General features: G+C 64.3%; 53 protein-coding genes and 1 tRNA gene (2 of these 54 running past the window's edge). 33 read left to right on the top strand and 21 right to left on the bottom strand.

The features are described from left to right. From NYR55_RS03450 to NYR55_RS03430, 5 genes are all read left to right on the top strand, one after another. Positions 1–854, top strand: the 3' portion of a protein-coding gene (locus tag NYR55_RS03450; protein ID WP_260019838.1) for an RtcB family protein. The gene continues 373 nt to the left of window position 1, outside the view; 854 of the gene's 1227 nt are visible here — the last part of the coding sequence; its start codon lies beyond the left edge, outside the window; it ends in the stop codon at positions 852–854. 34 nt (positions 855–888) lie between these two features. Beyond that, complete coding sequence (locus NYR55_RS03445; protein ID WP_260019837.1) at positions 889–1686, top strand: nucleotidyltransferase domain-containing protein; 798 nt, start codon at positions 889–891, stop codon at positions 1684–1686. Further along, positions 1683–2699 (top strand): RNA 3'-terminal phosphate cyclase, encoded by a 1017-nt coding sequence (gene rtcA / locus NYR55_RS03440; RefSeq protein WP_260019836.1) that lies wholly within the window; start codon positions 1683–1685, stop codon positions 2697–2699. The genes NYR55_RS03445 and rtcA overlap by 4 nt, the downstream gene beginning before the upstream one ends. A gap of 253 nt (positions 2700–2952) precedes the next feature. Next, complete coding sequence (locus tag NYR55_RS03435) at positions 2953–4890, top strand: AAA family ATPase (RefSeq protein WP_260019835.1); 1938 nt, start codon at positions 2953–2955, stop codon at positions 4888–4890. A 243-nt stretch (positions 4891–5133) separates the two neighbouring features. After that, positions 5134–7347 carry a hypothetical protein gene (locus NYR55_RS03430; protein WP_260019834.1) on the top strand — a complete coding sequence of 738 codons (2214 nt, stop codon included), beginning with the start codon at positions 5134–5136 and terminating at the stop codon, positions 7345–7347. A gap of 456 nt (positions 7348–7803) precedes the next feature. Here NYR55_RS03430 and NYR55_RS03425 read toward each other — a convergent pair whose 3' ends face one another. Further along, on the bottom strand, positions 7804–8079 hold the full coding sequence (locus NYR55_RS03425) for a hypothetical protein (protein WP_260019833.1): 276 nt from the start codon (positions 8077–8079) through the stop codon (positions 7804–7806). 61 nt (positions 8080–8140) lie between these two features. On the opposite strand from NYR55_RS03425, the gene NYR55_RS03420 reads away from it, so the two are divergent. Then, positions 8141–9262, top strand: a complete 1122-nt coding sequence (locus NYR55_RS03420; RefSeq protein WP_260019832.1) for an HNH endonuclease — start codon at positions 8141–8143, stop codon at positions 9260–9262. On the opposite strand, the gene NYR55_RS03415 is transcribed toward NYR55_RS03420, so the two are convergent. From NYR55_RS03415 to NYR55_RS03395, 5 genes are all read right to left on the bottom strand, one after another. Continuing rightward, positions 9254–9475, bottom strand: a complete 222-nt coding sequence (locus NYR55_RS03415; RefSeq protein ID WP_260019831.1) for a hypothetical protein — start codon at positions 9473–9475, stop codon at positions 9254–9256. The two genes, NYR55_RS03420 and NYR55_RS03415, sit on opposite strands and share 9 nt — an antisense overlap. Before the next feature lie 339 nt (positions 9476–9814). Beyond that, positions 9815–10678, bottom strand: coding sequence for a hypothetical protein (locus tag NYR55_RS03410; RefSeq protein WP_120251474.1), 864 nt, complete (start codon positions 10676–10678; stop codon positions 9815–9817). Beyond that, on the bottom strand, positions 10675–11130 hold the full coding sequence (locus NYR55_RS03405) for a hypothetical protein (RefSeq protein ID WP_260019830.1): 456 nt from the start codon (positions 11128–11130) through the stop codon (positions 10675–10677). The genes NYR55_RS03410 and NYR55_RS03405 overlap by 4 nt, the downstream gene beginning before the upstream one ends. Positions 11131–11227: 97 nt before the next feature. Continuing rightward, positions 11228–11737 (bottom strand): hypothetical protein, encoded by a 510-nt coding sequence (locus tag NYR55_RS03400; RefSeq protein ID WP_120251472.1) that lies wholly within the window; start codon positions 11735–11737, stop codon positions 11228–11230. Between the two features lie 37 nt (positions 11738–11774). Beyond that, on the bottom strand, positions 11775–12470 hold the full coding sequence (locus NYR55_RS03395; protein WP_120251471.1) for a hypothetical protein: 696 nt from the start codon (positions 12468–12470) through the stop codon (positions 11775–11777). Between the two features lie 88 nt (positions 12471–12558). Here NYR55_RS03395 and NYR55_RS03390 point away from each other — a divergent pair, with 88 nt between their 5' ends. After that, positions 12559–13560, top strand: coding sequence for a DUF4238 domain-containing protein (locus NYR55_RS03390; RefSeq protein ID WP_260019829.1), 1002 nt, complete (start codon positions 12559–12561; stop codon positions 13558–13560). Here NYR55_RS03390 and NYR55_RS03385 read toward each other — a convergent pair. Continuing rightward, on the bottom strand, positions 13557–13913 hold the full coding sequence (locus NYR55_RS03385) for a hypothetical protein (protein WP_260019828.1): 357 nt from the start codon (positions 13911–13913) through the stop codon (positions 13557–13559). The genes NYR55_RS03390 and NYR55_RS03385 overlap by 4 nt on opposite strands. A 20-nt stretch (positions 13914–13933) precedes the next feature. On the opposite strand from NYR55_RS03385, the gene NYR55_RS03380 reads away from it, so the two are divergent. The 10 genes from NYR55_RS03380 (at position 13934) to NYR55_RS03335 (ending at position 21950) form a co-directional block, all read left to right on the top strand. After that, positions 13934–14155: a hypothetical protein gene (locus tag NYR55_RS03380; RefSeq protein WP_260019827.1), complete on the top strand. Its 222-nt coding sequence runs from the start codon at positions 13934–13936 to the stop codon at positions 14153–14155. Between the two features lie 392 nt (positions 14156–14547). Beyond that, positions 14548–14892, top strand: coding sequence for a VOC family protein (locus tag NYR55_RS03375; protein ID WP_260019826.1), 345 nt, complete (start codon positions 14548–14550; stop codon positions 14890–14892). Further along, entirely contained in the window at positions 14889–15179 is a 291-nt protein-coding gene (locus NYR55_RS03370; protein WP_260019825.1) for a metalloregulator ArsR/SmtB family transcription factor, read from the top strand. Before NYR55_RS03375 ends, NYR55_RS03370 begins: the two co-directional genes overlap by 4 nt. Then, a complete protein-coding gene (locus NYR55_RS03365) occupies positions 15169–15762 on the top strand; it encodes a hypothetical protein (RefSeq protein WP_260019824.1) in 594 nt (197 codons plus the stop codon). Before NYR55_RS03370 ends, NYR55_RS03365 begins: the two co-directional genes overlap by 11 nt. Positions 15763–15997: 235 nt before the next feature. Continuing rightward, on the top strand, positions 15998–16852 hold the full coding sequence (locus tag NYR55_RS03360) for an AraC family transcriptional regulator (protein ID WP_260019823.1): 855 nt from the start codon (positions 15998–16000) through the stop codon (positions 16850–16852). A 4-nt stretch (positions 16853–16856) separates the two neighbouring features. Further along, on the top strand, positions 16857–17315 hold the full coding sequence (locus NYR55_RS03355; protein ID WP_260019822.1) for a DUF4199 domain-containing protein: 459 nt from the start codon (positions 16857–16859) through the stop codon (positions 17313–17315). Positions 17316–17356: 41 nt separating this feature from the next. Beyond that, a complete protein-coding gene (locus NYR55_RS03350; RefSeq protein ID WP_260019821.1) occupies positions 17357–17686 on the top strand; it encodes a hypothetical protein in 330 nt (109 codons plus the stop codon). Positions 17687–17790: 104 nt separating this feature from the next. After that, the gene (locus tag NYR55_RS03345) at positions 17791–18615 is read left to right on the top strand and encodes a LytTR family DNA-binding domain-containing protein (RefSeq protein ID WP_260019820.1); all 825 of its coding nucleotides are present in this window, start codon (positions 17791–17793) and stop codon (positions 18613–18615) included. Between the two features lie 140 nt (positions 18616–18755). After that, positions 18756–20186 (top strand): acyl-CoA thioester hydrolase/BAAT C-terminal domain-containing protein, encoded by a 1431-nt coding sequence (locus NYR55_RS03340; RefSeq protein WP_260021540.1) that lies wholly within the window; start codon positions 18756–18758, stop codon positions 20184–20186. An 84-nt stretch (positions 20187–20270) separates the two neighbouring features. After that, complete coding sequence (locus NYR55_RS03335; protein ID WP_260019819.1) at positions 20271–21950, top strand: alpha/beta hydrolase; 1680 nt, start codon at positions 20271–20273, stop codon at positions 21948–21950. Positions 21951–21963: 13 nt separating this feature from the next. Here the strand turns inward: NYR55_RS03335 and NYR55_RS03330 are convergent, their stop codons facing one another. The 4 genes from NYR55_RS03330 to NYR55_RS03315 all read right to left on the bottom strand — a co-directional run bounded on the left by NYR55_RS03330 (position 21964) and on the right by NYR55_RS03315 (position 24993). Then, a complete protein-coding gene (locus NYR55_RS03330; RefSeq protein ID WP_260019818.1) occupies positions 21964–22416 on the bottom strand; it encodes a VOC family protein in 453 nt (150 codons plus the stop codon). After that, on the bottom strand, positions 22413–23039 hold the full coding sequence (locus tag NYR55_RS03325; protein ID WP_260019817.1) for a LuxR C-terminal-related transcriptional regulator: 627 nt from the start codon (positions 23037–23039) through the stop codon (positions 22413–22415). The genes NYR55_RS03330 and NYR55_RS03325 overlap by 4 nt, the downstream gene beginning before the upstream one ends. Before the next feature lie 487 nt (positions 23040–23526). After that, the gene (locus NYR55_RS03320; RefSeq protein ID WP_260019816.1) at positions 23527–24732 is read right to left on the bottom strand and encodes an integrase arm-type DNA-binding domain-containing protein; all 1206 of its coding nucleotides are present in this window, start codon (positions 24730–24732) and stop codon (positions 23527–23529) included. Positions 24733–24919: 187 nt separating this feature from the next. Continuing rightward, positions 24920–24993, bottom strand: a tRNA-Gly gene (locus NYR55_RS03315). Positions 24994–25139: 146 nt separating this feature from the next. Here NYR55_RS03315 and NYR55_RS03310 point away from each other — a divergent pair. Continuing rightward, positions 25140–27782, top strand: a complete 2643-nt coding sequence (locus NYR55_RS03310) for a M14 family zinc carboxypeptidase (RefSeq protein WP_260019815.1) — start codon at positions 25140–25142, stop codon at positions 27780–27782. A 59-nt stretch (positions 27783–27841) separates the two neighbouring features. On the opposite strand, the gene NYR55_RS03305 is transcribed toward NYR55_RS03310, so the two are convergent. After that, the gene (locus NYR55_RS03305) at positions 27842–28876 is read right to left on the bottom strand and encodes a phytase (protein WP_260019814.1); all 1035 of its coding nucleotides are present in this window, start codon (positions 28874–28876) and stop codon (positions 27842–27844) included. A 99-nt stretch (positions 28877–28975) separates the two neighbouring features. On the opposite strand from NYR55_RS03305, the gene NYR55_RS03300 reads away from it, so the two are divergent. Next, positions 28976–31228 (top strand): TonB-dependent receptor, encoded by a 2253-nt coding sequence (locus tag NYR55_RS03300; protein WP_260019813.1) that lies wholly within the window; start codon positions 28976–28978, stop codon positions 31226–31228. A 244-nt stretch (positions 31229–31472) separates the two neighbouring features. On the opposite strand, the gene NYR55_RS03295 is transcribed toward NYR55_RS03300, so the two are convergent. Together NYR55_RS03295 and NYR55_RS03290 are read right to left on the bottom strand one after the other, a co-directional pair. Continuing rightward, positions 31473–31682, bottom strand: coding sequence for a hypothetical protein (locus tag NYR55_RS03295; protein WP_260019812.1), 210 nt, complete (start codon positions 31680–31682; stop codon positions 31473–31475). A gap of 136 nt (positions 31683–31818) precedes the next feature. After that, a complete protein-coding gene (locus tag NYR55_RS03290) occupies positions 31819–33189 on the bottom strand; it encodes a M20/M25/M40 family metallo-hydrolase (RefSeq protein WP_260019811.1) in 1371 nt (456 codons plus the stop codon). A gap of 107 nt (positions 33190–33296) precedes the next feature. Here NYR55_RS03290 and ettA point away from each other — a divergent pair, with 107 nt between their 5' ends. Both ettA and NYR55_RS03280 read left to right on the top strand, forming a co-directional pair. Further along, complete coding sequence (gene ettA / locus NYR55_RS03285; protein WP_347709653.1) at positions 33297–34976, top strand: energy-dependent translational throttle protein EttA; 1680 nt, start codon at positions 33297–33299, stop codon at positions 34974–34976. A gap of 4 nt (positions 34977–34980) precedes the next feature. Next, a complete protein-coding gene (locus NYR55_RS03280; RefSeq protein WP_347709652.1) occupies positions 34981–35427 on the top strand; it encodes a ribose-phosphate pyrophosphokinase in 447 nt (148 codons plus the stop codon). A 25-nt stretch (positions 35428–35452) separates the two neighbouring features. On the opposite strand, the gene NYR55_RS03275 is transcribed toward NYR55_RS03280, so the two are convergent. The 6 genes from NYR55_RS03275 to NYR55_RS03250 form a co-directional block, all read right to left on the bottom strand. Beyond that, on the bottom strand, positions 35453–36613 hold the full coding sequence (locus NYR55_RS03275; RefSeq protein WP_260019810.1) for a pyridoxal phosphate-dependent aminotransferase: 1161 nt from the start codon (positions 36611–36613) through the stop codon (positions 35453–35455). 231 nt (positions 36614–36844) lie between these two features. Further along, positions 36845–38329 carry a M48 family metalloprotease gene (locus tag NYR55_RS03270; RefSeq protein WP_260019809.1) on the bottom strand — a complete coding sequence of 495 codons (1485 nt, stop codon included), beginning with the start codon at positions 38327–38329 and terminating at the stop codon, positions 36845–36847. 93 nt (positions 38330–38422) lie between these two features. Continuing rightward, the gene (locus NYR55_RS03265; RefSeq protein ID WP_260019808.1) at positions 38423–38683 is read right to left on the bottom strand and encodes an acylphosphatase; all 261 of its coding nucleotides are present in this window, start codon (positions 38681–38683) and stop codon (positions 38423–38425) included. 17 nt (positions 38684–38700) lie between these two features. Beyond that, complete coding sequence (locus tag NYR55_RS03260; protein ID WP_260019807.1) at positions 38701–39435, bottom strand: NYN domain-containing protein; 735 nt, start codon at positions 39433–39435, stop codon at positions 38701–38703. Positions 39436–39529: 94 nt separating this feature from the next. Further along, on the bottom strand, positions 39530–40018 hold the full coding sequence (locus NYR55_RS03255) for a GreA/GreB family elongation factor (RefSeq protein WP_260019806.1): 489 nt from the start codon (positions 40016–40018) through the stop codon (positions 39530–39532). A gap of 183 nt (positions 40019–40201) precedes the next feature. Then, the gene (locus tag NYR55_RS03250) at positions 40202–42187 is read right to left on the bottom strand and encodes a lytic transglycosylase domain-containing protein (protein WP_260019805.1); all 1986 of its coding nucleotides are present in this window, start codon (positions 42185–42187) and stop codon (positions 40202–40204) included. Positions 42188–42256: 69 nt separating this feature from the next. Between NYR55_RS03250 and dapA the strand changes: the two genes are divergently transcribed. Then, positions 42257–43138 (top strand): 4-hydroxy-tetrahydrodipicolinate synthase, encoded by an 882-nt coding sequence (gene dapA / locus NYR55_RS03245; protein ID WP_260019804.1) that lies wholly within the window; start codon positions 42257–42259, stop codon positions 43136–43138. 89 nt (positions 43139–43227) lie between these two features. Here dapA and NYR55_RS03240 read toward each other — a convergent pair whose 3' ends face one another. Continuing rightward, positions 43228–43614, bottom strand: a complete 387-nt coding sequence (locus NYR55_RS03240) for a hypothetical protein (RefSeq protein WP_260019803.1) — start codon at positions 43612–43614, stop codon at positions 43228–43230. Between the two features lie 248 nt (positions 43615–43862). Between NYR55_RS03240 and smpB the strand changes: the two genes are divergently transcribed. The 11 genes from smpB to alaS all read left to right on the top strand — a co-directional run. Further along, positions 43863–44345, top strand: coding sequence for an SsrA-binding protein SmpB (gene smpB, locus NYR55_RS03235; RefSeq protein ID WP_260019802.1), 483 nt, complete (start codon positions 43863–43865; stop codon positions 44343–44345). Then, the gene (locus NYR55_RS03230; RefSeq protein WP_347709651.1) at positions 44338–44928 is read left to right on the top strand and encodes a DUF2062 domain-containing protein; all 591 of its coding nucleotides are present in this window, start codon (positions 44338–44340) and stop codon (positions 44926–44928) included. The genes smpB and NYR55_RS03230 overlap by 8 nt, the downstream gene beginning before the upstream one ends. Before the next feature lie 103 nt (positions 44929–45031). After that, positions 45032–47053: a M13 family metallopeptidase gene (locus tag NYR55_RS03225; protein WP_260021536.1), complete on the top strand. Its 2022-nt coding sequence runs from the start codon at positions 45032–45034 to the stop codon at positions 47051–47053. Between the two features lie 98 nt (positions 47054–47151). Beyond that, positions 47152–49599: an ATP-binding protein gene (locus tag NYR55_RS03220; RefSeq protein ID WP_260019801.1), complete on the top strand. Its 2448-nt coding sequence runs from the start codon at positions 47152–47154 to the stop codon at positions 49597–49599. 39 nt (positions 49600–49638) lie between these two features. Beyond that, positions 49639–49998 (top strand): response regulator, encoded by a 360-nt coding sequence (locus NYR55_RS03215; protein ID WP_260019800.1) that lies wholly within the window; start codon positions 49639–49641, stop codon positions 49996–49998. Positions 49999–50137: 139 nt separating this feature from the next. Next, positions 50138–51217, top strand: a complete 1080-nt coding sequence (gene recA / locus NYR55_RS03210) for a recombinase RecA (RefSeq protein WP_279338667.1) — start codon at positions 50138–50140, stop codon at positions 51215–51217. 178 nt (positions 51218–51395) lie between these two features. Further along, positions 51396–52022, top strand: coding sequence for a glutathione S-transferase (locus tag NYR55_RS03205; protein WP_260019799.1), 627 nt, complete (start codon positions 51396–51398; stop codon positions 52020–52022). A 13-nt stretch (positions 52023–52035) separates the two neighbouring features. Further along, positions 52036–52875: a hypothetical protein gene (locus NYR55_RS03200; protein WP_260019798.1), complete on the top strand. Its 840-nt coding sequence runs from the start codon at positions 52036–52038 to the stop codon at positions 52873–52875. A 113-nt stretch (positions 52876–52988) separates the two neighbouring features. Continuing rightward, positions 52989–54299, top strand: coding sequence for a dicarboxylate/amino acid:cation symporter (locus tag NYR55_RS03195; RefSeq protein ID WP_260019797.1), 1311 nt, complete (start codon positions 52989–52991; stop codon positions 54297–54299). After that, entirely contained in the window at positions 54296–55549 is a 1254-nt protein-coding gene (locus NYR55_RS03190; RefSeq protein ID WP_260019796.1) for a Xaa-Pro peptidase family protein, read from the top strand. Before NYR55_RS03195 ends, NYR55_RS03190 begins: the two co-directional genes overlap by 4 nt. Positions 55550–55875: 326 nt before the next feature. Continuing rightward, positions 55876–57671, top strand: partial view of an alanine--tRNA ligase gene (gene alaS, locus NYR55_RS03185; RefSeq protein ID WP_260019795.1) — the 5' portion only. The gene runs 865 nt beyond the window's last position; the window shows 1796 of its 2661 coding nt (coding positions 1–1796); its start codon is at positions 55876–55878; its stop codon lies beyond the right edge, outside the window.

The following is a 57671-nucleotide window of genomic DNA, read 5'->3' as shown; positions in this document are numbered from 1 at the left end:
GGGCGTGGGGCGACCCGCCGCCGGCGATCGTCGAGGCATGGGCCACGCTGGCGCAGCGGTTCCAGCGGATCTGTGACAAGCATCCGCGGCTGAAGAACACCAACAACCTGATGCATCTGGGGACGCTGGGCACCGGCAACCATTTCATCGAGCTGTGCCTGGACGAGGCGCAGCGGGTGTGGGTGATGCTGCATTCCGGGTCGCGCGGCGTGGGCAATGCCATCGGCACGTTCTTCATCGAACTGGCCAAGCAGGACATGCGCAAGTGGCACATCAACCTGCCAGACGAGGATCTGGCCTATTTCCCGGAAGGGACCGACCATTTCGACGATTATGTCGAGGCGGTCGGATGGGCGCAGGACTTTGCCGCGCTGAACCGGCGCATGATGATGACCAACGTCATCGCCGCGCTGCGCAGCCAGATCGCCAAGCCGTTCGATGCGGAGATGGAAGCGGTGAATTGTCACCACAACTATGTCCAGCGGGAGAACCACTTTGGCGAGAATGTGCTGGTCACCCGCAAGGGCGCGGTGCGCGCGGCCAAGGGCGTGATGGGCATCATCCCCGGTTCGATGGGCGCCAAGTCGTTCATCGTGCGGGGGCTGGGCAACCCGGATTCGTTCGACAGCTGCTCGCACGGGGCCGGCCGGGTGATGAGCCGGACCGCCGCCAAGAAGCTGGTGTCGCTCGACGAGCACATCGCGGATACGGCGGGCGTCGAATGTCGCAAGGACGAGGGCGTGATCGATGAAACGCCCAGGGCATACAAGCCGATCGAAGCCGTGATGGCCGCGCAGGCCGATCTGGTGGAGATCGTCCACACACTGAAGCAGGTGGTGTGCGTGAAGGGGTGACCCGGCGCACACCACCCCATGGTCGAGAGCGAAGTTGACGGACGATGGCGAAGATCCGATCGCACCCGATGTGCGGCGCGAAATCGAACGCCGGCTGTCTGCGATCGAGGCAGCGGAACGGGTGCGCGTCCTTATGGCCGTCGAGTCCGGTTCGCGCGCCTGGGGTTTTCCGTCGCCGGACAGCGATTTCGACGTGCGGTTCCTCTATGTCCGGCCGCGCGACTGGTATCTGTCGCTGGTGCCGGGCCGGGATGTGATCGAGCAACCGATCCTGGACGACATCGACCTGAATGGCTGGGACGTCCGCAAGGGGCTGGGCCTGTTGCTGAAGTCGAACGCGGTCATCAGCGAGTGGATCGAATCGCCCATCCGATACAGGCCGGACGATCCGGTCATCGCTGCGCTTGCCGCACTGGCGGACGCCGTTCTCGATCCCCGCGCGCTTGCCCATCATTATGCGAGTTCGGGTCGGCGGGCGGCGGATCGGTGGTTGGGCGGCAGCGACGCGGTGCCCGTGAAGCGATATTTCTATGCGTTGCGCCCGGCGCTTGCGATCCGCGCGCTGCGCCTGAATCCGGGTACACGGCCGCCGATGAACCTGCAGGCGCTGGTCGCGGTCAGCGACCTTCCGGCTGCAATAGCCGACCAGATCGTGGAGCTTGTCCAAGCCAAGGCCCGCACGAATGAGCAGGCCAATGGCCTGCGCCGACCGGACCTCGACACGCTGATCGCGCGCGAACTGGACCAAGCCGGGGAACTGGCGCCACGAACGATGCGCGATGATTTTGCTTCACGCGCGAATGCACTTTTTCTGGAATTGGTGAACCAATGATCATCATCGACGGATCAGAAGGCGAAGGCGGCGGGCAGATCGTGCGCAATGCGTGTGCGCTATCGCTGGTTACCGGCCAGCCGTTTCGCATCGTCAATGCGCGGGCGCGGCGGGAAAAGCCGGGCCTGATGCGGCAGCACGTCACCGCGATCGAGGCGGCGGCCGCCATCGGCAATGCCGGTGTCGAGGGCGCCATGGTGGGCAGCGATGCCTTTACCTTCACGCCCGGAACCGTGGTGCCCGGCACCTATCACTTCGCCGTGGGGACGGCGGGGTCGACCGGTCTGGTGCTGCAGACCGTGCTGATGCCGCTGTTGCTGGCGGGCGGGCCGTCGCATCTGATCCTGGAGGGTGGCACGCACAACATGATGGCCCCGCCGTTCGAGTTCATCGCCAATGCGTTCCTGCCGGTGATCCGGCGGATGGGCGCGCGGGTCGAGATGCGGCTTGTCCGGCACGGCTTTTATCCGCGCGGCGGGGGGCGGATCGAGGTTGATATCTACCCAGCCCCGCTGGTCCCGATCGATTGCCTGGACCGGGGGGCGCTGCTGCGCGTGTCGGGGGCCGCGCTGTTCGCCGGGCTGCCCGCCGATATTGCGGCGCGCGAGCTGGCCACGGCGCGCAAGCTGTTGCCCGACTGGCCGGAGGACGCCTTTGCGCTGCGCCAGCTTCCCGAAGCGTGCGGGCCGGGCAACATCCTGTTGCTGGAGGCGGCGTTCGAGCATGGCGCCGAGGTGGTGGCCGGGTTCGGGCGGCTGGGCGTGTCTGCCGAATCGCTTGCCCGCACGGCGGCGCAGCGGATGGCGGGGTTTCTGGCCAGCGATGCCTTTGCCGGGCCGTATCTGGCCGATCAGCTGCTGCTGCCCTTTGCCTTGGCGGGTTCGGGGACGTTCACCACGGTGAAGCCCAGCCAGCACAGCCTGACCGCGGCGGATGTGATCGGGCGGTTCCTGCCGGTGCGCCCGCAGTTCGTGCAGCAGGCGGACGGCACGCATCGCATGATGCTGAACTGACCGCGTTGCGACGGTCGCCATTTTCGGATAATGGCAACGCCGTCGCGGCGGAAATCCCCGCGCCAACCGGAGTAACTGCATTGCTGAACCTGACGCCCCAATCGGGCGCGGTCGGCTGCATCCGTTCCCTGCCCTAGGGCGCCACGCCGGCGCCATGGCTGCAGGGCAGATGGATGTGTCGCCCGCAGCCTTTTTCAAACGGACTTGAGCGAACGCCCGCGATGCGTGGTGCGTTGGCGTGAACGGAAATGTGATGAGCGAATGGATTTTCGTCCGGCGCATGGCGCGCCGGATCGGCGTCGCGGGCGACAAGCGCCTGAGCGGCGCGCTTGACGAATGGGCATCGACCCATGGCGACTGGCTCGGCATGGGCGAGGAGCGGGATTGGCGCGGGGCGCTCGACCGGCTGGACGAAGACCGGACCGATCCGGTGCCGCACGTGATCGCGGTGGCCGATGTGCTGGCGGCGGCGCTGGCGCTGGATCCGCTCGATGGCGACCTGCTGCGCCTGCTGGTGGCGGCAGATCGCCTGCCGCGCTTTGCCGGCCTAGTGCGGCTGTGGAGCGAATCGGGCCGCAACCTGCCCGCGCTGCTCGGCGAACTGGCGGGTCTTTCGCCGGTCGATGCCGATCGGGGCATCCGGCGATCGGCGGTCATGCGCCTTGGCCTGGTGCGGTTCTATACCAACCGGCAGGGGGTGGTCGAAGTCGATGTCCAGTGGCCGCTGGAACGGCTGCTGGATCGTGCGGCGCCGGATGCCGCATCGGTGATCGGCGCTCTGATCGGACCTGCGCAGGCCGCGCGGCTTACGCTCGGCGATTTTGGCCATGTGCCCGATGCGGCGTTTCTGGTCCGCCTGTTGCGCGGAGCCGTGGCGGAGGGCGCGGTAGGGATCAACGTGCTGATCCACGGGCCGCCGGGGACCGGCAAGACTGAGCTGGCGCTGACCATCGCGGCGGCGGCGGGATGCGCGGTGCATTGCGTCGGCGAGGTGGACGATGACGGGGCCGAACCGTCCCGGTACGAACGGGTCAGCGCGCTGCAGCTGGCCCATCGCGTGCTTGGCCCCGGCGCCGATGCGATCCTGCTGTTCGACGAAATGGAGGACCTTATCGGCGATGCCCGGCCGGGCGATGGCGACTGGGTGCGCGGGCGGCAGGGCAGCAAGGTGTTCGTCAACCGGATGCTGGAAACCAACCCGGTGCCCGTCATCTGGACCACCAATGCCATTGGCAATGTCGATGCCGCGATCCTGCGCCGGATGAGCTTTATCGTGCGGTTCGGGATGCCGACCGCCGGTGCGCGCCGGCGGATGCTGGACCGGATCGGGGCAGAGGAGGGGGTCGATCCCGGCGCCCCGATGGCGGCATTGCTCGACCGGGTGCCGGAGGCGGCGACCGTGCTGCGCGTGGCGGCGCGGGCCGGGCGGCTGACGGGCGAGGCGGCGGATTGCACGACGGCCGCGACGGCGCTGGTCCGGGCGCTGCGCGGCGGCGAATTGCCCGATGGCGAAGCCCGGCCGATCGATCCGGACCTGTTCGAAAGCGACCTGCCGCTGCCGGGGTTGATTGACCGGCTGGCCAGCGGAGGCGGCAGCGACGTCTCGATCCTGCTGACCGGGCCGCCGGGCACGGGCAAGACCGCGCTTGCCCGGCATCTGGCGCGGGCGATCGACCGGCCGATGGTCGTGCAGCGTTCGTCGGACCTGCTGTCCCGATGGGTCGGCGGGACCGAACGCGCGATTGCCGATGCGTTCGCCCATGCGCGCGATCAGGGCCATGTCCTGTTTTTTGACGAGGCGGATTCGCTGTTGTTCGACCGGACGACGGCGTCCCATTCATGGGAAGCGGGGCAGGTGAACGAGATGCTGACCTGGCTGGACCGGCACCCGTTGCCGGTGATCGCCGCGACCAATCACGTGCATCGGCTGGACCCGGCGGTGCTGCGGCGGTTCGTGTTCAAGATCGACCTGAGGCCGCTGGGCGCGGCGCGCAGCCGGATCGCGTTCGAACGCTATTTCGGCATGGCGGCCCCGCCGTCCCTGAGCGGCGTGGCAGGGCTGACCCTGGGCGATTTCGGAGCGGTTGCGCGGCAGTTGCGCCATGCGCCGGCCAGCGACGCCGACATGATCGTAGAGCGATTGCGCGAGGAGGCGGGCTGGCGGCCGGACGGCGCTCCGCTAGGCTTCTGATCGCCTCGACAGTCGAAGGCCGAAGGCGATCGTTGATCAGAAAGTGTTGCTTTCTGAAATTTCGGGGAGGGACACTGCGGCGGCTAAGCGCCCCAAATGTGGTCGTTCCAGAAGAGTAGACCGAGGCCCAAAACCGGCCATTCGCTCGCTGCGGCGCCGATGAACCCTCCTCGGAAGAAAACTGCTGAATTTTAACAGTTTAGGCTTATTCCAGCATCCGTCAGAACCACAGCGAGAGGCGCGATGCCGGGCCAGATCAACCGTTTCAGTGACCTGAGCGTCGTTCGTGCAGATGGGCGCGCAGAGGGGTGGATCATCAACGCTGGCGCTCGCGCCGACCTGTTCGGTCCCGACCGATCGCGCTTCTGGCAATTGCTGGACGACGGCACCATCCGCTTCGGCGATCCGGCGACGCGAACCTTCTATGCCAGCCACAAGATCGACCTGGGTCAATCGGACAAGCTTCAGGTGTTCGCTGGCGAGCGTTGCCTCTGGGTCGTGCCTCATGATGCCACGCAGGGTGATGCCGCTGTTTTCGACCTGCCCAGTGCGAGCATCACGGCGCGCATTCCAAACCTTTCCTGCCGTCGCTTCGCTCTGGGCAGGGTCAACCCGGACGGCGCGCTGATCCTTGAGGGGTTTCGCCGGATTGATGACGGGATATACAACGAATTGACCTTGGCCGATCCCGCCTTGTCCGAGGTTCGGACCAGCCGAGTGGCCTGTCCCAGATCACCCGATGCCTATTGGTCCTTTGACTTTTTTCAGGCGAGTCCCGGCGGGCGATACTGGCTGAGATTGGATCACACCCATTTTCCGGCCATCGACCATAGCGCGACACCGGGCGCCCCGCCGCGCCGATATTATGGTCTCACCGTTCAGATCTGGTCGGCGTTCCCCCTGAAGTTCGAGCGGCGCGTGGTTGTCGCCTGGCTGAAGGCCGAGGAACTGCCCGATGAGACGCACCTCCTGGGCGTCGAGGCGTTGATGGCGGTGAAGCAGCAATCGGCTGCCGATCCGCTCGCGGCCGCCCCCCCCCGACCCGTCGCGCCGCCCCCCACGCCGATGGCCCGCTTATTCGGCAGGAAGGGCATGTCTGGACCCTCGGCTGACCCGGACCAGGCCTATCGTACAATCCTCGCCGCTTCTGCGCCCGGGCGAGACCGGGTCTATACCGCAGCCAGCCAAGGCCTTCACCGGCCGGATGCCGATCCTCAGGCGCCCTGTCCCGGCCGTGAGGCGTTTGGCGAGGCAGCGCAGGACGATGCTCTGTGGCAAGCGGTCACCAAGAATCTCGATGCGCTGTTTCGGGAAACCTTGCGCAATGTCGTGGGTTGGGACGGCGATGAGGCGATCTGGTTCGATCGTTTGGGGCACCTGATCTGCGTCGGCATGGATGGCACGGTTTCGCCGCAACTCTGGTTCGAGCGCGCCGGGCTGCGACAGATGGTAAGACCATACGCCAATTTGCCGGGCAAGCTGGAAGTTATGGCTGGACGCAAGCTCCGCGCTGTCCAACTGCCAGGGCAGGTGACCGGACCATTGGCCGAGGGCGGTTGCCTGACCGTCGATGGCGCCCCCGCCGAGCGGCGTTATGAGCCCGTGCGTATCTCAAGATATATTGATGGGTGGGAAGGGCCTCAGTCCATCCCGGCGCACTGGTTCAACGAAGCGCAGGATCGCCAGGCGGTTGACGAATATCGCAAGACCCGCAGCACGATCACCATTCCGGTCAAGACCCTCGACCCCGCCGGACGGATCGAGGCGATCAACGCCTATCGCGATCTCCTGGATAGCGCGTTTTTCGAGCGCGCGGTCGACTCGTCCATCAATGTCCGTTTCAAGGTCGGTCGCAAGCTCGTTCCCGAGCATGCCTTCTTTTCCGAGCTCAGGCCGGAAGACCGCGATTGGGCAATCGCGCCGCTCCGCGAACTGATCGCCAGATATGCGGGACTGAAGGGCCGGACCCTTGATACGACCTATCAGCAGAACGGAGAGCATGGCAGCCTGCTGGCGCAGGCAGTGCTCCGGCTGGGCCAGATGGACGAAGAGTCGCTGCCCCTTCTGATCGCCTATGGCGAAGGCATTGACGGGGGACATGAATACTTCTTCGCCGGCGAGACCATCGCTGCGGTGGTTGCGGCGCATGGCTGGACGGATGAAGTCATCGCCTTTGTGGCATGGGCGCATGCCTTCAACTATTACAACACCTTCGATTCGCCCCTGACGATCTGGCGCCGGATCGGCCTTGGCCAGGCGCTCAAGCAGCGTCCGGCCCAAGCGGGGGCCGAATTCATCCAAATGCAGTTGGCGCCTTTTGTAGCGGACGGCCGTCTCGAATGGACGAATTTCGCACAGCTGCACAGCGGGCTTGGCGCTGCAATGGATGACTGGGAGCGGGCGTTTTTCGATCACCTGATTGCGCTCGCTGGTGCAAGCGCTTTCAAATCGAACTGACTACTTTCACCTGCCCGCCCACAAGCGCCAGGTAGAAAAGGGGTCTAACGAATAGCACGATGTCGCAAGCGGTCATCACATCGGGATTCAGCTGGGTTGGCAGCTAAGCGCCCCAATGTCGGTCATTCGCGCGTCACTGCTAACCTCCCGAAAGCCGACAACGGGGTGAAGCGCCTTGAGCGGCCGCTAATGGGACAATCCTGCCGTTCCGGCGTGATAGGTCGAACGGCAGTTCTTGTCAGGAGCCGACATTCAGCGGTTGCCTGATCGGAATCGCAGAATGACAGCGCATCCTGGCTATTCATCATCGGCATGTGTTCGACCCCAAACAACTTGCGCGCTTAGCCTGCAATCGCGCGAGTCCGTCTATGCGACTATAGTGGTGGTGAAATGTCCGTGGGAGACACCATCGCGAGAGGCGCGAGTCTGAGCAAGATCACATCGGCAGTTCGGTTCTCACAGCATTTCGGTATTGACCCCGCGCAGCTCGACGCCGCGCTTAATGTTGATACCGCGTTGTTTATCGACCCGATGCTGCTCGAGCACAGCAACCACGCCGAGATTAGCGAGGGTGCACAAAAGTCCGACGAAACGCACTTCGACAGAGCGGCTATAGCATAGGAGCGCCGGGGCGGAAATCGCGTTCGGCATTCCGTAAAAGCGTATTACCGCAAACGAGCGAATGCAGATCTGCGACGCGCCACAGCGCTGGCGCACCTTGAGTCGAAGCATGCCCAGATGAGCAACATCAAATGCTTGGCGTGGAGCATCACGCCAAGTAGCCCTACGCCTTATGGAATGTATCTACTGCCAGAAGTCGCGTCAGTTCTCCGACGAGCATGTGTTGAGCCGCGCTCTGGCAGGAGGCGGCGAGGACTGGATGCTCATCGACACCGTCTGTTCTGTGTGCAACGCCCTGTTCTCGCGGTTTGAACGGGCATGGACGGGGGCACCGGGCATTGCGATAATGCGGATCGCTTTCGGCCCGGCAGGCCGTACCCGCAGAGGTCAAGCCTATCAGTTCCACCCTTCGGAAATGATGTTCCTTGAGGCTGCTGACGATCCCGTGGCCTATGAGGTCGATATTCTGCCCGGCGTCGCGCCACGTCTCCGCTATCAGGTCATCGCTACGGACACCGATGTGTTTCCGGTCGTCAGCAGCAACGACGATGTGGCACGCTTCGAGGCAGCATGGAACGAGTTTATCAGAAACCCCGAGGTCACGATCCAGAAGGTCCAGATCGCTGGCGCGGCGGTCTACAAGGTAGCGCGACTCACCTTGCACGGCGAGCCAGCGATTGTTGGAGTAGATCGTCGATCCAAGCCCGCCGCCGCATGGTGGGACACATTCGGCGATGGTTTCCATCGGTCGCGAGATTCGCGCATGTCACTCGATCCGTTCGGGCGGATAAGATTCCGGACGCGCCGATTCCGGGACATACCCGTACTGCTCGGTCGAATCTTCGCGGCGGGCGAAATCGGCAGTTCAGGCCGAGTTTATGGGGCCGGTGAATACCGGATCGCGTGCCGTGAGCTGTACGAGAAGAATAAGGTTGAGCGAGCCGTCGCCAAGACGCTCGTCAATTACATGATCGATAAGGTTGGGCTGTCGTATGCGCGCGATGCCGCGTTTCGGCCGCTTCTGGACTATTGCATCGGCGGCCCCGACCCCCATCAAAACGGACCGTTTGTCGGCTTCGTCCCCGGCCCAATCGGGATCGGCAGTTTCGACGGGCTTTCCGTCGAACGCCACGGTCTTGCGCTCGCGTCTGACGGCGAGCGGGTTGGCGGCTTTCTCAAGCTGTATGGGGGCAGCTTTGTTTACAGAGTTCATCTTGGTCGGTCCCCGGATAGCCGCGCGTTCGTCCACACGACGTCGATTGACTATAACGGCCCAGGCCGGGTGTCAGCCTGACCTGCTCGTGTCTCTCATACGCCGCGCCGCGCCCATGGCGAGCAGGCGGAGGAAATAATCATCGCCATTGCCGCCGGTCACGCTGGGTTCCTCTGCCGAGAAGCCGAGCAGGTCAAGCACGGCGCGCCGCTCCTGATCGAAGCTCGCTTCCGCGTCACTCGCTTCCGCGTCCGCCCCTTCTCCATGGGCACGACGATTGGTGTTCGAGCGCATCGCTATCCTCCATCACGCCCAAAACCACATAGCCTCCCCCGGAAGCGGGGGGTGGGCGGCGAGGGACCGAAAAGGCCCGCTTCGAGCAGGGCGCGGCACCGAGACGGGCGAAACGCAGTGGAGCAGCCGGGCGAAGCCAAGGCTTGCAGCGCGCCGTGGCGGGCCTAGCAGGGATCGACGGCCAAACCCCGCTTTACGGGAGAGGCCATACCAACAACGCCGTCGCGAAGGCGACGACATCCGATGGGGGCGTTGCGGGGGCGGAGCCTCTGCAGAAGGGGTACGGCGAGACCATCGGGCTCGCCGTCAGGGGAAGACCTTCCCCCTCTGCTTCAACGATCAGAACTGATCCTTGAAGCTCATGGAAACGGTGAAGAACGGGTAATTCGGCTGAGAAAGAGACCATTGCATCAGCTCGAAATACTGTGCCCATGAGAAGTCATCGATCAGCTGGTCGGGGCGCTCGAACGTGTATCGAAACTCATCCATCCGAACGAACGTCGACCGGGCTATGGGACCGACATAATCTCGGATCGCGTATCGGATGTTGTTGAGAAATTCGGCAATGTTGCTCGCGTGAAAGGCAAAGAGATGCGTGTGGAACCAGTCCCACGCATCAGGAATTGCGAGATATGCCTGCCCTTCGTCGACACTGACGCCATTGTCTGCGAGTATGGTCTGGAGCCGGCGCGCTTGTCCGGCCAGCCTTAGAAAATTATGTTTTCCGATGTCGCCGCTCATCCGGATGAAGTCGATCCGCTTGATCGTGAGATCGAGTTCCACGCCGATGTTCGAAAGCCATACATTCGGCACGAACGCATACGCCTCCAGCCAATCGGTAAATTGCGCAACGATGTCGCGAAGGCGGTCGATATCCGACCCGATCAAAGGGGCGTCGGCAATGCGGCGCAGATAAAACAGCGTCGTATGATCGGTCGCGCGATCGCCGTTCGGTGGCTTGGGCAAGCCGAACGGCAACGGCTTTCCAGACTTCGCGGTTACGGGCGACAGGAAGTCCCGCAACAGCGTGCTGAATTGCCTGAGCGTTTCTGACGTGAGGGGCATCAGATTGGTGTCGCGCGTCCTGTCACCAAGCGGGACGAAGATCACATGATTGACCATGTCGTCGATCATGGCCCGGACCGCATTGAGGATGATTGCTTCGCGCTCGATGTCTGTGTGCCGGGACGCTGGCTGACTCATGTTTCTGGCGCCAGCAGTTGCCAGGCGTCGCGATAGTGCTCCAGCCAGCCAGGGCCGAATTCATCGCCCAGATTCTCGCGGGTGTAGTCTGGAAGAAAGCGTCGCATTTCGCCATCCTTGTGCGGCTTGCCGCCACGGCCCGGACGGGCCAGCCATGCCCGGTGAGCGCGGTATAGGGTGTCAGCGACGACTATGCTGGGAACGACAAACGCGTCCGGCAGACGGCTCTGGTCCGTCGGGAAGGACAGAAAAACGTAGAATAGGCTCGTACCACGAATATTCTCGTGCTTCGCCTTCATGTGCCACCCCCCGTCGCTGCCTAGTTCCCGGCGGGTTTTGACCTGAAGGGCGCAGGCCCGTTCGCCGGCGTCATCGGTGATGACTATGTCCGCCGTCGGAACTCCAACGGGCGCGAGCGCGGCGATGAGGCCACGCCGCAGGAGTTGGGACATTACATAATGTTCGCCGGCGGCACCTAGAAGCGAGGAAGGGGACATGGGTAAACCTGGCCACGAATGAGAACCGGAAATACGTCTATACGGAAAGCCGTCAGTGCAGATCGGCGTGATCTTCCAGCAGGCGCATCAGCACGGACGCCGCGTGCGTAAAATTGTCATGCTGGTCTCGCAGCTCGATCGTCCATTTTGCGCCGTGGAACAGATTATTGCGGTATCGCCAGACGATCATCACCAGCGCCAGCAACTGATTACGCGGGGTATCGTCCGCCCGGGACAGTACGGCCGTAACAATGTCCGGATTGTCGTTGTCGCGCAGCTTGAGGCCATGAAAAAAGCCGGTTGGTTCGCCGTCATCAAAGTAGCGCGCCCGAAAATAGGCAAGTTCCTCGCCATATTGGTCAGCGTTCAGCGTATCCTGCTCCGCCCAGCTGTCGACCTGTGCGGTAAGGCGATCCACTCGTGCTTTGCCGGCCATGATCTTGGCTTCGAACAGGCTCCACAAGAGGGAGAAATCGTAAATCGCCTGACGATCTGGAGCGGGCAGGATGCCGTAACCCGGTGCCCGGCGCTCGAGCCATTCTTCTGTAGCGGTCGATGGCATTAAGTTTCTCTTCTGCGTCTGCCAGCCTGTGATCGCCTCATTCCGCACCGAAGTCGGCTACATACATCCGACCGATCCGCGTCGAGATTTGATCGGCGATCGTGGTGGAGAGGCTGGTGATCTCGGCTAGTTGGCCGCGTGCCTCACGAACGAAATCCCGTCGGTCGAATGAACCGTCGGTCTTCTCGAATGTCGAGATGCGATAGACATCCTTGTAGCTGTTGGTGACCTGGGTCGCGATCCGCAGCAATTCGACGACGTTATCGGCGATGCCCTTTTCGATGAAAGGCCGATGGCGGCGCCCCGCCTCAAGGGCCATGCGGCATTCGTCATAGCGACGAATTGAATCGACTCGCTCCTCTTCGGCTGCCGCTGTGTCGATGGGAGCCCGGTCATAGTAGATGAGAGTCTGAGCGGCATAGTCGTGCGATTGGTCGCACAGCGCCCAGATGTCCCGATAGGCCTGAAACTCGATCTCGAAATGGGTCTTGAAGACCATCATCTTCTTGTCGACGCTGGCCTGGAAGTCCCGACCGAGGTTGGAAAGATCTGATTTGACGGCTTCGAGTGCGCGTGCCTGCTCGCCCTTCACCGATTCGAGTTGAGCGGCATGGACCGCCTTCATGGCTTCTAGGCGGCGCTCGGCCCATCCTTTGCCGATCCAGGCCGCGACGCCCAAGACAGCAGTGTTGGCGAGAAGGGTTTGAGCGATAGTGGCGATATCGAAGGGCATGAATCAATCCGAACAAAGAGCAAGAAACTGATATACATACGCATGCGCGAAGCGTGCGACGCCTCGAGAATATTGTTATAGGTGCGGAATGTCAGTCAATGGCGGGGGTGCCCGCAATCATCATTTCGTTCCGCAGTTCTACCTGAAGAACTTCGCCAAGCCTCGGTCGAAGGACGGCAAGCTGTTCGTCTGCGACATGAAGGAGCGGCGGCGCTTCCAGACCAAACCACGCAATGTCGCAGCGCGTCGTGACTTCAACCGGGTAGAGGCCGAGCACGTTGATCCCAATGTCGTCGAGAGCCAGCTCGGCGTGATCGAAGGGGAACTCGATGTGGGGTTCCGCAAGGTGATCGAGGCGCAGTCTCTTGCCGACGCTAACCATTTCGGTTCGGTCCTTGCGCTACTCGCGCGACTGTTTCTGGCGCACCCCCAGTTTCGCGATCAGCGGGATCGGATGATGTCCGACGTCGCGAAGAAAATGATGCTCAACATGGTCGAGACGCCTGAGCGGTGGGCAAGCGTGACCGAACGCGCCAAGGCTGACGGCATCATTGACGACCCTGTTTCCTATGAGGAGATGCGCGCCGCGGTCGTCGAGGAGCGGATCGTACCGCGGACCAATAAGGACGTGCTGATCGAACAGGAATTTCGGATGTGGCCCGAGATTCTGCCCTATCTCGATCAGCGCAAATGGACTTTGTTCGTGTCGAATGCGGCAAGCGGCGAGTTTGCGACATCGGACCGACCATGCACGCTGCGGTGGTTGGAAGGTGGAATCGATCATGGATTCTACGGTCCGGGCCTGGGTCTGGCTGGGACGTCGTTGATCTTTCCCATAAGCCGGCATCTTGCGATCGATGGGCGGTTTGAACATGGCGGGGGTGTGGTGCAGGCTACGCCCGAGGTCGTCGCAGCCGTGAACATAGCGACATTGGGGTCGGCGATGCGGCAACTCTATTCCGCCGACGATTTCCCGATCGTGGATGTCGACCGCACCATCCGCCCTTTTTCGCAGAGCGAGCTGTGGCTTGAGCGGATCTGCAAGCGGCCGCCCGATGGTGAGCCGATCGATGGCCCCATGACCCTCTAATGAAAATCGTGGTTGCGGATGGGTAGCAGGTCCTCCTGCTCGGCCGTGGTTTGGAAGGGCGGCGCTGCTAGCGTGCGCCCGCGCGGCGGCCAAGCCGGATAGCGCAGCTCGGAGCCACTGCCATTTTTCGCGCCATCGCCTCGGCCGGGTGTGACGTTGAAGTCTGTTCGGTTGATCGACCTTAGCATCGGATCGTGATCGACGATCCTATCGCAGATGACGTGGATCACCTCGCCCTTCTTCTGGAGGCACCCCCGCATCGCGATCATCGACGCAGACATGATCTGGCTACGGAAAATTTTGAAGCGATCGTGCCAAAGAATGTCATTGGCGCTGCCGGTCTCATCCTCCATCGTTTACGAACAGGACGCTGTTGGCGACGGTCGCATCGGAGATGCCTGAGGAGTATCGACCGCTCACCGACGTGGGGGTGGACGTGAGCCAGCAGGACGTGGCCTACCTCTATCGCGCCTATGTTCAAGACCGTGCGATCGGCACGTCCAACGCTGCCAATTTCGCCGACGCGATCCTGCAACATGAGATTATCGATCTCATGTTCGAGACTTCAGAAGCGACCTTCGGCGAGCGAAGCTAAGCCCTGCTCTGAATCCGATGTTTCTGCGTCGTCCATGGTTTGCTAACGGCTGGTAGTGGCAGACTTGGACGTTCGCGCCGGCAAACGTGAACGTCGTAATCTGAGTCGGAAGCGGCCGCAGCTCCGGCCCGACCTCGCGGCGGCTTTACCTCGTTCCTGGAAAATTCCCGCCATTCAGCAATCGACCCCGGAGCCGTCGTTTTGTCTAACCGCGTGCACGGCGGCCTTGATACCCGCTTGAGAATGCGGCTTGCCCTCTCCGCCATGGGGCCTGACCCTCGCCTTTCCAGACGTGAAAGATCGCCAATTGAGCGTCCTTGCTGTCGACTGAAACACGGGTTAACATTTCGGGATATAACGAAATATAAGCGTGCATCGAAGGAGGCACTGTGATGACTCACCATACACCTAACGGAATCGGCCATTTTGACATCTGCGGCCCGGACATTGGCGCTTTGCAGGACTTCTACCAGGGCGTTTTCGGTTGGCAGATCATGCAGAAAGGGCCCGGTTACGCGCTGGCAGGAACCCCAGCAGGCACGGCCAACGGCGCCCTCACCGAAGCAGAAGAGGCCAAGGTTACGATCGGCATTGTGGTTGCCGATATCGAGGCTGCCCTCGGCCAGGCTGTGAAGCATGGGGGTTCAGTGACGATGCCAGTGGTGGACAATGGCTGGGTGAGGAAGGCGATGCTCGCTGACCCGGCCGGAAACCAGATCACAGTCATCCAGTCTTGAAGCTGCCTGACGAAGAGCTGGACGAATTGCTGCGTGCGCTGTCGCACCGCGAGCGCCGCATGTTCCTGCGCCTGTGCTGGGACGAGCCCGTAGCGGCAGGCGATCTCGCTGAGCGCTCGACCCTGTCACTTGCTACGGTTTCGGAACACCTCAAGGTGTTGCGAAAGACGGGGTTGGTCACGCTGGAGAAGGATGGGCGGTTTTGGCGCTACAAGGCCGATCCCAGGCGCATCGAGGCTGTCCTCGCATCGCTCGGGCGCTGGAGAGGAAGCGTGAATGGGACGTGAAACGGTTGCCGTTGCGCATTGGCGCGGCGAAATCGCTGAAGTGAAGGCGCTTCTGGAATCGCAGGAAATCATTCTGCGGGGCACCATCCGGGCGCGCATGGCGCGCAGCGGCATCGCAAACGTGGCGGTTGATGGCGATGATCTTACCTTTCTCTCGGACGGCGAACCGCTCGTGCTCGAGCTTGGGGCGTATGAAGCGGCGAAATGGCGCGACACGTTGCTCAAGCCGCCGCCAAGCCTTGCGAGCAAGCTTGGCATTGGCGAAGACCGGCCCGCCTTTGTGATGGGCAGTAGCGACGATAAGGCTCTGGCCGATGCGCTCGTGGGGGCGCGCTGTGCCACAACCGCAGAGGCCGGGGTGCTGCTTGCGATCCTTGCCAGCGAAGCTGATCTGATGTCCGCTTATGCTGTGGCAGAGCAAAATCCGCAGCTCATGTTGTGGTGCGTCTACCCGAAAGGAAGGAGCGCGGCCTATGGCGACACCGCGATCCGCAACTTCTTGCGCCAGCGTGGCTATGTGGACAGCAAGAGCTGTGCGGTGTCTCCCGAGCTCACCGCCACCCGCTACGGACGAAAAGGGTGACGCCATTGGCAAAGCGCAGTCGTTCGCCTGCGAGAACTGGTCATGGTTGCGGGGGCGTTTGCCCAAACTTGGCCGAATTGCTGGCTAGTCGCCGCAATAAGCAAGATGTGTTTGGTCTCATGGTTTGACGCAATCCCTGTCAGTTGCAATCACAAGGCTGACTGAAACAGGTGATTTGGGCATGACCGAAAAGGGAGTCTTCGGACGAAGATATGAAGCGCGAATTGCGCGAGCCATGTCTTACGTCGACGAAAATCCTGCTGACCAAATATCGCTCGAAAGACTTTCATCTGTTGCTTGCCTGTCTCCTTTCCACTTTCACCGCGTTTTTCGATCATTGACTGGTGAATCCGTCCGCGAGTTTGTCGAGCGCCGCAAGCTGGAACACGCGATTGCTTTGGCAAATAAGGGCAAGTCGTGGAAATATGCCGCAGCTGCGTGCGGCTTCGCATCGCCCATCAGCTTCACGAGATCGTTCAAGCGCGTGTTCGGCGTGCCTCCGTCGGCGTTCGACCTCGCCGCATGGTGGAACAAGCGTGGCGATCGCGACGACGCCCACAGGGTTTCATCCTATTTTCTGCGGCCAGCTCCGCCGCTCGACCCTGAGTTCAAGGTCGAGGCCATGGAGCGTCCCGCAGCCAGGCTCGCGGTGTCGCGGGCCTGGGGCGGATATCTCCACCCCGAACGTCTGATCGGTGCCTATAATCGGCTCCGCAACTGGGCGGAAAAAGCTGGCATCAGCGCCTCAGACGGCAAGATCTCGGGCGCGTCGCGCGATGATCCGGATCTGACGCCCTTGTCCCGGTGCCGTTACGATTTTCTGATCGAGCTGCCAGAGGGAGTTCTTCCACCTACCCATTTCTCTCTCACCGAGCGCAAGGCCGGTCTTTGGGCGGTTGCCCATGCCAAGGGCGGGCTGGATGTTGTCGATCGGGCCTGGTCGACATTGTTCAAGAGCTGGCTCCCCGCCTCCGGGCTCGATTTGAGGGATGAACCTGCCGAGGAGGTCTACCTCAAATTGCCCGAGGACATTGGCTGGACCGAATTCGACCTGCTTTGCTGTGTCCCGGTTGACTACCCGAAAGACTGAAGGGATGGATATGCGCTTCAATCCGTTCACCACCTTTGCCGGTATCTTTTCCGGAGCCGGCGCAGCGCTTTGGACGCTGTTCGAATACGCGATGGGCTGGCACAACGCGCATCTCGAAACCGGAGCTATGACGGGTTTTGTAGGCATCATATTCCCGGCGGCCGCGATCCTGTGGGCATTGCGCGCCACAAAGCGTGCGCAGGGCGGAAGGTTGACCATGCCGCAGGCGTTGAAGTGCGGCGTTGCGGTCTCCGCAATCAGCGCTGCCATCGGCATCGTGTTCTTCTATTTCTACTATTCGACGATCAACCCCGAATTCCTCGAATTGATGCGGGCGAGAGAGCAAGATGTCGATGTAACGGGGCAGCTTTTGGCCGTGGTGATGGGATCCTTCCTTTTCGGCATCCTGCTATCGGGAATCGCAGGCTTGGTGATGAGAACGCGGGGAGGTGAGGCAGGATGAGTGATGAATTTTCCGCGATTTTTGCGACATTGCGCAGCCTCATGCTGGAAGCGGCGCCGGACATGGTCGTCGCTGACGACACGCCCACCAATTTCACGCTGAAGACGCCCTGGATCGAGGCACGCACCAAGCAGCCCGCCTGGTTCGGCTGGATCGCGATCAAGAAATCCTATGTCGCGTATCATGTGATGCCGCTCTATGTGCTTGCCGCGCTGAACGATGCGGTTCCACCCAGCCTCGAGAAACGTCGGCAAGGCAAGACCTGCTTCAACTTCAAGAAAGCCGATCCGGCGCTGTTCGAAGATCTCCGCGCGCTCACCAAACTGGCCGCGCAAATGGAGCCCGACTTGCGAACGGCGATCGGCACCTGAATGCGCCTGCGCGTGAAGAGGCCGCCGTTCTGGCACGTCAGCGCAGGGCGATGATCGGGAACAATTTTGATGACCCTCGGCCCCTGCGTGCCTAGGGTGCGCGCATGGCTCAAACCGTGCGACCAGGACCGGAAAGTCGATTGCCCATTTGGCACGGCTACCGCGTCTGGGCCGGAATTTTCGCGGTGCTATCGGCATTCTACGCAATCGTGTTTGCACTGACCGAGACCCTGATCCTCCCGCGTGACATTGCCTTGTGGTCGCTATGCAACGCCTTGCCTCATACGGCATTCGCTGTCCCTCTGGTCGACCGGTTGGCACCGCGCTTGCCGGACCAGTCGCCTCTGGCCGCTTTGGTGACATCCGCGCTCGCTGTGATGGCCTATGCACTCACCGCCTATTGCGGCACGGTTTTCCTGCTCGCGGCAACAGGCGGCGTGCGGACCGATGGCATACTGGTTCGCTTCTTCAGCGGTCCTGCGCTTCCGTGGCAGATGTTCCAGGGTAGCGCCTACGGATGCCTCGCCATCATGTCCGGCCTGTGGCTCGACGCACGACGACAGCTTCTGGCGCTGGAAGCCAACCAATCGCCAGAGCCGCAAAGGCCGCAGCGCTGGCTGGTGAAGACGACCGACGGCATCATCCCCGTTGATCCCGCCGACATCGTGCGGATCGAGGCTGCGGGCGAATATTCGCGCCTTGTCCTGCCGGGCCAAACGATCATGTCGCGTATCGGCATGCGCGAATGCGAGGAGCGTCTCGCGTCCTATCCCTTCTTGCGGGCGCATCGTTCGCACCTTGTCCATAACGACGCCATCATCCGGGCCGAGCCGGCTGGCAATGGCAGGCTGCAATTGACCCTTCGGAACGGCGATCAGGTCATCACCAGCCGGGATGGCGCCAGATTGGTGCGCGAAAGAGCGATTTGATCGCCGCCAGCCTGTCGATTGGTGGGCCGGATATGTCATTTCATTGCATTTTTGCTCGATAGTCGCCGATCTCAGCGAAGGTCTCCGTCGCCGCTGTGATGGAGACGAGAATGCGATTGAGAGCCGTGATGATGTCGTTGATGCTTGGCCTGCCAGCGGCAACCGTCGCGGCATGGCCATTGCAAGCGCAAGTCGCGGAGCAGGCTCTTGCACCCGCCCGTATCGATGCGCGTGACATCTACTACCTCGGCGAGACGCCGCGCATGACAATTGCCGGGCTTCAGCCGAATGAGCAGATTGGCGTGCACCTGTTCCGCGTTGTCGACCGGTGGCTGTCCGACGGCAGTGGCGGCTGGCGCCCCGAACCCACCCCGATGCATGGATGGGCGCGGTTTCGTGCCGATGCCGCCGGGCGGGTCGACCTGTCTACGGCAATCCCCGAGGATGGCACCAGCAAGGCGGTGGGGCCGGTGACGCTGTTCTGGTCGGCCCGGCGCAGCACGGATCCCTTGCTGAACGATCAAAGCTTTGCCCGGAGCGGCATAGCGCTTCGTGACGACAACACCCATGTGCTGCGGGTCACGCGCGCCACCGCGATCATCGCCGAGCACCGCTTTCGCATCAATGCCGAACGAGCGGACATGACCCGCGTCGAGATCAACTCACCGCAATTGTCGGGCTACTTCGCAGCGCCAGTCGGAGCACGGCGGGCACCGGTCATCATCCATCTGCATGGCAGCGAGGGAGGCAGCGCGGCCAAGGCGCGCGACATCGCCCAACGCTATGCCGAAGCGGGCTTTGCGACACTGGCGATCACCTACTTCGCCTGGAGCTACGAAGCCAACGGCCTCGCTGTTCCGGGGGAACATCGCAACATTCCCGTCGAATTGCTGGATCGCGCCCGGATGTGGCTCCGCCAACGCCCCGAGGCCGACACAGGGCGGATCGCGCTGGTCGGGAACAGCAAAGGCGGCGAGTTCGCGATGGTCGGCGCGGCCTCCTACCCGTGGGTCCGAGCAGCGGTCGGGTGCGTCCCCAGCGACGTCGTCTGGGAAGGCTATGGCGCAACCTCGTGGAACGGAGAAGTGCCCACCAATCTGCCGACGGCCGGCACCTATTCGAGCTGGTCGTGGCAAGGCAGGCCGCTCGCCTATATTCCGACCTATGCAGACCGGCGGGATGGTTTCCTCGACAATACCGATCGCTATGACCGGGCGCGGGCCGAGTTCGTTGAGGCGGCGCGGGCAGCGCGCATCCCGATCGAACGCACCCGTGCCCGTCTGTATCTGATTGGCGGCGAGCGTGACCGGACGTGGTCCAGCGGGGCGATGACGCGCAGCCTGGTCAACGCGATGGACGCGGCCGGAAAGGGCGATCGGGTGGAGAGCCTGATCAGTCCGACGGGCGGGCATTTCCTGTGCGGCGACGGGCTCTACCCGCACCGCGCCTGGCAGGAGGACAGCAGCTCCCCCTATGCCCCCGATATTGATGCGCAGGGGCAAGCCGAATTTGCCGCCCATGAAGGCAAGATCACGTTCCTGAAACGTGTGTTGTCACCTGCCCGCCGGTGATCGGAAGCCTAGGCCGGGTGAGATGGATTTGCCCACGGCCGCCGATTGGTGTATTGCATAGACAACACAGTTCGAGGTGTTCCGATGCTGGCTGCTCTGCTTTTGTCTTTGGCGACACAATCCGCAGCAACGCCTGATCCTTTTGCCATTCTGCGTGACGCCTATGCTCGCCGCGATCATGCGCAGGCCGCAGCTGCTTATGATGATAACGCCGAAGTTCACTATCGCTACGATGGCACGCCGGACGAAAGCTATCGGGGCAGCGCGGCTATCGAGGCGAGCTTCGCCAGTCTGTTCAGGAGCCTTGACGCTGCCGATGCGCTCGACCTCAATTTTCGTATCACGGACCACGATGGCAGCACCGTGCGAGGTCTCTACAGGCTGACCGTGGGTCGCAGTCGCCGAGCTTATGGCCGCTTTACGGCGACGGTCGGCCCCGACGGTCGCTTCACCTTTGACGAAAGCCGCAGCGCGACCCGCGACGAGTTTGAAGAGGCGGACGGCCCGGTGCGGTTTGCGGCGGATCTGGAGGATCTGGATCGCGGATATTACGCCGCCATGGCCGGGCGCTATCGCTTGCCTGACGGCTGCATTCTGGTCGTTACCCGTTCCATCACCCGCCTGTTCGTGCGCAACACCTGCACACAGCAATGGCGCGGGCTGACCCGAGTCAGCGGTCGGGAATGGACCGCGGGAAGCCGGGTGGTCGATCCGGCCGTCGTCAGCAGATTCCGCTTTGCGCCTTTCACCGATGGCGCGAGCCCGTCGCTCAGCATGACAGACAACGACGGCACGACAGTCACTGCGGTTCGGGCCGACAGCTACCGGACACAGGACGTTACCTTCACCAGCGCTGACGGCACACGTCTGACCGGCACGCTGTACAGCCCCATCTCCCCGGATGCGCGGTTGGCAGCGACCGTGATGATCCATGGCTCAGGGCCTCAGGATCGCGACGGCTATGCATCGATCATCGCGGTGATGGCCGATGCGCTGGCCGCAGAAGGGCGGGCTGTTCTCGCTTTTGACAAGCGCGGCAGCGGTGGCTCGGATGGGGACGGGGACCGGGCGGGGTTTGATGTCCTGGCCGAAGACGCGACGGCGGCGATGCAGTATTTGCGCTCGCGCAGCACAATTGACCCGAGCCGGATCGGGTTGGCGGGTAGCAGTCAGGCTGGCTGGGTCGCGGCTCGCGCGATCGAGCTTGGTGCCCGGCCCAGCGATGTTCTGCTGCTCGGCGCGGCGGGTTCGGCGATCACGGTGCGTGAGCAGAACCTCTACAACACCGACGTGCAGATGCGCTGTGCGGGCATCGCTGCGACTGATCGGCGGTTGGCATTGGCCCAGCAGGCAGCGTTCTTCGATTTTCTGACCCAGCCGGCGAAAGCCCCGGCACTGGACAAGCTCACGACACGCGCGCAGGCCGTGCCCGCAATAGCGGATTGGCTTTTCCCGGCGAGCCGCAGCGTGGATCGCACCGACGGGGCCTGGTTCAATGTGCTGGCCACCGACTATGATCCGCTCCCCGTCTGGCGGCGGTACGAAGGCCGGGCCATGACGCTGTTCGGCACATTGGACGATGCCACCCCTACGTCGCGGGCCGCACGGCGTTTGCGCGGCTCGAACGCAACCGTCCGGATCGTGCCGGGAGCGCAGCATCTGGGTCTGTTGGCCTCGGATGTGTGCCAGGCAGGCTTGGGGAACGTCGACCGCTTCAGCCCCGAGGTGTTTTCGACGTTGCGTGAATTCGCTCGGGGAACCTGACCAGGACCTGCGATCAGCGCGGCACAAAGCCCATGATCGCAAGCATGTTGCCGTCGGCATCCTCGAATTGCTGGAGCCTGAGTGACCCGGCCGCCGTGGACTGGACGGTTTCCACGCCCCCCACCAAGGTCGCCCGGGTGGCTTGCAGGCGAACAAGCGCAGCCGCAAAATCCTCGACATGAAAATACAGAATGCCGCTGGGCCGCGCCGGCCGCTGCCGCGCCTCATCGCTGGCAATCATCAGCCGCGTTCCGCCGACATCGAAGAACAGCATGGCGTTCGCTTCGAACATCAGCCGCAGCCCAAGGCGATCCCGGTAAAAGGTGCGTGCCGCATCAAGATCGGTAACGGTAAGCGCAACCTGCTCGAAGCGGGCCTCGCTCAGCACCGGGGCGGCCATATCCTCGGCTGTGGCCATATCCGGCACACTGGCCAGCAAAAACGGCAAAGCCATCCAGACCTTCATGTCCCCTCTCCTTCCTCACCACGGATGACGCTCATCAAGCCAAACGGGGTGCCGTCCGGGTCATCGAAAAAGGCCATCCATTCCTCAGTACCATCGCCATGGACGTGGATGCGATGCGGCGCGCTCCTGATCGTGACGCCCTTCCGGCGCAGCGCCTCCAACTCGGCCGCGATGTCTTCAACCCGGAAGTACACCAGCGAATTGTGCGCCGGATCGCCCGCCGACAGATAGAGCCTGACACCGCCGCAATCGAAGAAGGCGGCGGTTTCAAACCGCATGATCTCTGGCAGTCCAACGATATCGCGCAGCCAATCAGCCATCGCTGGAAGATCGCGCGTCGTCCGGGATATCTGCCCCAGCGACCAGGCTGGCGGTCGATCCGCATGGCTGGCCCTTGCCAGGGCGCTGTCGGCGCGGACACCGGACCATTGCTGCAAGTCCTGACGCGAATCCAGTCCGAGCTTGCCGAGGGCGCTGCTGACATGGAATTTCACAGCGTCGAGAGAAATATTGCAGCGTGCGGCGATTGCAGGATTGGTCAATCCGTGGCGCACGCCTTCGACAACCCGCCACTCGGCTGGCGTGAGGATGTCTGGATGGGGAGGCCTGCCGCGCCTGGTCATTGCGCGGTGATAGCTGCTTCGAAGGTGAATTACGCTACCCGATCACGAGCCGGACGCTTCGCGGCGCGACAGCGCTTTCCAACTGCAAGTAGCACAAGTCGGCGGTCTCGGTGCGCTGAGCTATGGGTTGGCAACGACTCGGCTTGGGACTTTCTGATTCCTCGATCCCAGATGGCACGCTGATTGACTCAAGGTCGCCGACCCGATCAGCAAGTTAGGGACCGGAGTCTAACGAAAGGTGCCATTCCGCTCCCCACCCACAATCGGCCATGAGCTGGACCGATCAGCGATCCCAAAAGCGGAATGGCGGATTCTGGGAAAACCAGACGTTCGATCAGGGGTCCGTGAACGACGGGGTATGGGTCGGGAGCCGACGCGCCGTCTCTGGCCGGTGAAGGCAGCTTTCGCGCTTCGAATTCCTGAAAGCTGCCCGCCCGCTACCGGCCCAATTTCAGCCATTGCCTACAGCACACTTGCTCCCATTAACTCAGCCAGCAGCCTTCGCCCGGAGGCTGTCCAGATAGTCCGACCACCATTGCGCCATAGCTACTCGTTCGTTCCAATGTGCTCCTCGGGTGTATGCAGCCCGCACCTTGTCGGTATCGCCATGGGCGAGCGCCCGTTCGATGGCATCCGGGTGCCATTTGCCACTCTCATTGAGCAGCGTGGCAGCCATGGCGCGAAACCCGTGTGCGGTCATTTCGTCGGTCGTGTAGCCGAGCCGCCTTAGACCTGCGTTCAAGGTGTTCTCACTCATTGGACGGGCGCGTGTCCGGACCGACGGGAAGACATAGCCGGCCGGGCCAGTGATCGAGCAAACCTCCTTTAGGATTGCCACCGATTGGTGTGAAAGCGGAACGCGGTGGATTTTCCGCATCTTCATCTTCTCGGCAGGGATGGTCCACAGTGCACCGTCCAAATCGATCTCTTCCCACCGAGCGTGGCGAAGCTCGCCCGGGCGCACAAACACATGAGGCGCAAGCTTGAGGGCAAGGCGGGTAAGCCCCATGCTCTCATAGCCGTCGATCGCCAGCAGCAGTTCGCCAACCTTTGTAGGTTCCAGGATCGCCGCATAGTGCGTCACCTTAGGTGTCGCGAGTGCGCCTCGAAGGTCACGCGTCGGATCCGAGGCCAGCCGCGCGGTCGCCACCGCATACCGAAACACCATGCCGGCCAGCTGCAATGTCCGGCGGGCGCTCTCGAGAGTTCCCTTTGATTCGATTCTGCGGACGGCTGCCAGAACATCACCGGGCTCGATCTCCCCGATCGGCAGGCTGCCCAAGGCACCGTTCAGGCATGACAGCAGATACTCGCTGCGCTTGGCTGTGGCAGGGGACCAGCCGCCCTGGCCATCCGCCTTTCGCTTGGCACAGTATTCGGCAGAGACGGAGGCGAAGGTGTTCTTCGCCTCCGACCGCTCGCGGACCTTGGCCCGCTGCTTTTCCCTGGACGGGTCCTTGTTTGCTGCAAGCTGCTCGCGGGCAACATCGCGGCGCTTGCGCGCTTCGGCAAGGGTCACTTCCGGATAGGCACCGAAGGCCAGCAGCTTCTCCTTGCCGGAATGCCGATATTTCAGCCGCCAGAGCTTCCCGCCCGCCGGTGTGACCAGCAGATAGAGGCCAGCGCCATCCGCCAGTTTATACTGCTTCACTGCAGGCTTCGCATGCCGGACTGCAAAGTCGGTCAATGCCATGATGGCTCTCCGTACCCCCCAGGGTGACGTGCCATACCCCCAGCCTGTTTTGGCTTCCCCCAATCGTACCCCCAGTAACTCACGACTGGGGCTGAACGACGGTGGACAGGCATGGCCTCTGAGCCATTAAATACCGCAGATTTCTGGGGGTTGTCTAGCTCAGGACGGACGGCGCTGGACAGGGAATTGGAGCGGGTGAGGGGAATCGAACCCCCGTCTTAAGCTTGGGAAGCTTCTGCTCTACCATTGAGCTACACCCGCGTGCAGGGCGTCGTTGCTACATCCGGCTGCGCGCGTCAACGGTCCGTTGGCCGTTGCGCCCGTCGTGCCATGCGTTAGCAAGGGTCATTCACTTCATGGCCGGGGGCAAGATGCGGAAATTCGTGCGGGATTTGCTGGGAACGACGATGGCGGTCCTGCTGGTGGCGGGTGGCGCGGCGCCGGTCGCGGCAGAGGGGTTGATCAAGGCGGAATATGACAGCGCGGTGCCGACGCTGGAAACCGTGGTTGGCCATGCCACGGGCGCACGGATCACCCGGCCGGAGGATCTGGTCCGCTATCTGGAGGCGCTGGCCGCCGCCACGCCGGACCGCACGCGCCTGGTCACCTATGCCCGCAGCTGGGAGGGGCGGCCGCTCGTCTATCTGGTCATCGGCAGCGCGGCGAACATCGCCCGGCTGGACGCGATCAAGGCGGATACCGCGCGGCTGGCGGAGGGGCGGGCGCTGGCCCCGGCGGAACGCGCCGCGATCCTTGCCCGCACGCCGGCCGTCGCCTGGTATGGCGCGGGCATCCACGGGAACGAGATCACGCCGCCCGAAAGCGCGCTGGCGCTGGCCCACCATCTGCTTGCGGCGCGCGGCGATGCGCTGGTCGACCGGATCCTGGCCGAAACCGTCGTCATCATCGACCCCAGCCAGAACCCGGACGGCCGCGCCCGCTTCGTCAATAATTTCGAATCCGCCATGGGGCTGGAGGCGCAGGGCGACCGATACACCGCCGAACATGACGAACCCTGGCCCGGCGGGCGCACCAACCATTATCTGTTCGACATGAACCGCGACTGGTTTGCCGCGACGCAGCCGGAAACGCGCGGGCGGCTGGCCGCGTTCCGGGAATGGAACCCGGCGGTGTTCGTCGATTCGCACGAGATGAGCGGCGACGACAGCTATTATTTCGGGCCGCCCGCCGATCCGGTGAACCCCCTGATCACCCCGCGCCAGAATCAGGCGCAGATCGAATTCGGCAAGGGGCGGGGCGCGTGGTTCGACCGGTACGGCATCCCCTATTTCACGCGGGAGGTGTATGACGCCTTCTACCCCGGCTACGGCGACATGTGGCCGACGCTGAACGGCAGCATCGCCTCCACCTTCGAACAGGGGTCGCCGCGCGGCCTGACCTTTACCCGCCGCAATGGCGATACGCTGACCTATCGCGACGGCACGTTCAACAATTTCATCGCCGCTCTGTCGACGCTGGAAACACTGGCCAATGGGCGCGAGCGAATCCTCAGCGACTATGCCGATTTCCGCCGGTCGGCGGTGGTGGAGGGCGAGCGCGCGTCCGACCGCTATGTCGTGATCGACCGCAGCGTGCGGCGGGGCCAGGCGGAACGGCTGGCCGCGACCCTGGCGGGACAGGGGATTGCCGTCAGGCGGATGGCGCCGGGCACGCTGTGCGGGCGCAGTTATCCCGACGGCGCGCTGATTATCGACAAGGCGCAGCCCAATGGCCGCCTGATCCGGGCGCTGCTCGATCCCGACGTCGCCCTGCCACAAAAGTTCATGGCGGAGCAGGAGCGGCGGCGAAAGGCGGGGCTGCCCCATATGCTGTACGATGTCACGGCATGGACGCTGCCGTTGATGGAGGGGATTACGGCCGGCCGGTGCGGCACCATCGGCGGCGCATCGCTGTCGCCTGTTGCGGCCGACGGCCCGCCGCCTGCCAAGGCGGAGATTGGCGAGGGCTTTGGCTATGCCGTGCCCTGGTCGGATGCAGGACAGGCGCGGTTCGTCATTGCCGCGCTGCGCGATGGCCTGACCGGATCGGTGACGGACGAACCCTTCGTGGTTCAGGGGCGCCGTTATGGCAAGGGGACCGTGGTGTTCCCGGTCAAGGGCAACCCGGCGGACCTGCCCCAGCGCCTGGCAACGCTGGCGCAGCAGCATGGTGCAGAGGTCGCGACGCTGACCAGCAGCTGGGTGGACGAAGGGCCGAATTTCGGCAGTGACGCCTTTGCCCGGCTGAAACTGCCCAAGATCGCCATGGCGTGGGACGAGGGCACGGACGGGGGTGAGGCGGGGGCCGCGCGCTATGTCCTGGAACGCAAGCTGGGCCTGGCCGTCGCGCCCATTCGGGTGCGCACGCTGGGTGGAGCCAGGCTGACGGATTACGACGTGTTGCTGCTGCCCGAAACCACCGGCCGGTTCGGCGGCGCGCTGGGCGGGCGCGGAGCGGCGGCGATCAAGGCGTTCGTCGAACAGGGCGGCGTGGTCGTGGCGCTGGGTTCGGCCACAGAGGCGCTGGCCGGGGACAGCCTGAAGCTGCTGGCCACCACCGCCGAACAGGCATTCCAGCCGGAGGACAAGGAAAAGCCGGCCGATCCAAAGGCCGGGACGCGCATCGCGGGCGACGATGCCTATCAGCGGATGATCGCCGATCCGAAGGCGTCGCCGGACGAGGTGCCCGGCACGCTGGTCCGCGTCGATGCCGATCCCGATCACTGGCTGGCATCCGGCTATGCCGATACCGGGGCGACGGCGCTGGTCACCGGTGCCGCCATCTATAAACCGCTGAATGCCGCGAACGGGGTCAATGTGTTCCGGTTCAAACCCGCCGACACGCTGGTCGCAAGCGGCTATCTGTGGGAGGAAAACCGGCTTCAGCTGGCGTACAAGCCGTTCCTGATGAGCGAGGCGCGGGGCCAGGGCCTGGTCGTCGCCTTTTCGCAAAGCCCGGTGACGCGCGGCTATCTTGGCGGCCTCGATCTGCTGGTCGCCAATGCCGTGCTGCTGGCCCCTGCGCGGGTAGAGGCGGGCACGGCGCGCTGACCGTCGCCCGCCTGTGCGGGGAAACAAGTGGGGCGGGTGCTGGCCCGCCCCCCACACCATCATTCGATGCCCAGCGCCGCCTTGACGGCCCGCCAGTCGACCAGCTTGAAATTCTGCGGCCCGCCGGTGTTGATATCGTCCTGAATGGCCAGCAGTCCCTGCGGATAGTTGCCAATGGGGCCGCTCCATGCGTCCAGCCCGTCTGTGCCGCTGACGCCGTCCACGCTGCCCGATGCAGCAACGCGGAACCGGCCGACATAGCGGGGACCGGCGTCCTCCAGCGCGAATACGGCAAAGGCGCTGTCGCCCTGGCTCGATCCGATCAGCCAGGCGCGCCCCCCTTCGCGGATCAGCGTCTGACCCTCCACATCGGCGACGAAATGCTGGTCGGCAATCATCGACACTGCCGTCCGTGCGCTATCGGTCGTGTCCACCGAATAGCGCCACAGGCCGGCGATCTCCTCGCCGATATACAGCGCGCCGGTGCGATCATCGATCACGCATCCCTCGGACTGGGTGCCGACGGCAAAGCGTTTTTCCTCGACGCCGGTCACGGTCGTCCCGTCATCGCTCAACCGGTACTGCCGCGTCTCCCCATCCTTGGCGATCAGCACGGCGAGCAGCGCATCGCCGCGCCTGCCCATGCAAAAGCCATAGGGTTCGATGACGTCCGATTTGATGAACCCCGCCGGGGTCAACTGGCCGCTGCCGGTATAGCGGTACAGCGCGACGCCCATCCGGCCCCGGTCCGATGCGCCCGCGATGAACCCGTCGCCCACCGGACGCAGGTCGACATTGTTCAGCAGCCCGTCGGGCAGGAACTGCAGCGATCCGCCGCCCAGCGCATAGACGTACAGCCCCGCCTTCTTGTCGGTGCCCAGGATGATGCCCGGCTCTGCCTTGCCCGCAAAAGACAGGGGCCGGCCATCGGCCCGTGCAAAGATCGCGGGGTCGTCCGCCGCATCGGCATTGGGCGTCGCCACCGGCACGGTTTCGGCCGCCGCTGGCACCTCCACCGTTGGCAATGGCGATGGCGGCATCGGCTTTTCCCCCTGCCATCCCGTGCATCCGGACAGAAAAGCGGCGGCTGTCATCGAAATGACCCGGATTTGTCCTGCTAGCTTCATCGAAGTCCTCTTTGGCCCCCCAGACGGTGATCGGCGACGCACTACGTCGCCAAAAGGGGGATTTTTATGACAGTTTCGAAATTTGCGGGGGGCGTCTGTCTGGCCGCCATCGCCCTGATGGCCATGCCGGCGGCGGCGCAGGATCAGCGGGAAACGCAGGACAGCGGCACGGCGACCGCCGAAACGCAGGATCAGGACGCGCGCGCCAGCGACATCATCGTCAATGGCGACATCGTGTTCCGCAACCGGACCAGCGACCCCAACCCCGTGCTCGCCTATGACCTGGAATATTTCCAGCGGTTCGAACCGGTGTCGGTTGGCGAGATGCTGAAGCGGGTGCCCGGCACGACCTTTACCTCCGACGTGCTGGAATATGATCAGGTGCAGTTTCGCGGCCTGCCGCCCGGCTTTACCCAGGTGCTGATCAACGGCCGCCGCGCGCCGGGCGGAGAGGCGGATCGCAGCTTCTTCGTCGACCGGATCCCGGCCGAACTGGTCGAGCGGATCGAGATTGTCCGCGCCCCCCGTGCCGACCAGCCGAGCGAGGGCGTGGCGGGCACGCTGAACATCGTGACCAAGGAATCGACGGCGTTCGAGGGCGGGTTCGTCAAGGCCGCGGCGCTCATCAACGCCGATGGCGGCGTGCGCCCCTCTGCCGCGATCGCCTATGCCGGCCGGCTGGGTGCCGACACCGATTTCTGGGCCGCGCTCAACTATCAGAAGCGCCGCAATCCAAAGCGCAAGGTATCGTTCCGCTTCGGCGACGAACCGACGACGGGCGAGCCGTATAACGAGGATCCGGAGTTCAGCGATTTCGAGGCGCAGGACGATACCCGCGACGGCAGCGACCTGTCGGGCAGCGCGGAAATCGTCCATCGCTTCGGCGATGGCGGCCGCTTCCGCATCGGCGGCTTCTTTGTCGACACCGACCGCAAGGAAAGCGAGGTATCCGCGACGTTCGAGGGTGCCGACCTGGATTTCGACGAGGTCGAGGTTCAGGAAGAGGACATTAATCAGCAGACCTATTCCGTCACCAGCGACGCGGTGATCCCGCTGGGCGCGGTGGAACTCGGCCTTGCGGGCGGCTGGTCGGCCTATCGCGAGGATACGGCGGTTCAGGTGTTCGTGGGCGACAACGAAGATGATTTCACCGATGTCGAGCTGGACGATGAAGAGACGCTCGACATCAAGGATGACGAGTTCAATTTCACTGCCTTCCTCCGCTATGGCAACGACACCCCGGTTCAGCTGAAGACGGGTATCGATCTGTTGTTCAAGAAGCGGACGGGCCGCAATGTCGGCGATTTCATTGCCGATGATTTCCCGTTTGAGGTCAAGGAGGACCGGTACGACCCCTATGTCCGCCTGACGTTCGAACCGTCATCGGATTTCACCATCGACGCCGGCCTGCGCTATGAAATCACCAAGCGCAGCGTGACGGCGGACGGCGACGTTGCCGATTACGATACCGATCAGCTCAACCCCTCGCTCCACCTGCGCTATGCGCCGACCGATGCGGATCAGTTCCGCGCCTCGGTCGCGCGGACGGTGCGCCGGCCCAACTACAATCTCATCTCGCCCTATCTTCAGGAAGAATCGCCGGGCGATGATGACGAGACGATCGGCAACCCCGCGCTGCTGAACGAAAGCGCCTGGGGCCTGGATGTCGGCTATGAACGGCGGCTTGGCCGCAACGGCATTTTCGGCGTCAACTTCTTCTACCGCGACATTTCCGACCTCACTGAACTGGTTGCGATCGGCGATTCGTCGAACGGGCTGGGCCAATTGTTCACGCCGCGCAACATCGGCGATGGCCAGACCTGGGGATTCGAGGCGGATTTCTCTGCCCCGCTCGACGTGATCGGCCTGCCCGATACCGGCCTGTTCGCCAACTATACCTATCTGGACAGCCGCACGACCGACCCGTTCACGGGGGAAAAGCGCCAGTTCAACAACCAGCCGCATCACCTGTACAATATCGGGTTCATTCAGACGCTGCGTGCCGCCGACGCCAGCTTTGGCGCGACGATTTCGGGCCGCAGCCGGGCCACCGAATCCAATTTCGATGAGGTCGTCGACCTGCGCTACGATCCGGACCTGGAGGCGTTTGTCGAAAAGCGGCTGGGCGGCCAGTTCGTGCTGCGCTTCACCGTCCAGAACATCCTCAATCGCCGCAAGAAAGAGGATTTCCGCAAATATGACGGCGATTCGTTCGAAGAGATCCTGGACAACCGCGCTGCCGGCGATCTGGATGAATATGAGATCGAGCGCGAACGCTCCGGCCAGCTGTTTCAGGTGACGCTGCGCGCCGCCTTCTGACCCTTGCGATCCTGTGATGCCCCTGTTCCCGGTTCATGCCGGGGGCAGGGGTTTTTGTTGCCCCCCTCCGGCCGCCCCGGACCCTGGTCTCGGATGCCGCGGCATGGGGCCGATGCTGCCCGCGCCATCGCGCGCCGCCGGTCGCTGCCATCCCGACCCGCAACGAAAAAGGGCGCCGCCATCGCTGGCTGCGCCCTTTCCCTAATCCGTCCGGTCTTGCGACCGGCGAAGCAACTGGCTGAAATCAGCCGGCGTTGCCCATGGCGTCAACGGCGTTGTCGACGGAGTTGCCCATGGCGTCCATCTCGTTGCCCATTTCGGTCATGGTGTCGTTCGCCATCGCCTCGATGTTGCCCATCGTGTCTTCCACGTTGGCTTCCGGCGCTTCAGGCGAGGTGCACGCGGCCAGGGTCATCAGGCCGGCGGCAGCAGCGACAAGAACGATCTTCTTCATTCGAATGCTCCCAAGCAATTCATATTCGCGGCCGGCCCGAATGCCGTCGCGAAGCCTTGGCAATAACGTCCGCTGCGGTTGCGTCAATCGGTAATTCATAGTCGCCATGGGGTTTAATCGACGAAACCCACGCGAATCAGGGGGTCACAGCCGGAATTTCCTCTGCGGAATCGGCCGTTACGGCCAGCATTGCGGTCCATGCGGCGACATTTTGCCGCAACTGCTCAGGGTCGATCTTGTCCAGCGTATCGTCCGGCGTGTGGTGTAGGTCGAAATAACGGCTGCCATCCTGTTGCAGATCGATGATCGCGACATTGTTCGACCGGGCGATCGCGCCGATATCGGCCCCGCCGCCGGGGCGCGACTCACGCCCGCGGGTGATTCCCAGCGGTGCCAGCGCAGCCGCCAGCCGGTCGGCCACCGGCGCGGCCGTGCCGCTCAGGCTGGAATCGAATTTCCAGATGCGGTCGGCACCGAAATCGGATTCGGCGGCCAGCACGTGCCGCTCGCCCTTGTGCGCTTCGCCATAGGCGCGGCCGCCGAACACACCGACTTCCTCTGCGCCGGCAAACAGCACGCGGATCGTCCGCCGCGCGCCGCCCGCATCCAGGATGCGCTTGGCCGCCGCCGCCACGATGCCGCAACCCGCGCCGTCATCGAACGCGCCGGTGCCAAGGTCCCAGCTGTCGAGGTGGCACGCGACCAGCACGATGCCCGCCGCCGGATCGCGGCCGGGCACTTCGGCAATCACGTTGCCCGATTCGTGCATTCCGGTCTGGCGCGGCGTCATGGTCAGCCGGACGCGAACCGGCTTGCCGCGCTTCAGCACGCGTTCCAGCTGATCCGCATCGGGCAGGGCCAGCGCGCCCGCCGGGATCGGCTTGACCCCGTCGGGAAAGTTCATGACGCCGGTGTGCGGGTTGCGATGATGATCGGTGCCGATCGACCGGATCAGGATCGCCGCCGCGCCCTTTTGCGACGCGATGCCCGGCCCCTGCCGCCGCGCCCCGCCGAAGGCGCCGTAATGCGATCCGTCCTGCGTCGCGCGCATGGCGTGGCTGACATAGACGATCTTGCCCTTCACCGCGCTGGCCGGTGCGGCTTGCAAATCGGCCAAGGTGGGAAAGAACACGATTTCGCCCTCGACGCCCTTGTCCCCGGTGCTGCCCGAATTGCCCAGCGCGGCCACGGCCAGCGGCTGGGGGAAGGGCGCGGTGATGAACGCCTTTTCCTCGCCGCGCACCCATACCGGCATCTGGAACGGTTCGGCGCGGACCTTGCTGAACCCCAGCGCGGACAGCTTGGCCACGGCCCAGTCGCGCGCCCGCGCCTCTGCCGCCGTTCCGGCAAGCCGGGGGCCGACTTCGGTCGTCAGGCTCTCGGTCAGGTCATAAGCAATCTCGTCCTTCAACGCGGCATCGCGCAGCGCGGCTGCGTCCAGTGTCTGTGCCGAAGCGGGGAAGGAGAGGGCGAGGGCGGCGACAGCGCCGAGCAGGATCGTTTTCATGGACGGCGACGCTATAGCGTACCCATGCGTTTGCCAACGGCCCGCCCGGCCGCTACATGGCGCGCGACCTTTTCCTGCCCCGAATATTCTTTGACGGAGACCGCCACGTGGCCGCCCAATACGCCTTTGTGATGAAGGACATGACCAAGACCTTCCCCGGCGCGCAAAAGCCGGTGCTGTCCAACATCAACCTGCAATTTTATCAGGGTGCCAAAATCGGCATCGTCGGCCCCAACGGCGCCGGCAAATCGACGCTGATGAAGATCATGGCCGGCGTGGACAAGGATTATACCGGAGAGGCATGGCCGGGCGAAAACATCACCGTCGGCTATCTGGAGCAGGAGCCGCAGCTCGACCCGAACAAGACCGTGCTGGAAAACGTCAAGGACGGCGCGCGCGAAACCGCCGATCTGGTCGAGCGGTTCAACGCCATCTCCGCTGAAATGGGCGATCCAAAGGACGACACCGATTTCGACGCCCTGATGGAAGAGATGGGCGATCTTCAGGCAAAGATCGACGCGGTCGATGGCTGGACGCTGGACAACCAGCTTGAGGTGGCGATGGAGGCCCTGCGCTGCCCGCCCGGCGACTGGTCGGTCGAAAACCTGTCCGGCGGTGAAAAGCGCCGTGTCGCGCTGACCCGGCTGCTGATTCAGAAACCGTCGATCCTGCTGCTCGACGAACCGACCAACCACCTCGATGCCGAAAGCGTCAACTGGCTGGAAAACCACCTCAAGGAATATGCCGGCGCGGTGCTGATGATCACCCACGACCGCTATTTCCTGGACAATGTCGTCGGCTGGATCCTCGAAATCGACCGCGGCAAGTATTTCCCGTACGAGGGCAATTATTCCACCTATCTGGAAAAGAAGGCCAAGCGCCTTGAGCAGGAAGACCGCGAGGCGACCGGCCGGCAAAAGGCGATCAAGGACGAGCTGGAATGGATCCGCGCCGGCGTGAAGGGCCGGCAGACCAAGTCAAAGGCGCGTATCGCCAAGTTCGAACAGCTGGTCGAGGCTCAGGAAAACCGCACCCCCGGCAAGGCGCAGATCGTCATTCAGGTGCCGGAACGTCTGGGCGGCAAGGTGATCGAGGTGGAGAATGTCTCCAAGGCCTATGGCGACAAGCTGTTGTTCGAAAACCTGTCCTTCACCCTGCCTGCGGGCGGCATCGTCGGCGTCATCGGCCCGAACGGCGCGGGCAAGTCCACGCTGTTCAAGCTGATCACCGGCCAGGAACAGCCCGACAGCGGCAAGGTCGAAATCGGCACCACCGTCCGCCTCGGCTATGTCGATCAGAGCCGCGATCACCTCGACCCGTCAAAGAATGTCTGGGAGGAAATCTCGGACGGTCTCGATTACATGAAGGTCAACGGCCACGATCAGTCGACGCGCGCCTATGTCGGCGCCTTCAACTTCAAGGGCCAGGATCAGCAGAAGAATGTCGGCAAGCTGTCCGGCGGTGAGCGCAACCGCGTCAACATCGCCAAGATGCTGAAGCGCGGCGGCAACGTGCTGCTGCTCGACGAACCGACCAACGATCTCGACGTCGAAACGCTGGGCGCGCTGGAAGAAGCCATCGAGAATTTCGCCGGTTGCGCCGTGGTCATCAGCCACGACCGCTTCTTCCTCGACCGTCTGGCCACCCACATCCTGGCGTTCGAAGGCAACAGCCATGTCGAATGGTTCGAGGGCAATTTCGAAGCCTATGAGGAAGACAAGCGCCGTCGCCTGGGCGATGCCGCCGATCGCCCGACGCGGCTGGCCTATAAAAAGCTGACGCGCTGATCCCATGGCCGGGGCGCGCCGCGACGGCTCGCTTGCCGAATGGCTGGAGGCAGAGGGGTTCGCGCCCGATGCCTCCACCCCCGGTTCCGGCGATGCCAGCGCCATTGCCGATGTGCCCCGTGTCCGCGCGATCCTGACCGCCGCGGCGCGGGAGGGGCGGGCGGTCAGCTATTCGGAGGCGCTGGGCCAGCTTGGCCTGCGCTTCACCCGGCCAAAGATGCGGGCGCTGTGCCGCACGCTCGACGCCATCGACCGCGACGAACTGGCCGCAGCGCGCCCGGCACTGGCGGTGCTGGTCGTGCGCGAAAGCGACGGCTTGCCGGGGCAGGGGTGGTGGACCGGATCCGACGCGCGCGGCTATGCCGGGGCATGGACCGGCCCGGAGGCGATGGCCCATGTCCGCGCCCTGCAGCAACGCGCCTTTGATTACTGGCGCGGCCGGCAGGACTGATCCCGCCGGCCGGCCGGCCGGATGGTCAGGCCTTCGCCACCTTGTCCACCGCCGCGATGAACGCCGCCATTTCGGCGGGCGATCCGATCGTCACGCGGCTGACCGTGGGCCAGATTTCCCAGTTGCGCCCGATCTGCACCTTTTGCGCCAGCAGGGCGGCCTGCATTTCCTTGGCCGGCCGGGTTTTCCAATCGACCATGATCATGTTGCCCGCACTGCCGCCATGCACCGCGATCCCGCGCTGTTCCAGCGCCGCCACGGTCATTGCCCGCGTCGCGTTCATCTCCTCGCGCCGCGCCTTGATCGCGTCCGCCATGGGATAGGCCGCCGAACCACAGGCCAGCGCCGTGATCGGCAGCACGCCCGACACCTGAAATCCGTCATAACGCATCATCCGCTTGTGCAGATCGGGGTGCGCCAGCGTCAGGCCCAGCCGGATGCCCGCCATCCCGAACAGCTTGGAAAAGGTGCGCATGACGATCACGTCATCCCGCGCGGCGGCCAGCGGCGCTGCGGTCGGACCGTCATGGAAATGGATATACGCCTCGTCCACCAGCAGCACCGACCCCTTGGGCTTGTTCGCGGCCAGCCATTCGATGTCCGCCATCGGCGTCACCGTTCCGGTCGGGTTGTTCGGCGAACAGACATAATAAAGGCCCGCATCGGGATTGGCGGCCAGCATCGCGCGCACGTCCGCGCCCTTGCCGGGCTGCAGCGGCACCCGGGCCAGCGGCGCCTTCAGCCAGGCGGCGGCGCGCCATGCGGCCTCGAACGTCGGGTCGGCGGTCACCAGCCCCTTTTCCGGCGAACAGAACGAAATGACGGACCGGACCAGCGGATCGCCCGAACCGGGCCAGGGGAGGATATGGCTTTCCGGCACCTTGTCGACCGCCGCCACCGTCTGGATCAACTGTCCGCGCGCATTGGCGGGGTCATACCGGTTGCCCATCGCAATGATCTTTGCCGCTGCCTCGGCTGCTTCCGGAAACGGGCCGGTCCAGCATTCGTTGGCGCCGATCTGCACCGCGCCCTCGACGGCGCGGGCCGCCTGGCTCTGCGCGAATGCGGGTGCGGCCAGCGATGGCCCCAGCGCCGCGCCGGCCCCCATCAGGGCAAGGACCCGGCCCAGATCGCGGCGGGAATAACCGCGCTCGATCAAATCCTGCTTGGCATCGATATCGAACATGAAGACCCCCATCTGCCGTCAAATGTCATTGGCCCGAAACCGAACCGGCTTCGGGGACAGTCACTCATGCGGGGGCGACAGGCTCTATTCCGCCGGAAATCCGGCACGCGGCTCGTCTGGCGCCATCATGTTGCAGCGCGGGGGCAGGGGCAAATGCAATTATGACAAGCGCATCCCCGGCCGGGTGCATCGGGTGCATCGCCTGCATCCCGGCCGGGCGCGCCTGTCGGTTCAGTAGGTGACGATCTTGACCCGGTCGCCCGCCCGCACCGCTGCGTTGCTGGCCAGGCCGTTCAGCACCAGGAACCGTTCGACCTTGTACTCGTCGAACGCCATCCGCCCGGCCAGCGACTGCACCGTGTCGTTTGCGCGGACGGTGACGACGCGGACGTAGCGCGGCTTGATCTGAGCCGCCTGCGCCGCGGTCAGCGTGCGGAACGACTGGACCAGCGTGCTCGCCCCCCCAATGCCCTGACCCGCCGGGGCCAGAATGGCAAAGTGGAACGCGCGGTCCGGCGCGGTCTGATAGGCAAAGATCGTCACGTCCAGCTGGCGGTTGTCCGCCGTGGCCCGCACCGTCAGATAGGCGGCGGGCGTGCCGTTCACCGTCGTGCGCTGTGCGGCCGTCTGCGGCACCTGTCCGTTCTGACCCAACAGGTCGCCCAGCGCGGCGCGGGCATAGCTGTCCAGATTGCCGGTAAAGGCGCGGGTGGTGAACTGCGCCTGCACATTGCCGCCGGTGATCGACACGGCCTGCGTGCCGTTCGACATGCTAAAGCCCTGCGGCGCGGTAAAGGCGATGCGCAGATCGGGGTGCAGGAACTCGCGGCCCTGAATCACGCCCTGACGCGGATTGTCGCCGTACATCAGGCCGTCGATGGCGGTCAGGAACGCGTCGCGATTGCGCGGATACTGCGTGCCGCCAACCTTGGTCGCGTCATTCAGCGCGGTGCGCACGCGCGCCTGCGGCTCCGGATGGGTGCTGGCAAAGGCGGGGACGGACCGGGTCTGGCCGCTGATCTGGCCATTCAGGCTGTTTTGCGCGGCAAGGCTGGCCAGCATCGACGACAATGCGTCGGTATCCAGCCGCGCGCCGTTCAGATACCGGACGCCCAGCTGGTCGGCCTGTGTTTCCTGGCCCCGCGAATAGCCCAGCGTCGCCAGCTGTGCGCCGGTGCTGATGCCGCGGTTCAGGAACTGGCCCAGCTGGCCGTCACCGGCAACCGCGCCGACAATGACCTGGCCCAGCACGCCCAGGATGGAATTGCGCGTCGCCGTCCGCTGGCGGCTCTGCGAATGGCGGGCGGCGACATGGCCGACCTCGTGCCCCAGCACCCCGGCCAGCTCCGCCTCGTCGTTCATCAGCGCCAGCAAGCCACGCGTGACATAGATATAGCCGCCCGGCGTCGCAAAGGCGTTGTCGACCGGGCTGTCCAGCACCGTGACGGTGAAATCCGACGGGGAGGCTGACAGGCCGGACTGAACGGCGATGGTTCGCGCAACCCGCGTGACATAGGGGACCTGCGGCCCCGTCCATGCGCCGCCGAACTGCTGGATCAGTTCCTGGCTGATCTGCTGCCCCTGCTGCCGTTCCGCCGCCGTGATCGGCTGGGCCGCCGCGACCTGCGATCCGGCGGGCCGGGTCTGCGCCGCACCCGGAACGGCGGCTGCCGCGATCAGGGCGACGGCGGTGCCGGCGGTGAACATCTGCCTCATGGACATGGCGATCCCCTTCCTCATGTTTCTCGAAACTAGAAGGGCAAAATGGTCGTGACCGTCAATCGTTCCCATGGCGTGACGATGGGTGCCTCATGCGGTCAGTCGCTTGGTGAACCCCTTTTCGCCGGAATATTCGGCCGGAATGGCCTCGACATGATCCACCCGGCCACGCCCCGGCCCCTCCCGGCACGCCTCCAGCAGGACGCCCAGCGCAGCATCGTCGCCCGTCGCCAGAATCTCCACGCTGCCGTCCGCACGGTTGCGCACCCAGCCGACCAGGCCGTGCTGCCGCGCGATCCGCACTACAAAGTCCCTGAAGCCGACCCGCTGGACCAGCCCCGTTACCAGCATTCGCTGTGTCGCCATTGCTACCTTACACGTTTCACGAACACGCGGCCCCCATCGCGCCGCTCGATCTGGAAATTGGGGACGGCCTCCATCAAATCGGAAAGCCGCGCATAGCCGAAATTGCGGGTGTCGAAACTGGACCGGTTGCCGGCCCGCTGGCCGACATCGGTCAGGCTGGCAAACCCGCGCTCGTCGCGCTTGGCCGAATTATAGGCATCGATCAACAATTTGATGAGTTCCGCGTCATCGACCGGCGCGGCCTTTGCCGGATGGACGGGGGCGGGGCTGCCATCCTTGTCGGTCAGCGCGGTCACGTCGATGAACCGGGTACACGCCTCGCGGAACCCCTCGGGCGTCCGGTCGGTGCCAAAGCCATAGACGGGCAGGCCGTCCTGGCGGATGCGCATGGCCAGCGGCATGAAATCGCTGTCCGAACTCATGATGCCGAACCCGGTGACGCGGCCGCGGTGGAGCAGGTCCATGGCATCGATCGTCATCCGCATGTCGGTGGCGTTCTTGCCCTTGGTGATGTCGAACTGCTGATACGGCTCCAGCCCGTGGCGCAGCGACTGGTCCTGCCACCCCTTCAGCGCCGGTTTCTTCCAGTTGCCATAGACGCGGCGGATATTGACCGTGCCCAGCTCGGCCAGCACGGTGAGCACCGGGTCGAGCGAATTGGGTGAGGCATTGTCGGCATCGATCAGCAGCGCGACATTGCCCCCGGATGCGCTGCCATTGCCGTTCACTGTGCTCATGGCGCCAACCCTAACCCGAATTGACGCGCCGGGCCACGCCATCCTGCTCCGGCTGGCGCGGGTTTAAAGGCGTTCCGGCGCGAAATGCGGTCCGTTACGCTGCGTCGGGATAGGTGATCGCCGTCACCTCATATTCCTTCTCGCCCGCCGGCAGCATCACACGGCGCAGGTCGCCGACCGCCGCCCCGCGCAATGCCCGCGCGATCGGGGCGTTCCATCCCACCCGTCCGCTGCCCGCATCCGCCTCGTCATCCCCGGTCAGGGTCAGGACGCGCTCGCGATCCTCCTCGTCCACGATGGTCACCGTCGCGCCGAACCACACGCGGCTGCGATCCTGTTGCCGGGCGGGATCGACGATCTGCGCGGCCTTCATCCGCCTGGCCAGCCAGCCCAGCCGCCGGTCGATCTCGCGCAGCCTCTTGCGGCCATAGATATAGTCGCCGTTTTCCGACCGGTCGCCATTGCCCGCTGCCCAGGAAATCACCTCGACCAGCTTCGGCCGCTCGTCACCGAACAACTGGTCATATTCCGCCTTCAGCGCGGCATAGCCGGCAGGGGTGATGAAATTGGGGCGCTGTTCCATGGCCGGGGGCATAGCGCCATCCGCCCGCAATCGTCATCCCGGAAGCCGATTTTCTTCAAATCGCAGAGTTGATCAGAAAATCGAGCTGTCCGGGATCCATCTCAAGGAAAGCCCCAGCCTCCGCGTGGGTCCCGGAGTGCAAGGCTTTCGGGGATCACACCCGAACGGTGTCGGCCCGGCGCCTCAGCCCGGCTGTCCCTTGCCCAGATACCAGCTCATATGGTGCGGCCCGCGCGATCGCGCCCGTTGCGGGTGCATCAGGTCATAGACGACGGCGTTTTCCAGTACGCGCTGGACATAGTTCTTCGTCTCGAAAATCGGGATCGCCTCGACCCACCGGACCATGTCCACGCTGCCGGTGCGCGGATCGCCATTGGCGGCCAGCCATTTGTTCACATTGCCCGGCCCGGCATTGTACGCCGCAACGGCCAGCGGATAGCTGCCGCCATAATAATCCAGCATCCGCTGGAAATAGCCGCTGCCCAGCTGGATGTTGTACCCGATATCGCGGGTCAGCGCCGATGCGTCATAGCTGAGGCCCAGCTTGCCCGCCTGTTCCCGCGCCGTGCCGGGCATCAGCTGCATCATGCCGCGCGCGCCCGCATGGCTGATCGCTTCCCGGTCGAACTGGCTTTCCTGCCGCGCAATGGCGTGGATCATCGTCCAGTGCTGATCCTGACCCATCGGCACCGCGATGGAGGGGTAACCCGCGGCGGTATAATCGGACAGGCCGTTCAGCAGCGCCGACCGGCCCACCATGACGCCCAGGTCTGGCCGGCCCAGTGTGCCCGCCAGCTCGGCGGCCAGCGCATGATCGGTGTCGCTGGTCGCGTCATTCGCGATCTGGCGCACGAACAGCGTCTGTTCCTTGCGCTGACCCGTCGCGCCCAGATATCGGGCGGCGCGCACCACCTCCCGGTTCATGAACGTGCGGCGGGCATCGTCGCCGACCATGATCTGGCTCTGCCCCGGCGCGCGATAGGATTGGCCCAGCCGCTCCAGCGCCAGTTGCCCATAGTATAGGTCGGGATAGCCGCCGGCCCGCGCATACCATTGCTGCGCGCCCGCACGGTCGCCCGCAGCCTCTGCCGCGCGGCCTGCCCAGTAATAGCCCTTCGACCGGGTCTGCGGCGTGCGCGACCCGTTGCCATAGCGGCTGAACATCCCCACCGCGTCCGCCGGCCGCGCCAGCCGGTCCATCGCCGTGGTGCCGGCCAGCCAGACCAGGCTGGTATAATCGTCCCGCTCGCCCAGCGATTTCACGCTGACATCGGTGCCCGCCGGATAGGCGTCATCGACCTGCGACGCGATCTGCCACGCCACCAGATGCTGCCCGTCCGCCGCCGCCGCGCGGGCATTGGTCAACAGCACCTCGAACCATTTTTCCGCATCGGCGGGCAGGGTGGTCAGCTGGCGCGGCTGGGCCAGCAGCGCGCGGGCAGCAATGCTCTGATTGTTGTTGCGCAGCCAGCTTGCCCGGTCCGCGATCAGGCCGGGGTCGCTCCGCCCAAGGTCAGGCGGCAACAGCGCGGCGTCGGCGGCATTGGTGCGATAGGAAAGGCGCGCGGCAAACATCGACCGCATGGCGGGCGAGGTATAGCCCAGCTGGCGCTGCGCGGTGCTGGTCGCGTTCTGCCACAGCAGCCGGTCCATGCGCGCATCGTGATCGGCCGGGGTCAGCGCGGCGCCGAACCGCGTCAGGATCAGCATCTCGTCCTGCGGGCGAAGGCTGCCCGCGCGCCACGCCCGCTGCGCGGCGGCGCTTGCCTCTGCCGTGCGGCCCAGCGCGGCCAGCGCCTCGGCATGACGGGCATGGCCCGCCCCGGTCAGCGGGGGAAAACGGGTAAAGAACCGGTCGGCCAGCGCCGGGTCCCCGATCCCCGACAGGCTGGTTTCCGCGGCCGCACGGCGGCTGCGCTCGCCGGGCCAGCCGGGATGGGCCAGCATGAAATTGGCATATTCGGAAAAGGACAGATTGTCCGATTGCTGCAACCGCCGCCACCCGTCGATCGTCGTGGCAATGGGGTCATAGGGGACGGGGGCCGCCGCTGTGCCGCTTCCGGGCACCGGCTGGACGATTTCCTGGGGCGCGATGACGGCCGCGGTTCCGGCGAACAGGCCAGTGCCGCTGGCGATCCAGGCGATACTCTGCCAAAACCAGTGCTGCATACTGGACATCATACGGAATGCCGCCCTATTGGCCAGCCGCAATCGTCGCGGGAAAAGGGTTTTTCGTCCATGTCGCTCTCCGGTTCGATCCCCGCGCTCGTCACCCCTTTCGTCGACGGCGCGTTTGTGGAGAGCATCTACCGCGATTTTGTTGAATGGCAGATTGCCGAGGGCTCATCGGCGCTTGTCCCCTGCGGCACGACGGGAGAGGCGGCGACGCTGACGGCGGAGGAGCATTTCCGCATCGTCCGCGTCTGCGTCGAACAGGCCGCTGGGCGCGTGCCGGTGATTGCGGGCGCCGGGTCCAATGATACCCGCGTCGCCATCGCCAATATCCGCGCGGCACAGGACATGGGCGCCGATTATGCCCTCATGGTCCCGCCCTATTACAACCGCCCCAATCAGGAGGGGATTTTCCGGCATTTTGAGGCGATCGTGAACGCCTGCGACCTGCCGATCATCCTCTATAATGTGCCGGGCCGCACGGTCACCGATTTCGCCGTTTCCACCATCGGGCGGCTGGCCCATGCGTTTCCGACCATTGTCGGCATCAAGGACGCGACCGGCGCCATCGCCCGCGTCTCGGCCCAGCGCGCGGCGGCGGGGGCGGATTTCGTCCAGCTGTCGGGCAATGACGACATGGCACTGGCGTTCAACGCGATGGGCGGGGTGGGGTGCATCTCGGTCACCGCCAATGTCGCGCCGCGCCTGTGCGCCGAATTTCAGGCCGCGTGCCAGTCCGGCGATTATGCCGCTGCACTGACGGTTCAGGACAAGCTCTGGCCGCTGCACGACGCGCTGTTCACCGACGCCTCGCCCGGCCCGGTGAAGTACGCGCTCGGCCGCGTCCGCACGGGCTTTCCCACCGAACTGCGCCTGCCCATGACCCCGCCGGGCGAAGCAAGCCGCGCGGCGGTGGACGCCGCGCTGGCGCTGGCGGGGCTGATTTAGGGGCATTCCTCCCGAAAGTGGTCCTTCGGCTTCCTGCTCAATTGTGACGATTCGTTAACGACAGACAGTCGATTGCTTGCTCCGATCAATCAACGAAACGCTTTCCTTGGCGTTGCCGATAGGCAGGAAGCTAAAGTCGAATCAATTCGATCAGCCTTTAGTGGGATAGCGTTAGATCGCATATCGATAATATCTGGCGAAAGATTTGACTTCTTACCCAGATCTTCAGTTACCTTTTTCCAATATAAAAATTGCTTTTTATAAATATTACGTTGGTAATCATCTGATAAAGACAAAGATATTGCAAATTTTGTGTAAACTCGACATTCCATTGCTTGTGCCATAGTTAAATCGTCTGCAGAATTATATCCCGATAAGGGTGCATTCAATATCGGCATGGCAGAAAACAACAATAAATTTATAATCATTCTATAAAACTCCAAAAATTTATTAACTTTAGATAAAATTTTAATCAAGAATAATTTAAACGACGGCACTTAATAGTGCAACGCTTTATTTCATTCGGGTTCGAACCGATATTGTTGAGGGTGCTTAGAAAAGTTGCTAATCGAAAAAAAGCCACCGATCCGTCATCCGTTCGTAAACGGCCAGTGGCTCGTTATGTCCAAAGCCCTCGTCCTCAACATCGCGGCATAAGGTCTCCGCTTCCCCTTCGCGCTTCCCGCTTCCCTTTCGTGTCCGGCCTCCCTACATCGCGCGCTCCATGGCCCGCCCGCGTCCCGCCCTGTTCGAAAAAGCCAAGACCGTCGCCGAGAACCGGCGCGCCCGGTTCGATTATGCGATCGAGACGGTGTATGAGGCCGGGATCGCGCTGACCGGGACAGAGGTGAAGAGCCTTCGCTTTGGCGAGGGGTCGATCGTCGAATCCTATGCCGAGGTAAAGGATGGCCAGGTGTGGCTGGTCAATTCGACCATCCCGGAATTTAGCCATGGCAACCGGTATAATCACGAACCCAAGCGCCCGCGTAAACTGCTCCTTCATGAGCGCGAGATAAGGAAGCTGCACGGCGCGGTGGCGCGCGAGGGGATGACCCTGGTGCCGCTGTCCGTGTATTTCAACGGGCGCGGCCGGGCCAAGGTCGAGCTGGCACTGGCCAAGGGCAAGAAGGCGCATGACAAGCGCGAGACCATCAAGGAACGCGACTGGAAGCGGGAGCAGCAGCGCCTGCTGCGCGACCGTGGCTGATCCGGTGGCGGGTCGTCGCCTGATCGACCGCTTTCTGGCGGCCATGCCGACCCGCGAACAGTTGGCTGATCACCGGCTGACCCGGCCCTTTGCCAATCGCGTGCTGGCCCCGTCGCTGTGGCGCTTTACCCGCCGGTCGGTGCCGCGCGGCGTCGCGCTGGGCGTCGTGACCGGCATCATGGTGCCGGTGGCGCAGATTCCGGCGACCGCGCTGCTCGCCCTGCCGCTGCGCGCGAACATTCCGGCGGCGGCGGCGACCACGTTCATCACCAACCCCTTCACCACGCCGCCCATCTGGGTTGCCGCCTATGTCGTCGGCAAATGGTTGCTGCGGCTGGATGAAAAGCTGCCCGGCAATCCGATCAGCGCGGGTGCCGCCGCCGCCAATCGCGGCTGGCTCGACTGGCTGTTCGTCGAAGCGGGACCGGCGACGCTGACCGGGCTTGTCCTGTTTTCCATCCTTGGCGCGATCATCGCCTATTTCGGCACGGCGCTCGGCTGGCGCTGGTGGATCGGCCGCAAATGGCGCCGGTCGCGCAGCACCGTGGCATCGGGCGTTCGAAACCAGCGTCCGACCGGTTGACCGGGCGTAACAGCGGACTAAGACAGCGCATCCTCATTCTTGTGTGAAGGAAGCGTCCATGCGGTTGTCCGCTCTCACCCTGTCTCTTCTTGCCAGCGCGACCATGATCGGTGCCTGCGCGCCCACAGCGACCACGACCCCGGCGGAAACCGCCTCGGCCCCGTCCGAAGCGCCTGCGGCAAAGGCACCGCCCACCTATGGCAGCTTCGGTTTCGACACGGCCGGCATGGACCGCAGCATCGCGCCGGGCGACAATTTCTACGCCTTTGCCAACGACGCCTGGTCAAAGGCGACGCCGATCCCGGCCGACAAGTCGAATTACGGCATGTTTACCGTGCTGGACGACCTGTCGAGCAAGCGGACGCGCGAAATCTTGGAAGCGACCAAGGGCGACGCGAACAGCAAGATCGGCACCGCCTATGCCTCGTACCTCGATACCGCGGCGATCAACGCGGCCGGCCTTGCGCCCATTCAGCCCTGGCTGGGCCAGATCAAGGCGCTGAAGGACAAGGCGGGCTATCCCGCGCTGGTGGCCGACGCGCAGAAGAACGGCGTCGGCGGTCCCTTCGGCGCCTATGTCAACAACGATGACAAGAACCCCAATGTCTATGCCGTGACGATGGTGCAGAGCGGCCTCGGCATGCCCGACCGCGACTATTACCTGTCGGCCGAACCGCGGCAGGTAAAGGTGCGCGAGGCGTATCTGGCCTATCTGACCAAGATGATGACGCTGGCGGGCGAACCCAATGCGGATGCGCGGGCCAAGGCGCTGCTCGATTTCGAAACGGCCATCGCAAAGGTCCACTGGACCCGGACCGAGAGCCGCGACGCGGAAAAAACCTATAACAAGCGCACGCTGGCCCAGCTGTCGCGCGAGGCACCGGGGTTCGATTTCGCCACCTATTTCAAGGGGCTGGGCGCCAATGTCGACAGCGTCATCGTGGCTCAGCCGAGCGCGGTCACCGGCATCGCCAAACTGATCGCCGCAACGCCGGTTTCGGTGCTGAAGGATCAGCTGCTGATCCGCTCGCTCAGCGGCTTTGCCGATGTGCTGCCGGAACAGTTCGACCGCGAACAGTTCGCCTTTTACGGCACCACCCTGTCCGGCACCCCGGAACAGGAACCGCGCTGGAAGCGTGCGGTCAACTTCACCACCGGCGCGCTGTCGGATGACGTCAGCAAGCTCTATGTCGCCAAATATTTCCCGCCGGAAACCAAGGCGGCGATGGACGAGCTGGTCCGCAACGTGACCGAGGCGATGGGCCGCCGCATCGATGCGCTGACCTGGATGGCACCGGAAACCAAGGCAAAGGCACGGGCGAAGCTCGCGTCCTTCACGCCAAAGATCGGCTATCCCGACCGCTGGCAGGATTATTCCGACCTGGAAATCCGCGCAGGCGACGCGCTGGGCAACAATCTGCGCGCCAATCAGTGGGCGCACCGCGACAATTTCAGCAAGCTGGGCCAGCCCATCCGCAAATGGGAATGGGGCATGACGCCGATGACGGTGAATGCCTATGCCAATCCGGTGATGAACGAGATCGTCTTCCCCGCCGCGATCCTTCAGCCGCCCTTCTTCGATCCCAACGCCGATCCGGCGGTGAACTATGGCGGCATCGGCGCGGTGATCGGCCATGAAATCAGCCATCACTTCGACGATCAGGGCCGCAAGTACGATCCCAATGGCGCGCTGACCGACTGGTGGACGGCCGAGGATGTGAAGCGGTTCGATGCGCTGACCGCGCAGCTGGTCAAGCAGTATGACGGCTATGAACCGCTGCCGGGCGTCAAGGTGAATGGCAGCCTGACCCTGGGCGAAAACATCGCCGATCTGGCCGGGCTGACCGTCGCATGGGATGCGTATCAGCATTCGCTGAACGGCAAGGCCGCGCCCGTGCTGGAAGGGTTCGGGCCGGAACAGCGTTTCTACCTTGGCTGGGCGCAGATCTGGCGGCGCAACTATCGCGAGGCGAACCTGCGTCAGCGGCTGCTGACCGATCCGCACTCGCCGTCGGAACAGCGCGGCTGGGTCGTGCGCAACCTTGATCCCTGGTATGCGGGCTTCAACCCGCAGCCGACGAACAAGCTGTATCTGGCGCCGGATCAGCGCGTCCGGATCTGGTAAGAACGGCGTTCCTGCGGCCGGGCGTTCTGATGCCCGGCCGCACTGTTTTGCGTGGCGCTTGACCGGGGCCCGGGGGGATCGGACAACCGGGGGATATCATGGCCAGTTCTCCCGTTCGCTCTGCCGATTCACTGCCCGCGCCGGCCGGTCCCGTACCGGCCGTGCTTGCTGCCGTCGCCGTTCTGGTGGCGGCGGGCCTCATCCTCTGGTTCGTGCGCGATCCGCGCTTTGCCGCCGGCTTTGCTGCGGTCGCCCTTGTTGCAGTTGCCTGTGCCGCCCTGATTGCCCGGCGCAGCGCCGCGCCGGTTTCGGATGCCGATGCGGTCGAACCGGACTGGGCGATGGCCCGTGCGCTGGCCGATGCGCTGGACGATCCGGCGGCCGTCACCGATCGCGCGGGCCGGCTGGTGTTCGTCAACGCCGCCTATGCCGAACGCTTTCCGGCATTGCCCGCACCCCCGCTGATGCCGATGAACGATCAGGACATTGCGAGCCTGACCATGGCGGCGCGCACGGCATGGACGGGCGGGTCGGGACAGGCCGATGACCTGATCCTCGACGGCCTGCCGGTCACGGCGCGGATCACGCGTGGCGGGGCACAGGGGCTGATCTGGCGCTTTACCCTGTCGGATGAGGCGACCCGGCTGTCGGCGCTGCCCGACCTTTTGTCCGGCGTGCTGGGCGACCGGCTGGGGCGGGCGGGGGTGATGGCCGTTCTGGTTCAGGGCGACGGGCGCATGGTCGCCGCATCCCGCGCGTTCCGCCAGCGCGCGCTGGGCGATGCGGCCGCGCCGGTTGCCGGGCGCGACATGACCCCCCTGATCGCGCCGGTCGATGACGATGTCAGCCGTTTTCGCCTGTCGCGAGAGGGGGAGGGGGGCGGTCTGCTGCGCTTCTTTCAGGTGCCGCTGGACGATGCCGATCATCCCGATGACGAAACCCCCATCCTGCTGGCGATGGTGGACGAGGAGGATCGCCCCGGCCCCGATTTCACCCATGCCGATGCCGGATCATGGCTGGAATCGATGATCGAACTGTTGCCGGGCGGCGTCGCGCTGCTCGACGAACAGGGGCGGCTGGCCTGCGTCAATCACGGCTTCTATCGCGCCACGCGCACGACCGCCGCCACGCGGCCAACCTGGCCCGGCGATCTGGTGGTGCGGGAGGACAAGGCCGCGCTTGCCGATGCCATCCACCGCGTTGCCCGGCCGGGGTCGCGGGCGACCGACCTGCCCGTGCGGATGCGCGATCGCCCCGATGAACCCGTATCGCTGCGCATTACCAGCCTGGGCACGATCGCGCGCGGCCGGGTGATGCTCGCGTTCAAGGATACGGGCGAGGAACAGGAACTGAAGCGTCAGGTGGCGCAGGCGATCAAGATGCAGGCGGTGGGTCAGCTCGCCGGCGGCGTCGCGCACGATTTCAACAATATCCTGACCGCAATCCTCGGGCATTGCGACCTCATGCTGATGCGCCACGATCCCGGTGACGGCGATCATGACGATATTCAGCAGATCCGGTCCAACGCCAATCGCGCCGCCAGCCTGACGCGTCAGCTGCTCGCCTTTTCGCGGCAACAGACGCTGCGGCCGCAGGTGCTTCAGCTGCCGGACGTGATTTCGGAGGTGTCGGCCCTGCTCAAACGGCTGCTGGGCGAAACCGTCGATCTGGTGGTTCAGCACGGGCGCGGCCTTGGCCCCGTGCGCGCCGATCCGGGTCAGCTGGAACAGGTGGTCGTCAATCTGGCGGTCAATGCGCGCGATGCCATGCTGGCCAAGCATCCCAATGGCGGCGGCGTGCTGCGCATCGAAACGCTGTCGGTGACGGCCGCCGATATCCGCAGGCGCGGCGACGGCGTGCTGCCAGAGGGCGATTACACCGCCCTGCGCGTGTCCGACACCGGGTCGGGCATCCCGCCGGAGATTCAGGCAAAGATCTTCGAGCCCTTTTTCACGACGAAGGAAACCGGCAAGGGCACGGGCCTCGGCCTGTCCACCGTCTATGGCATCGTCAAACAGTCGGGCGGCTATATCTTTGCCGATTCGGAACCGGGGCACGGATCGACCTTCACCATCTATCTGCCCGTCCACCGCGCCACGGCACCGACGGCCCGGCCCGTCCGCGGCCCGTCCGCGCCCGCCGCGCGGGCAGAGGGGGCCACTGCGCCGCCCGACCTGTGGGGCACCGGCACCATCCTGCTGGTCGAGGATGAGGACATGGTCCGCGCCGTCGCCGAACGCGCGCTGTCGCGTCAGGGCTATACCGTGCTGACCGCCGAAAATGGCGAGGTTGCGATGCAGATGCTGGGCGATGGCCTGCGCCCGGACCTGCTCATCACCGACGTCGTCATGCCGGTGATGGACGGCCCGACCCTGGTTGGCCATGTCCGGGAAGCGTTCCCCGCCATGCCCATCCTGTTCATGTCCGGATATGCCGAGGAACAGGCGCGCAAGCAGATCACGATCGACAATGTGGCATTTTTGCCAAAACCCTTTTCGGTCCAACAACTTGCACAAGCCGCGCGAGACGTTATGACGGCGCAATGAACGCTGGCGATGCGACGTCCGCGTCGATAGGATTGTTGCATGACCGTTTCGCCTGCCCGTATCCTTGTTGTTGAGGACGAGCCACTGATCGCCATGATGATCGAGGATTTTCTCGACCTGCTCGGCCACAGCATGGCCGGACAGGCGGACAGCGTCGATCAGGCGCTGGCCATGGTCGATGCGCGCGGGTTCGATGCGGCGATTGTCGACGTCAATCTGCGCGGCGGCGAACAGTCCTGGCCCGTGTCCGATGCGCTGGCGGCGGCGAACATCCCCTTTGCGCTGGCGACGGGCAGCGGCGGCGACGATATCCGTGCCGAACATCATGGCCGCCCGATCCTCGCCAAACCCTTTACACTGGATCAGGTCGAACGGACGCTGGCGCAGCTGATCGGCTGATCGCCGCTGGTTCCGGCCAATCCTTTGGCACGGGCGGGTTCATTTTCGTTCCCCACTTGTTCCCATGGAACAAATGCGATACATGACGTTCAATTCGATTGAACGCATGACGCATTTCTTCTAGCGACGGGGACGAACAATGGCCGCGAAACTGAAGGTGATCGACACCGATATGGCGACTTCCACGGATCGGCAAAAGGCGCTCGACGCCGCCCTGGCGCAGATTGACCGCGCGTTCGGCAAGGGCTCGGCGATGAAGCTGGGGCAAAAGGAAACGATGCAGGTGGAGGCGATCTCCACCGGCTCGCTCGGCCTCGATATCGCGCTTGGCGTCGGCGGCCTGCCGCGCGGCCGCGTGATCGAGGTGTATGGCCCGGAAAGCTCGGGCAAGACCACGCTTGCCCTGCATGTGATTGCTGAGGCGCAGAAGGCGGGCGGCACCGCTGCCTTCGTCGATGCCGAACACGCGCTCGATCCCGTCTATGCCAAGAAACTGGGCGTCAACATCGACGAACTGATCGTGTCTCAGCCGGATACCGGCGAACAGGCGCTGGAAATCACCGACACGCTGGTCCGGTCGAACGCGATCGACGTGCTGGTGGTCGATTCGGTCGCCGCGCTGGTGCCGCGTGCGGAAATCGAGGGTGAGATGGGCGACAGCCATGTCGGCCTTCAGGCCCGCCTGATGAGCCAGAGCCTGCGCAAGCTGACCGGTTCGATCAGCCGCTCGCGCTGCATGGTGATCTTCATCAATCAGCTGCGCATGAAAATCGGCGTGATGTACGGCAACCCGGAAACCACGACCGGCGGCAACGCGCTGAAATTCTACGCCTCGGTCCGGCTCGACATCCGCCGCACCGGCCAGATCAAGGACCGCGACGACATCATCGGCAACGCCACGCGGGTCAAGGTGGTGAAGAACAAGGTCGCTCCGCCGTTCAAGCAGGTCGAATTCGACATCATGTATGGCGAGGGCATCTCGAAGATCGGCGAGATCCTGGACCTGGGGGTCAAGGCCGGCCTGGTCGAAAAATCGGGTGCCTGGTTCAGCTATGACAGCGTCCGCATCGGTCAGGGCCGCGAAAACGCCAAGACCTTCCTCAAGGAAAATACCGAACTGTGCGCCAAGCTGGAAGCAGCGATCCGTGCGCGCACGGAAAAGGTGGCCGAGGAGATGATGACCGGCCCCGATGCCGAGGATGATGTCGACGACATGTAATCGCCTGCTGCTGCGGCAGGGATAAGGATCGGCGCGGCCCGGTGGAACGTCCACCGGGCCGCGCTCGTTTTGCGGTTCATCCCGTCCCGCCCCGCCGATTGACACCCGGCGGCGAAACCGGTCCAACATTGCTGCAACGGTCAGTCCGCACTGACCGCCGCTTCACGGAGCCACCGCCATGACCCTTCGCGTCCATCACCTCGAAAACTCCCGGTCGCAGCGCATCCTGTGGATGCTCGAGGAACTTGGCCTGCCCTATGAGGTGATCCGCTATCAGCGGGATAAGGTCACGATGCTCGCCCCGCCGGAGCTGAAGCGGGTTCATCCGCTCGGCAAGTCGCCGGTGATCGAGGATCATGGCCGCGTCGTTGCGGAAACCGGCGCGATCATCGACTATCTGGTCCATCATGCCGATGGCCGCCTTGGCCCGCCGTCGCACCGCGACGATGCCCTGCGCTGGACGTTTTTCATGCACTATGCCGAAGGGTCGCTGATGCCGCCGCTGCTGGTCAAGCTGGTGCTGTCCAAGGTGCCGTTGCTCGGCGGCATCGCGCAGAAAAAGCTTCAGCCGATGATCGACGTCCATCTCGATTATGTCGAGGCGGAACTTGCCAGCCGCCCGTGGTTCGCCGGCCAGTCCTTTACCGCCGCCGACATCATGATGAGCTTCCCGCTGGAGGCCGCCCGGTCCCGCGCCGGGCTGGACGGCCGCTACCCCGCGACCACCGCCTGGCTCGACACCATCCACGCCCGCCCCGCCTATCAGGCCGCGCTCGCCGCCGGCGGCCCCTATGCCTATGCGTGATCGCCGTTGGCACTTGGCCATCGCCGGCCTGGTCCTTGCCGGCCTGACCGGTTCATTCGCCGTGTCCCGATCGGATGCCCAGGTGGCGGCTCCCCCGTCCGATGACGGGCCGGATATCGTCGTCAACGGCGTCGCCGGGATCGTGGTCAACGGTCGCGTGCGGCGCTGCACGCCGCTGCGCGACGATCCGGCCAACGCCGTGGACGTGACCAGCGGATGGGACGGCTCCAGCCTGATGACGGTCGTCCCGGGCAAGTCGGGTGGCTTTGCCTTTGTCCCCAATGCCGAACAGATCACTGGCCCGGATTATTGGCAGCGCACCGGCATCGGGCTTCACCGCTATGTGTTCCGCTCGCCTGCCGACGGCGCGCCGATGTGCATCGGGGCACGCAATGGCGGCGCCAATCATGCGGCCTTTCGCCGGATCGTCGATGCGGCGCCCTATCGCGGCCAGCGGGTCCGCTTCACCTTGTGGGTAGCGGCGCATGCCGTCGATCAGGTCAATTTCTGGGCGGCCGCCGGGACGGCGTGGCAACAACCCGAATCATCCGGCGCCCAGGATCCCGCCGCTCGGCCGGAACAGGCAGAGCGGCCCAGGCGGCTGCTCAACGGCGGCAACACCAATTCGCAGCCCTTCGCCGGGACGCGCGGCTGGACGCCGGTGATGGTTGAGATCGGCCCGATTGCGCCGGACGCCGATCATGTCAGCTATGGCTTCGCGCTGGTTGGCGGCGGCGATGTCTGGGCGTATCGCCCGATGATCGAAGCGGTGCCAGCCACGCCGGGTGTGACGGGGGACACGCTGGTCATCGGACGCGAATGGCGGCCGCCACGACCGGTAACGGCGGATTGATCGTCGCCCGTCTTCGCCGCAACGCAGCGTTTTTTGTGGCGCCCGTCTCGACTTGTGCCCGACCCCCCGGCTAGGCTGGCGGCGCTACGGCAGGATAAGGGGACGCATACGGCATGACGACAGCGACGGTAACGGGCGAGGGGGGGCGCGGCCTGTCGCTGCAATGGCAGATGGGCATCGGCTTTGCCGCGGGCCTGCTGATCGGTCTGGCGGTGCATTACGGCGCGGGCGATGCGGCCTGGGTCAAGACGCTGACCACCTATGTCACCGCGCCGCTGGGCCAGCTGTTCCTGCGCCTGTTGTTCATGCTGGTCATCCCGCTGCTGTTCTCGGCGCTGGTCGTCGGCATCGCGGAAATGGGCGAAATCCGCTCGCTGCGCCGCATCGGCCTCAAAACGCTGGGCTGGACCATCGTCGCATCGACCATCGCCGTCATCGTCAGCCTGGTGCTGGTCAATCTGTTGCAACCGGGCAGCGGCGTCGATCCCGACGTCGCGCGCCAGATGCTGGCCGATGGCAAGGGCGCGGCCGGATCGATCCTGGAACGCACCGCCACGACGCCCAGCGGCATGGACGCGCTGCTCGCCATCGTGCCGACCAACATCGTCACCGCCATGGCGAACAACGACATCCTGGCCGTGATGTTCTTTGCCCTGTTCTTCGGCATCGGGCTGGTGCTGGTCGACCGGCCGGAAACGGAATCGATCAAGCGCGCGATGCAGGGCCTGTTCGAAATCTCCATGCGCCTGATCGGCGTCGTCATCCGTCTGGCCCCGATTGCGGTATTCTGCTTCATGTTCAATCTGGCCGCGCTGTTCGGATGGGACCTGCTCGTTCGCCTGTCCGCCTATGTCGGCGTGGTCGTGCTGGCGCTCGGCGTCCAGATGTTCGTCATCTTTCCCGCGCTGCTGATGATCGTCGCCAAACGCTCGCCCATTCAGTTCTTCCGCGATGTGCAGGAAGCGATGGTGATGGCCTTTTCCACCGCCAGTTCGAACGCCAGCCTGCCGACGGCGCTGCGCGTGGCGGATGAAAAGCTGAAACTGCCGGCAAAGGTCGGACGTTTCGTCCTCACCATCGGGGCCACCGCGAACCAGAACGGCACGGCCATGTTCGAAGGGGTGACGGTCATCTTCCTGGCGCAGTTCTTCGGCGTCGATCTGTCGCTGTGGCAACAGGTGACGGTGATGCTGATCTGCATCCTGGGCGGCATCGGCACGGCGGGCGTCCCTGCCGGATCGCTGCCGGTCGTCGCCCTGATCCTCGGCATGGTCGGTGTCCCGCCGGAGGGGATCGGCCTGGTCCTTGGCGTCGACCGGTTCCTCGACATGTGCCGCACGACGCTGAACGTCACCGGCGACCTCGCGCTCGCCACCCTGGTCGCGTCGGGGGAGGACGGCGCGGACGAGCCGCTGCCCGCATGAGGCTGACCCGACGCGCGCTGATCGGCACGGCCGCACTCGCCCCCCTGGGGTTCAGCGCGGTTGCCCGGGCGATGGAGCCGGACCTGTCGGCACTGTCGCCCATTACCGGCGGGGCCCGGCCCATCGGCGCGCTTGAGCGCCGCGCCCGCCTGTCCCGCGCGCAATCGCTGATGAAGGCCGCGGGCATCGGCGCGGTGCTGATCGAACCGGGCGCCAGCCTGGTCTACTTCACCGGCGTCCGCTGGGGGCGCAGCGAACGGCTGACCGCCGCCGTCCTGCCGGTGGAGGGCGATCCCCTGATCGTTACTCCGTTTTTCGAGGAACCGTCGGTCCGCGAAACGCTGGGCATCACGGCCGATGTGCGGGTCTGGCAGGAGCATGAGGATCCGCTGGCCCTGGTCGCTGGCTGGCTGCGCGAACGCCGCCTTGCCGGCCGCCGGATCGGTATCGAGGAAACCGCCCGCTATTTCGCGGTCGACGGCCTTGCCCGCGCGCTGGGCGATGCGCGCCTGATCGTGTCCGCCAATCCGGTCGTGCGCGGTTGCCGCATGATCAAGACGCCCGCCGAAATCGCGCTGATGCAGGCCGCGTCCGACGTCACCATGGCCGCCTATCGCTGGACGCATCCGCGGATCGATGCGGGCATGTCCCCACGCGACATCGCCGCGATGATGAGCGCCGCGACGGTCAAACTGGGCGGCGAAGTCGCCTTCAACCTCATCCTGCTGGGTGAGGCATCGGCCTATCCCCACGGCACGCGAAAGCCGCAGCGGGTGACGCCGGGTGAGGTGGTGCTGATGGACTGCGGCGCCGTGGTCCATGACTATGAAAGCGATATCAGCCGCACCTTCGTCCACGGCACGCCGACCCCGGAACAGCGCAAGGTGTGGGGCGAAATGCGCCGGGGACAGGACGTGGCCCTGGCCGCCGCCCGCATCGGTGCGCCCGCGGGCAGCGTGGATGACGCCGTCCGCGCCTATTACGCCTCGCTCGGCTATGGCCCGGATTACAAACTGCCCGGCCTGTCGCACCGCACCGGCCACGGCATCGGCATGGACGGGCATGAGCCGATCAACCTCGTTCGCGGCGAATCGACGCCGCTCGCGCCCGGCATGTGCTTTTCCAACGAACCGGGCATCTACCTGCCCGGCAAGTTCGGCATCCGGCTGGAGGATTGCTTCCACATGACCGGCACCGGCCCGAAATGGTTCAGCCAGCCGGCCCGCTCGATCGACGACCCGGTGGGATGATGGGCGGCATGGCCCTGCCGCGACAGCGACAGCGGACACCCCCTTCACAAGTAGGATTTCGCCTGCTCCACTCTGCGGATGTCTGAACGCATTCGCCGGACCAGCTCCCGTCCGTCACCCCGGCGCAGGCCGGGGTCCATCGTGCCACACCCGGCACCATTGACGCGTGCTCCGCGCACGCGGCCCTCATCGTCGCGGTGCTGCCGCGTCCCGGTCGCGTCCGGCGAAAAACCCGTTCAAAGTGTCAAAACTGTCAACCGTTCCCCGCTCACCCTGATCGAACCGTTTCGCTTGAGCGAACGGCTTTGCGCCACTAAGTCGGCAGCATGACCTCGACGAACGATATCCGCCGCTCCTTCCTCGACTATTTCGAGGGTCAGGGCCATGCCCGCGTCCAGTCCGCGCCGCTGGTGCCGCACAACGATCCGACGCTGATGTTCGTCAATGCCGGGATGGTGCCGTTCAAGAACGTGTTCACCGGCCTTGAAACCCGGCCCTATTCCACCGCCACCTCGTCGCAGAAATGCGTGCGCGCCGGGGGCAAGCACAATGATCTCGACAATGTCGGCTACACCGCCCGGCACCACACCTTCTTCGAAATGCTGGGTAATTTCAGCTTTGGCGATTATTTCAAGGAACAGGCGATCCTGCACGCCTGGACGCTACTGACCCGCGAATGGGGCCTGCCTGCGGACAAGCTGACCGCCACCGTCTATCACACCGACGATCAGGCGTTCGACCTGTGGAAAAAGATCGCGGGCCTGCCCGAAGAACGCATCATCCGCATCCCGACCAAGGATAATTTCTGGGCGATGGGCGCGGACGGCCCCTGCGGCCCGTGCTCGGAAATCTTCTACGATCATGGCGACCATATCTGGGGCGGCCCGCCCGGATCGCCGGAGGAGGATGGCGACCGCTTCGTCGAAATCTGGAACCTCGTCTTCATGCAGCATCTGCAGGAAGCGGACGAGATTGTCGGTGACCTGCCGCGGCCCAGCATCGATACCGGCATGGGGCTGGAACGGGTCGCTGCGGTGCTTCAGGGCGTCCACGACAATTACGACACCGACACGTTCAAGGCGCTGATCGCCGCCAGCGGTGCGCTGACCGGATCGGCCACCACGGGCGATCATCAGGCGAGCCACCGCGTTATCGCCGATCACCTGCGCTCTGCCGGCTTCCTGGTCGCCGATGGTGTGCTGCCCGCCAATGAAGGGCGCGGCTATGTGCTCCGCCGCATCATGCGCCGCGCGATGCGTCATGCGCATCTGCTGGGTGCAAAGGATCCGCTGATGCACCGTCTGGTGCCGGAACTGGTCGCGGAAATGGGCGCTGCCTATCCGGAACTCGTCCGCGCACAGCCGCTGATCGAAGCGACGCTGCTGCAGGAGGAAACCCGGTTCCGCCAGACGCTGGCCAATGGCCTCAAGCTGCTGGACGAAGCGACGGCGGAGATGGGCGAGGGCGATACCCTGCCCGGCGAAACCGCGTTCAAGCTCTACGACACCTATGGCTTCCCCTATGACCTGACCGAGGATGCGCTGCGCCCGGCCGGGATGAGCGTTGACCGCGCCGGGTTCGATGCCGCGATGAAGCGGCAAAAGGACGCCGCCCGCGCCGCATGGAAGGGATCGGGGGCCAAGGCCAGCGACGATGTCTGGTTCGACATTGCCGAGGAACAGGGCGGCACGGAGTTTACCGGTTACGTCTCGACTGAGGGGGAGGGACAGGTGGTCGCCCTCGTCAAGGATGGCGCCCGCGTCGACCGGGCCGGGCCGGGCGACAGCGTGATCGTGCTGACCAACCAGACACCATTCTATGGCGAAAGTGGTGGCCAGACTGGCGATGCCGGGATCATCAGCAATGACAAGGGCTTGCGCGTCATTGTTGACGATACGTCGAAGCCGCTTGGCCGTCTGCACGCCCATCAGGCCCGCGTCGAGGCTGGCGAGATTGCGGTAGGTGACACGGTCAAGCTTGCCATCGATGTCGAGCGCCGCGACGCCATCCGCGCCAATCACTCGGCCACGCACCTGCTGCACGCTGCACTCCGCAACCGGCTGGGCGGTCATGTCACGCAAAAGGGCTCGCTGGTCGCCGCCGATCGCCTGCGCTTCGATTT

The sequence above is a fragment of the Sphingomonas sp. BGYR3 genome (genome assembly GCF_025153455.1).
Classification (GTDB): domain Bacteria; phylum Pseudomonadota; class Alphaproteobacteria; order Sphingomonadales; family Sphingomonadaceae; genus Sphingomonas.
The sequence above is the reverse complement of the archived record's forward strand: the minus strand, read 5'-3'. Positions and strand labels throughout refer to the sequence as shown.

Bases quoted from the DNA above. Each gene is read 5' to 3' on its own strand.
- NYR55_RS03220 (WP_260019801.1), top strand. From the start codon at position 47,152: ATGGCCAGTTCTCCCGTTCGCTCTGCCGATTCACTGCCCGCGCCGGCC.
- NYR55_RS03225 (WP_260021536.1), top strand. From the start codon at position 45,032: ATGATCGGTGCCTGCGCGCCCACAGCGACCACGACCCCGGCGGAAACC.
- NYR55_RS03425 (WP_260019833.1), bottom strand. From the start codon at position 8,079: ATGCTTCGACTCAAGGTGCGCCAGCGCTGTGGCGCGTCGCAGATCTGC.
- NYR55_RS03365 (WP_260019824.1), top strand. From the start codon at position 15,169: ATGGGACGTGAAACGGTTGCCGTTGCGCATTGGCGCGGCGAAATCGCT.
- recA (WP_279338667.1), top strand. From the start codon at position 50,138: ATGGCCGCGAAACTGAAGGTGATCGACACCGATATGGCGACTTCCACG.
- dapA (WP_260019804.1), top strand. From the start codon at position 42,257: ATGTCGCTCTCCGGTTCGATCCCCGCGCTCGTCACCCCTTTCGTCGAC.
- NYR55_RS03195 (WP_260019797.1), top strand. From the start codon at position 52,989: ATGACGACAGCGACGGTAACGGGCGAGGGGGGGCGCGGCCTGTCGCTG.
- NYR55_RS03355 (WP_260019822.1), top strand. From the start codon at position 16,857: ATGGATATGCGCTTCAATCCGTTCACCACCTTTGCCGGTATCTTTTCC.
- smpB (WP_260019802.1), top strand. From the start codon at position 43,863: ATGGCCCGCCCGCGTCCCGCCCTGTTCGAAAAAGCCAAGACCGTCGCC.
- NYR55_RS03295 (WP_260019812.1), bottom strand. From the start codon at position 31,682: ATGAAGAAGATCGTTCTTGTCGCTGCTGCCGCCGGCCTGATGACCCTG.
- NYR55_RS03330 (WP_260019818.1), bottom strand. From the start codon at position 22,416: ATGAAGGTCTGGATGGCTTTGCCGTTTTTGCTGGCCAGTGTGCCGGAT.
- NYR55_RS03265 (WP_260019808.1), bottom strand. From the start codon at position 38,683: ATGCTGGTAACGGGGCTGGTCCAGCGGGTCGGCTTCAGGGACTTTGTA.
- NYR55_RS03250 (WP_260019805.1), bottom strand. From the start codon at position 42,187: ATGCAGCACTGGTTTTGGCAGAGTATCGCCTGGATCGCCAGCGGCACT.
- NYR55_RS03270 (WP_260019809.1), bottom strand. From the start codon at position 38,329: ATGAGGCAGATGTTCACCGCCGGCACCGCCGTCGCCCTGATCGCGGCA.
- NYR55_RS03205 (WP_260019799.1), top strand. From the start codon at position 51,396: ATGACCCTTCGCGTCCATCACCTCGAAAACTCCCGGTCGCAGCGCATC.
- NYR55_RS03385 (WP_260019828.1), bottom strand. From the start codon at position 13,913: ATGGAGGATGAGACCGGCAGCGCCAATGACATTCTTTGGCACGATCGC.
- NYR55_RS03280 (WP_347709652.1), top strand. From the start codon at position 34,981: ATGGCCGGGGCGCGCCGCGACGGCTCGCTTGCCGAATGGCTGGAGGCA.
- NYR55_RS03275 (WP_260019810.1), bottom strand. From the start codon at position 36,613: ATGTTCGATATCGATGCCAAGCAGGATTTGATCGAGCGCGGTTATTCC.
- NYR55_RS03340 (WP_260021540.1), top strand. From the start codon at position 18,756: ATGCTTGGCCTGCCAGCGGCAACCGTCGCGGCATGGCCATTGCAAGCG.
- NYR55_RS03415 (WP_260019831.1), bottom strand. From the start codon at position 9,475: ATGCGCTCGAACACCAATCGTCGTGCCCATGGAGAAGGGGCGGACGCG.
- NYR55_RS03405 (WP_260019830.1), bottom strand. From the start codon at position 11,130: ATGTCCCAACTCCTGCGGCGTGGCCTCATCGCCGCGCTCGCGCCCGTT.
- NYR55_RS03395 (WP_120251471.1), bottom strand. From the start codon at position 12,470: ATGCCCTTCGATATCGCCACTATCGCTCAAACCCTTCTCGCCAACACT.
- NYR55_RS03350 (WP_260019821.1), top strand. From the start codon at position 17,357: ATGCTGGAAGCGGCGCCGGACATGGTCGTCGCTGACGACACGCCCACC.
- NYR55_RS03430 (WP_260019834.1), top strand. From the start codon at position 5,134: ATGCCGGGCCAGATCAACCGTTTCAGTGACCTGAGCGTCGTTCGTGCA.
- NYR55_RS03335 (WP_260019819.1), top strand. From the start codon at position 20,271: ATGCTGGCTGCTCTGCTTTTGTCTTTGGCGACACAATCCGCAGCAACG.
- NYR55_RS03300 (WP_260019813.1), top strand. From the start codon at position 28,976: ATGACAGTTTCGAAATTTGCGGGGGGCGTCTGTCTGGCCGCCATCGCC.
- NYR55_RS03255 (WP_260019806.1), bottom strand. From the start codon at position 40,018: ATGGAACAGCGCCCCAATTTCATCACCCCTGCCGGCTATGCCGCGCTG.
- NYR55_RS03400 (WP_120251472.1), bottom strand. From the start codon at position 11,737: ATGCCATCGACCGCTACAGAAGAATGGCTCGAGCGCCGGGCACCGGGT.
- NYR55_RS03360 (WP_260019823.1), top strand. From the start codon at position 15,998: ATGTCTTACGTCGACGAAAATCCTGCTGACCAAATATCGCTCGAAAGA.
- rtcA (WP_260019836.1), top strand. From the start codon at position 1,683: ATGATCATCATCGACGGATCAGAAGGCGAAGGCGGCGGGCAGATCGTG.
- NYR55_RS03320 (WP_260019816.1), bottom strand. From the start codon at position 24,732: ATGGCATTGACCGACTTTGCAGTCCGGCATGCGAAGCCTGCAGTGAAG.
- NYR55_RS03325 (WP_260019817.1), bottom strand. From the start codon at position 23,039: ATGACCAGGCGCGGCAGGCCTCCCCATCCAGACATCCTCACGCCAGCC.
- NYR55_RS03410 (WP_120251474.1), bottom strand. From the start codon at position 10,678: ATGAGTCAGCCAGCGTCCCGGCACACAGACATCGAGCGCGAAGCAATC.
- NYR55_RS03375 (WP_260019826.1), top strand. From the start codon at position 14,548: ATGACTCACCATACACCTAACGGAATCGGCCATTTTGACATCTGCGGC.
- NYR55_RS03305 (WP_260019814.1), bottom strand. From the start codon at position 28,876: ATGACAGCCGCCGCTTTTCTGTCCGGATGCACGGGATGGCAGGGGGAA.
- NYR55_RS03420 (WP_260019832.1), top strand. From the start codon at position 8,141: ATGGAATGTATCTACTGCCAGAAGTCGCGTCAGTTCTCCGACGAGCAT.
- NYR55_RS03215 (WP_260019800.1), top strand. From the start codon at position 49,639: ATGACCGTTTCGCCTGCCCGTATCCTTGTTGTTGAGGACGAGCCACTG.
- NYR55_RS03290 (WP_260019811.1), bottom strand. From the start codon at position 33,189: ATGAAAACGATCCTGCTCGGCGCTGTCGCCGCCCTCGCCCTCTCCTTC.
- NYR55_RS03190 (WP_260019796.1), top strand. From the start codon at position 54,296: ATGAGGCTGACCCGACGCGCGCTGATCGGCACGGCCGCACTCGCCCCC.
- NYR55_RS03310 (WP_260019815.1), top strand. From the start codon at position 25,140: ATGGCGGTCCTGCTGGTGGCGGGTGGCGCGGCGCCGGTCGCGGCAGAG.
- NYR55_RS03345 (WP_260019820.1), top strand. From the start codon at position 17,791: ATGGCTCAAACCGTGCGACCAGGACCGGAAAGTCGATTGCCCATTTGG.
- NYR55_RS03435 (WP_260019835.1), top strand. From the start codon at position 2,953: ATGAGCGAATGGATTTTCGTCCGGCGCATGGCGCGCCGGATCGGCGTC.
- NYR55_RS03260 (WP_260019807.1), bottom strand. From the start codon at position 39,435: ATGAGCACAGTGAACGGCAATGGCAGCGCATCCGGGGGCAATGTCGCG.
- NYR55_RS03390 (WP_260019829.1), top strand. From the start codon at position 12,559: ATGTCAGTCAATGGCGGGGGTGCCCGCAATCATCATTTCGTTCCGCAG.